This window comes from Bacillus sp. SYZHCR11 (genome assembly GCF_057196865.1).
This window is the reverse complement of sequence record NZ_JBXUND010000002.1, coordinates 458,838-516,508: the sequence shown is the minus strand read 5'-3', so window position 1 is coordinate 516,508 and position 57,671 is coordinate 458,838. Positions and strand designations below refer to the sequence as shown.

The 57,671-nt window shown below is 46.5% G+C and carries 50 protein-coding genes (2 of these 50 cut by a window edge); 28 read left to right on the top strand and 22 right to left on the bottom strand.

Annotation, left to right across the window (positions count from 1 at the left end; genetic code table 11):
- Both AC2CGA_RS09240 and alsR read right to left on the bottom strand, forming a co-directional pair.
- Positions 1 to 50, bottom strand: partial view of an arsenic transporter gene (locus AC2CGA_RS09240; RefSeq protein ID WP_139885369.1) — the beginning only. Its footprint begins 1,285 nt before the window's first position; only the first 50 of its 1,335 coding nucleotides appear in the window; it begins with the start codon at positions 48 to 50; its stop codon lies beyond the left edge, outside the window.
- 195 nt (positions 51 to 245) lie between these two features.
- Positions 246 to 1,154: an acetoin biosynthesis transcriptional regulator AlsR gene (gene alsR / locus AC2CGA_RS09235; protein ID WP_003151316.1), complete on the bottom strand. Its 909-nt coding sequence runs from the start codon at positions 1,152 to 1,154 to the stop codon at positions 246 to 248.
- Positions 1,155 to 1,310: 156 nt separating this feature from the next.
- Between alsR and alsS the strand changes: the two genes are divergently transcribed.
- The 3 genes from alsS (at position 1,311) to AC2CGA_RS09220 (ending at position 4,478) form a co-directional block, all read left to right on the top strand.
- Positions 1,311 to 3,023 carry an acetolactate synthase AlsS gene (alsS, locus tag AC2CGA_RS09230; protein WP_015387606.1) on the top strand — a complete coding sequence of 571 codons (1,713 nt, stop codon included), beginning with the start codon at positions 1,311 to 1,313 and terminating at the stop codon, positions 3,021 to 3,023.
- Between the two features lie 60 nt (positions 3,024 to 3,083).
- Positions 3,084 to 3,851: an acetolactate decarboxylase gene (gene budA / locus AC2CGA_RS09225; protein ID WP_003151318.1), complete on the top strand. Its 768-nt coding sequence runs from the start codon at positions 3,084 to 3,086 to the stop codon at positions 3,849 to 3,851.
- Positions 3,852 to 3,953: 102 nt separating this feature from the next.
- A complete protein-coding gene (locus AC2CGA_RS09220; protein ID WP_003151320.1) occupies positions 3,954 to 4,478 on the top strand; it encodes an NAD(P)H-dependent oxidoreductase in 525 nt (174 codons plus the stop codon).
- 124 nt (positions 4,479 to 4,602) lie between these two features.
- Here the strand turns inward: AC2CGA_RS09220 and AC2CGA_RS09215 are convergent, their stop codons facing one another.
- The 10 genes from AC2CGA_RS09215 to AC2CGA_RS09170 form a co-directional block, all read right to left on the bottom strand.
- The gene (locus AC2CGA_RS09215; protein ID WP_024085887.1) at positions 4,603 to 5,136 is read right to left on the bottom strand and encodes an SH3 domain-containing protein; all 534 of its coding nucleotides are present in this window, start codon (positions 5,134 to 5,136) and stop codon (positions 4,603 to 4,605) included.
- A gap of 60 nt (positions 5,137 to 5,196) precedes the next feature.
- Positions 5,197 to 6,114 carry a ribose ABC transporter substrate-binding protein RbsB gene (rbsB, locus tag AC2CGA_RS09210; protein ID WP_032857581.1) on the bottom strand — a complete coding sequence of 306 codons (918 nt, stop codon included), beginning with the start codon at positions 6,112 to 6,114 and terminating at the stop codon, positions 5,197 to 5,199.
- A 13-nt stretch (positions 6,115 to 6,127) separates the two neighbouring features.
- Positions 6,128 to 7,099 carry a ribose ABC transporter permease RbsC gene (gene rbsC, locus AC2CGA_RS09205; protein WP_139885370.1) on the bottom strand — a complete coding sequence of 324 codons (972 nt, stop codon included), beginning with the start codon at positions 7,097 to 7,099 and terminating at the stop codon, positions 6,128 to 6,130.
- Positions 7,089 to 8,582 carry a sugar ABC transporter ATP-binding protein gene (locus AC2CGA_RS09200; protein WP_014305956.1) on the bottom strand — a complete coding sequence of 498 codons (1,494 nt, stop codon included), beginning with the start codon at positions 8,580 to 8,582 and terminating at the stop codon, positions 7,089 to 7,091. Before AC2CGA_RS09200 ends, rbsC begins: the two co-directional genes overlap by 11 nt.
- A 16-nt stretch (positions 8,583 to 8,598) precedes the next feature.
- Positions 8,599 to 8,994 (bottom strand): D-ribose pyranase, encoded by a 396-nt coding sequence (gene rbsD, locus AC2CGA_RS09195; protein ID WP_043867484.1) that lies wholly within the window; start codon positions 8,992 to 8,994, stop codon positions 8,599 to 8,601.
- Positions 8,991 to 9,872: a ribokinase gene (gene rbsK, locus AC2CGA_RS09190; protein WP_088005440.1), complete on the bottom strand. Its 882-nt coding sequence runs from the start codon at positions 9,870 to 9,872 to the stop codon at positions 8,991 to 8,993. The genes rbsD and rbsK overlap by 4 nt, the downstream gene beginning before the upstream one ends.
- Positions 9,865 to 10,854: a LacI family DNA-binding transcriptional regulator gene (locus AC2CGA_RS09185; RefSeq protein ID WP_024085883.1), complete on the bottom strand. Its 990-nt coding sequence runs from the start codon at positions 10,852 to 10,854 to the stop codon at positions 9,865 to 9,867. The genes rbsK and AC2CGA_RS09185 overlap by 8 nt, the downstream gene beginning before the upstream one ends.
- A gap of 93 nt (positions 10,855 to 10,947) precedes the next feature.
- Positions 10,948 to 12,081 carry a Ger(x)C family spore germination protein gene (locus tag AC2CGA_RS09180; protein ID WP_014305952.1) on the bottom strand — a complete coding sequence of 378 codons (1,134 nt, stop codon included), beginning with the start codon at positions 12,079 to 12,081 and terminating at the stop codon, positions 10,948 to 10,950.
- Positions 12,071 to 13,162, bottom strand: a complete 1,092-nt coding sequence (locus AC2CGA_RS09175) for a GerAB/ArcD/ProY family transporter (protein WP_003151333.1) — start codon at positions 13,160 to 13,162, stop codon at positions 12,071 to 12,073. The genes AC2CGA_RS09180 and AC2CGA_RS09175 overlap by 11 nt, the downstream gene beginning before the upstream one ends.
- The gene (locus tag AC2CGA_RS09170) at positions 13,152 to 14,621 is read right to left on the bottom strand and encodes a spore germination protein (protein WP_139885372.1); all 1,470 of its coding nucleotides are present in this window, start codon (positions 14,619 to 14,621) and stop codon (positions 13,152 to 13,154) included. Before AC2CGA_RS09170 ends, AC2CGA_RS09175 begins: the two co-directional genes overlap by 11 nt.
- Before the next feature lie 730 nt (positions 14,622 to 15,351).
- On the opposite strand from AC2CGA_RS09170, the gene pgsB reads away from it, so the two are divergent.
- The 5 genes from pgsB (at position 15,352) to AC2CGA_RS09145 (ending at position 19,719) form a co-directional block, all read left to right on the top strand.
- The gene (gene pgsB / locus AC2CGA_RS09165; RefSeq protein ID WP_003151337.1) at positions 15,352 to 16,533 is read left to right on the top strand and encodes a poly-gamma-glutamate synthase PgsB; all 1,182 of its coding nucleotides are present in this window, start codon (positions 15,352 to 15,354) and stop codon (positions 16,531 to 16,533) included.
- Between the two features lie 14 nt (positions 16,534 to 16,547).
- Positions 16,548 to 16,997 (top strand): poly-gamma-glutamate biosynthesis protein PgsC, encoded by a 450-nt coding sequence (gene pgsC, locus AC2CGA_RS09160; protein ID WP_003151340.1) that lies wholly within the window; start codon positions 16,548 to 16,550, stop codon positions 16,995 to 16,997.
- 18 nt (positions 16,998 to 17,015) lie between these two features.
- On the top strand, positions 17,016 to 18,164 hold the full coding sequence (locus AC2CGA_RS09155; protein WP_003151341.1) for a CapA family protein: 1,149 nt from the start codon (positions 17,016 to 17,018) through the stop codon (positions 18,162 to 18,164).
- A gap of 7 nt (positions 18,165 to 18,171) precedes the next feature.
- Positions 18,172 to 18,333 carry an extrachromosomal elements maintenance protein EdmS gene (edmS, locus tag AC2CGA_RS09150; protein WP_003151344.1) on the top strand — a complete coding sequence of 54 codons (162 nt, stop codon included), beginning with the start codon at positions 18,172 to 18,174 and terminating at the stop codon, positions 18,331 to 18,333.
- 150 nt (positions 18,334 to 18,483) lie between these two features.
- Entirely contained in the window at positions 18,484 to 19,719 is a 1,236-nt protein-coding gene (locus AC2CGA_RS09145; protein ID WP_043867480.1) for a C40 family peptidase, read from the top strand.
- Positions 19,720 to 19,757: 38 nt separating this feature from the next.
- Here the strand turns inward: AC2CGA_RS09145 and AC2CGA_RS09140 are convergent, their stop codons facing one another.
- The 3 genes from AC2CGA_RS09140 to AC2CGA_RS09130 all read right to left on the bottom strand — a co-directional run bounded on the left by AC2CGA_RS09140 (position 19,758) and on the right by AC2CGA_RS09130 (position 22,588).
- Complete coding sequence (locus tag AC2CGA_RS09140) at positions 19,758 to 20,483, bottom strand: sunset domain-containing protein (RefSeq protein ID WP_139885373.1); 726 nt, start codon at positions 20,481 to 20,483, stop codon at positions 19,758 to 19,760.
- 106 nt (positions 20,484 to 20,589) lie between these two features.
- Complete coding sequence (locus tag AC2CGA_RS09135) at positions 20,590 to 21,447, bottom strand: Cof-type HAD-IIB family hydrolase (protein ID WP_003151347.1); 858 nt, start codon at positions 21,445 to 21,447, stop codon at positions 20,590 to 20,592.
- Between the two features lie 154 nt (positions 21,448 to 21,601).
- The gene (locus AC2CGA_RS09130; RefSeq protein WP_003151348.1) at positions 21,602 to 22,588 is read right to left on the bottom strand and encodes an LCP family protein; all 987 of its coding nucleotides are present in this window, start codon (positions 22,586 to 22,588) and stop codon (positions 21,602 to 21,604) included.
- Positions 22,589 to 22,892: 304 nt separating this feature from the next.
- Between AC2CGA_RS09130 and AC2CGA_RS09125 the strand changes: the two genes are divergently transcribed.
- Positions 22,893 to 24,269 carry a sugar porter family MFS transporter gene (locus tag AC2CGA_RS09125; RefSeq protein ID WP_095324118.1) on the top strand — a complete coding sequence of 459 codons (1,377 nt, stop codon included), beginning with the start codon at positions 22,893 to 22,895 and terminating at the stop codon, positions 24,267 to 24,269.
- Between the two features lie 96 nt (positions 24,270 to 24,365).
- Positions 24,366 to 25,778 (top strand): bifunctional glycosyltransferase family 2 protein/class I SAM-dependent methyltransferase, encoded by a 1,413-nt coding sequence (locus tag AC2CGA_RS09120; RefSeq protein WP_014305945.1) that lies wholly within the window; start codon positions 24,366 to 24,368, stop codon positions 25,776 to 25,778.
- A 3-nt stretch (positions 25,779 to 25,781) separates the two neighbouring features.
- Here AC2CGA_RS09120 and AC2CGA_RS09115 read toward each other — a convergent pair whose 3' ends face one another.
- From AC2CGA_RS09115 to gerBA, 3 genes are read right to left on the bottom strand one after another with little or no spacing between them, the layout of a single operon-like run.
- A complete protein-coding gene (locus AC2CGA_RS09115) occupies positions 25,782 to 26,912 on the bottom strand; it encodes a Ger(x)C family spore germination protein (RefSeq protein ID WP_117614702.1) in 1,131 nt (376 codons plus the stop codon).
- Complete coding sequence (locus AC2CGA_RS09110; RefSeq protein WP_014305943.1) at positions 26,909 to 28,015, bottom strand: GerAB/ArcD/ProY family transporter; 1,107 nt, start codon at positions 28,013 to 28,015, stop codon at positions 26,909 to 26,911. Before AC2CGA_RS09110 ends, AC2CGA_RS09115 begins: the two co-directional genes overlap by 4 nt.
- 5 nt (positions 28,016 to 28,020) lie before the next feature.
- Complete coding sequence (gerBA, locus tag AC2CGA_RS09105) at positions 28,021 to 29,472, bottom strand: spore germination protein GerBA (protein ID WP_003151354.1); 1,452 nt, start codon at positions 29,470 to 29,472, stop codon at positions 28,021 to 28,023.
- Between the two features lie 217 nt (positions 29,473 to 29,689).
- Between gerBA and manA the strand changes: the two genes are divergently transcribed.
- Together manA and AC2CGA_RS09095 are read left to right on the top strand one after the other, a co-directional pair.
- Entirely contained in the window at positions 29,690 to 30,640 is a 951-nt protein-coding gene (manA, locus tag AC2CGA_RS09100; protein WP_420022410.1) for a mannose-6-phosphate isomerase, class I, read from the top strand.
- 139 nt (positions 30,641 to 30,779) lie between these two features.
- On the top strand, positions 30,780 to 33,425 hold the full coding sequence (locus tag AC2CGA_RS09095; protein ID WP_484480175.1) for an N-acetylglucosaminidase: 2,646 nt from the start codon (positions 30,780 to 30,782) through the stop codon (positions 33,423 to 33,425).
- A gap of 60 nt (positions 33,426 to 33,485) precedes the next feature.
- On the opposite strand, the gene AC2CGA_RS09090 is transcribed toward AC2CGA_RS09095, so the two are convergent.
- Together AC2CGA_RS09090 and AC2CGA_RS09085 are read right to left on the bottom strand one after the other, a co-directional pair.
- Positions 33,486 to 34,652, bottom strand: a complete 1,167-nt coding sequence (locus tag AC2CGA_RS09090; RefSeq protein WP_024085877.1) for a CDP-glycerol--glycerophosphate glycerophosphotransferase — start codon at positions 34,650 to 34,652, stop codon at positions 33,486 to 33,488.
- 32 nt (positions 34,653 to 34,684) lie between these two features.
- On the bottom strand, positions 34,685 to 35,455 hold the full coding sequence (locus tag AC2CGA_RS09085; RefSeq protein ID WP_003151360.1) for a WecB/TagA/CpsF family glycosyltransferase: 771 nt from the start codon (positions 35,453 to 35,455) through the stop codon (positions 34,685 to 34,687).
- 355 nt (positions 35,456 to 35,810) lie between these two features.
- Here AC2CGA_RS09085 and tagD point away from each other — a divergent pair, with 355 nt between their 5' ends.
- The 5 genes from tagD to tagH all read left to right on the top strand — a co-directional run bounded on the left by tagD (position 35,811) and on the right by tagH (position 42,678).
- Positions 35,811 to 36,200 (top strand): glycerol-3-phosphate cytidylyltransferase, encoded by a 390-nt coding sequence (gene tagD / locus AC2CGA_RS09080; protein WP_003151361.1) that lies wholly within the window; start codon positions 35,811 to 35,813, stop codon positions 36,198 to 36,200.
- A 137-nt stretch (positions 36,201 to 36,337) separates the two neighbouring features.
- On the top strand, positions 36,338 to 37,876 hold the full coding sequence (locus tag AC2CGA_RS09075; RefSeq protein ID WP_484480174.1) for a glycosyltransferase family 2 protein: 1,539 nt from the start codon (positions 36,338 to 36,340) through the stop codon (positions 37,874 to 37,876).
- A 49-nt stretch (positions 37,877 to 37,925) separates the two neighbouring features.
- The gene (locus tag AC2CGA_RS09070; protein ID WP_043867476.1) at positions 37,926 to 40,100 is read left to right on the top strand and encodes a CDP-glycerol glycerophosphotransferase family protein; all 2,175 of its coding nucleotides are present in this window, start codon (positions 37,926 to 37,928) and stop codon (positions 40,098 to 40,100) included.
- 185 nt (positions 40,101 to 40,285) lie between these two features.
- Positions 40,286 to 41,113: an ABC transporter permease gene (locus AC2CGA_RS09065; protein ID WP_003151365.1), complete on the top strand. Its 828-nt coding sequence runs from the start codon at positions 40,286 to 40,288 to the stop codon at positions 41,111 to 41,113.
- Between the two features lie 20 nt (positions 41,114 to 41,133).
- On the top strand, positions 41,134 to 42,678 hold the full coding sequence (tagH, locus tag AC2CGA_RS09060; RefSeq protein WP_094247448.1) for a teichoic acids export ABC transporter ATP-binding subunit TagH: 1,545 nt from the start codon (positions 41,134 to 41,136) through the stop codon (positions 42,676 to 42,678).
- A gap of 39 nt (positions 42,679 to 42,717) precedes the next feature.
- Here the strand turns inward: tagH and galU are convergent, their stop codons facing one another.
- Positions 42,718 to 43,602 carry a UTP--glucose-1-phosphate uridylyltransferase GalU gene (gene galU / locus AC2CGA_RS09055; protein WP_003151367.1) on the bottom strand — a complete coding sequence of 295 codons (885 nt, stop codon included), beginning with the start codon at positions 43,600 to 43,602 and terminating at the stop codon, positions 42,718 to 42,720.
- A 228-nt stretch (positions 43,603 to 43,830) separates the two neighbouring features.
- On the opposite strand from galU, the gene wecB reads away from it, so the two are divergent.
- Entirely contained in the window at positions 43,831 to 44,970 is a 1,140-nt protein-coding gene (wecB, locus tag AC2CGA_RS09050; RefSeq protein WP_003151368.1) for a non-hydrolyzing UDP-N-acetylglucosamine 2-epimerase, read from the top strand.
- Positions 44,971 to 45,002: 32 nt separating this feature from the next.
- Here wecB and tagU read toward each other — a convergent pair whose 3' ends face one another.
- On the bottom strand, positions 45,003 to 45,920 hold the full coding sequence (gene tagU / locus AC2CGA_RS09045; RefSeq protein WP_003151369.1) for a polyisoprenyl-teichoic acid--peptidoglycan teichoic acid transferase TagU: 918 nt from the start codon (positions 45,918 to 45,920) through the stop codon (positions 45,003 to 45,005).
- A 181-nt stretch (positions 45,921 to 46,101) separates the two neighbouring features.
- Here tagU and AC2CGA_RS09040 point away from each other — a divergent pair, with 181 nt between their 5' ends.
- From AC2CGA_RS09040 to tuaG, 10 genes are all read left to right on the top strand, one after another.
- On the top strand, positions 46,102 to 46,419 hold the full coding sequence (locus tag AC2CGA_RS09040) for a hypothetical protein (RefSeq protein WP_003151370.1): 318 nt from the start codon (positions 46,102 to 46,104) through the stop codon (positions 46,417 to 46,419).
- Between the two features lie 32 nt (positions 46,420 to 46,451).
- Positions 46,452 to 48,572 (top strand): SpoIID/LytB domain-containing protein, encoded by a 2,121-nt coding sequence (locus AC2CGA_RS09035; protein WP_484480173.1) that lies wholly within the window; start codon positions 46,452 to 46,454, stop codon positions 48,570 to 48,572.
- A 21-nt stretch (positions 48,573 to 48,593) separates the two neighbouring features.
- Complete coding sequence (locus tag AC2CGA_RS09030) at positions 48,594 to 50,084, top strand: N-acetylmuramoyl-L-alanine amidase (RefSeq protein WP_015387619.1); 1,491 nt, start codon at positions 48,594 to 48,596, stop codon at positions 50,082 to 50,084.
- A gap of 218 nt (positions 50,085 to 50,302) precedes the next feature.
- Complete coding sequence (locus tag AC2CGA_RS09025) at positions 50,303 to 50,962, top strand: exopolysaccharide biosynthesis polyprenyl glycosylphosphotransferase (RefSeq protein WP_003151373.1); 660 nt, start codon at positions 50,303 to 50,305, stop codon at positions 50,960 to 50,962.
- A 36-nt stretch (positions 50,963 to 50,998) separates the two neighbouring features.
- Complete coding sequence (tuaB, locus tag AC2CGA_RS09020; protein ID WP_057080265.1) at positions 50,999 to 52,447, top strand: teichuronic acid biosynthesis protein TuaB; 1,449 nt, start codon at positions 50,999 to 51,001, stop codon at positions 52,445 to 52,447.
- Positions 52,444 to 53,640 carry a teichuronic acid biosynthesis protein TuaC gene (tuaC, locus tag AC2CGA_RS09015; protein WP_015387620.1) on the top strand — a complete coding sequence of 399 codons (1,197 nt, stop codon included), beginning with the start codon at positions 52,444 to 52,446 and terminating at the stop codon, positions 53,638 to 53,640. Before tuaB ends, tuaC begins: the two co-directional genes overlap by 4 nt.
- A 4-nt stretch (positions 53,641 to 53,644) precedes the next feature.
- The gene (gene tuaD, locus AC2CGA_RS09010) at positions 53,645 to 54,985 is read left to right on the top strand and encodes a UDP-glucose 6-dehydrogenase TuaD (protein ID WP_014305933.1); all 1,341 of its coding nucleotides are present in this window, start codon (positions 53,645 to 53,647) and stop codon (positions 54,983 to 54,985) included.
- A gap of 67 nt (positions 54,986 to 55,052) precedes the next feature.
- Positions 55,053 to 56,540 carry a teichuronic acid biosynthesis protein TuaE gene (gene tuaE / locus AC2CGA_RS09005; RefSeq protein WP_003151378.1) on the top strand — a complete coding sequence of 496 codons (1,488 nt, stop codon included), beginning with the start codon at positions 55,053 to 55,055 and terminating at the stop codon, positions 56,538 to 56,540.
- Positions 56,537 to 57,217 (top strand): teichuronic acid biosynthesis protein TuaF, encoded by a 681-nt coding sequence (gene tuaF / locus AC2CGA_RS09000; RefSeq protein ID WP_484480172.1) that lies wholly within the window; start codon positions 56,537 to 56,539, stop codon positions 57,215 to 57,217. The genes tuaE and tuaF overlap by 4 nt, the downstream gene beginning before the upstream one ends.
- A 23-nt stretch (positions 57,218 to 57,240) precedes the next feature.
- Positions 57,241 to 57,671 carry the 5' portion of a teichuronic acid biosynthesis protein TuaG gene (tuaG, locus tag AC2CGA_RS08995; RefSeq protein ID WP_003151380.1) on the top strand. The gene runs 328 nt beyond the window's last position, so the window shows 431 of its 759 coding nt (coding positions 1-431); its start codon is at positions 57,241 to 57,243; its stop codon lies off the right edge, out of view.

The window sequence follows — 57,671 nt, the reverse complement described above, 5'->3', positions numbered from 1 at the left end:
GGTCTCCAAAATATAAAAATAATGGTCACAAAGAAAGAAATCAGGGTCAAAATGACGGTAATATGTGTAATGTGTTCTGCCTCCTTTTCGATGGGTCATTGCCGCCCCGTTATTTTTATCCCTCCTGATCAGTTGTACTGTATGTATACGGGTACAGGTCGTAAGGTGTACTGAGCGTTTCTACCAATTTAGTAAAAATCCATAAAAGCACAAAAAAAAGAGGCTGCTTTCGGCGGCCCTCTTTTTTATGCATTTTCCTTATCCGCCTGCAATAAAGCCTGGCGCTTATTCATAATATCCAGAAAATGTTTCAGGATCGGATTTTGATTATCCTTGCGGTAGGCAATGACCCATTCGGCAGTGAGCTGCGCCTGATTAATGCCGCGGTAGGCGACTTCGAGATTAAACAGCTTTTTAGCAGAAGAAGGCACAAAGGTTACACCGATACCGGCACTAACCAATCCGATCACCATTTGATACTCCGTCGCTTCCTGAACGATTTTCGGTTTGAAGCCCGCCTGCTCGCAGTAGTTTACAAACTCCAGGTATAAAGTCGGCCATGTTTCTTTCGACAGTGTGATAATCGGTTCATTTTTTAAATCCTGAATGTCGATTGTCTGTTTAGCGGTAAGCGGGTGCTGCTTCGGCAAAGCCAGAATGCACGGGCTGCTCTGCACCTTTTCCATATGTAACGCGGAATGTTGTAAAGGCGGATGAAGGATGCCGATATCAATGTTCCCCTTCAGAAGTTCTTCCTGCTGTCTGAAAGAAGAAATTTCACGCAGATCAAGCTTGACGGAGGGGAATTTTTCGCGGAATTCCCGAATGATCGGCGGCAGAAATTCATATGTGGCCGAGCCGACAAAACCGACGACAAGGCGGCCGAGCTCTCCCCGCGCCGTTCTCTGCGCCATTTCAATCGCTTTGTCTATTTCTTCGATCGCGTTTCTGCTGTGTTTTAAAAAACTTTCTCCGGCAGCTGAAAGCTCTACAACCCGTTTCGTGCGCTTTAATAAGGTCACGCCGACTTCCTTCTCAAGCTGTTTGATCTGCTGGCTGAGAGGCGGCTGTGTCATATTTAACCGAAGCGCCGCTTTGCCGAAATGAAGTTCTTCGGCAACGGCAATAAAGTATTGAAGATGGCGAAGCTCCATCCTTATCCATTCCTTTCTCTTTGTTAATTATTCGTGAAACATATTAATCATACGGCGAATTGATATTGGAGGTCAATTTCCAAAGAGTGTATAGTGAATAATATCACAAATTACTTAAAATTTTATATTTAATATGCATAATAAGGAGTGAGGGTGTTGGCAAAAGCAACAAATGAACTAAAAACCTCTGAAAAAAATCGGGGGGCGGAGCTTGTTGTTGATTGCTTAGTGGAGCAAGGTGTCACACATGTTTTTGGCATTCCGGGTGCAAAAATTGATGCAGTATTTGATGCGTTAAAAGATAAAGGACCTGAACTGGTTTTATGCCGTCACGAACAGAACGCTGCATTTATGGCTGCGGCTGTCGGAAGACTGACTGGAAAACCAGGCGTTTGTCTCGTTACTTCAGGCCCGGGGGCATCCAACTTGGCGACCGGCTTGTTAACGGCTAATACAGAAGGTGATCCGGTAGTGGCGCTGGCGGGTAACGTAATTCGCGCAGACCGGTTAAAACGGACACACCAATCATTGGACAATGCGGCGCTATTTCAGCCGATTACAAAATACAGTGTAGAAGTACAGGAAACAGGGAATATACCAGAAGCGGTAACAAACGCCTTCAGGGCAGCGTCAGCAGGTCAGGCAGGCGCGGCTTTTGTGAGCTTTCCGCAGGATGTTGTGAATGAAATCACAAATGTGAAAAACGTACGCAGCGTGCCGGCGCCGAAACAAGGCCCTGCACCGGAAGAGGCGGTCAGCGCGGCTATCGCGAAAATCCAGACGGCGAAACTTCCCGTTCTGTTAGTCGGCATGAAAGGCGGAAGACCGGAAGCGGTAAAACAAATCCGCAAACTGCTTGCCAAAACAAAACTGCCTTTCGTAGAAACGTACCAAGGGGCCGGCACATTGTCCAGAGAGCTGGAAGACCAATATTTCGGCCGGATCGGACTGTTCCGCAACCAGCCGGGCGATCTTCTGCTTGAACAGGCGGATGTCGTATTAACGATCGGTTATGATCCGATTGAATACGATCCGAAGTTCTGGAACGTAAACGGTGACCGTGCTATTATCCATCTTGACGAAATCCAGGCCGATATCGATCATGCCTATCAGCCGGAATTAGAATTATTAGGCGATATCCCCGCTACGGTTAAACAAATTGAACACGACGCTGTGACATTTGATATGGGCAGCCGTGAAAAAGAAGTGCTGAGCGAGTTAAAACAGATGCTCACAGACAGCGAGAAGGCGCCAAGCGATCATAAATCCGACAGAGTGCATCCTCTGCAAATCGTCCAAGAACTCCGCAATGCAATTGATGACGACGTAACCGTCACTTGCGATATCGGTTCTCACGCGATCTGGATGTCCCGCTACTTCCGCGCTTATGAGCCGCTGAAGCTGTTGATCAGCAACGGCATGCAGACATTGGGCGTAGCGCTTCCTTGGGCGATTGCCGCCACATTGGTGAATCCGGGTGAAAAAGTCGTATCCGTTTCAGGAGACGGAGGATTCCTGTTCTCTGCAATGGAATTGGAAACGGCAGTCCGCTTAAAAGCGCCGATCGTTCACCTTGTATGGAATGACAGCACATATGATATGGTCGCATTCCAGCAAATGAAAAAATATAACCGTACATCATGCGTAGATTTCGGAAACATTGACATCGTAAAATATGCAGAAAGCTTCGGCGCCACCGGCTTGCGCGTTGAGTCACCGGAACAGCTGGCAGACGTGCTGCAAAAAGGCTTGAACACAGAAGGCCCTGTCATCATTGACATTCCTGTCGATTACAGTGACAATGTCCATTTATCAAGCGACATGCTTCCGAAGCAATTCAAAGAAAAAATGAAAGCAAAAGCTCTCTAGCACTCTGCGCACCATGACCTGTTTTCTAAAACAGCCCAATTTAAAAGGAGTGAAGGGAATATGAAAAATGCAAGCGACATCCATATGATGAGCCGCGGAGAAAAAGGCTCACCTGAGGATCAAATCTATCAAGTATCCACCATGACATCTCTGCTGGACGGAGTGTATGACGGAGATTTTGATATGGCTGACATTCCGAAGTTCGGTGATTTCGGGATCGGCACGTTCAATAAACTGGACGGCGAATTAATCGGATTTGACGGCGAATTTTACCGTCTGCGCGGCGACGGAACGGCTACGCCTGTTAAAGGCGGAGACCTGTCACCATTCTGCTCATTCACATTTTTCACGCCGGACATGACGCATACGATCGACGGCGAAATGACCCGTGAAGAATTCGAGCAGGAAATCGCCAGTCTTCTGCCAAGTAAAAACTTATTTTATGCGATCCGTTTAGACGGCGTATTTAAAAAGGTGCAGACAAGAACGGTAGAACGCCAGGAGAAACCGTACGTTCCGATGATTGAAGCGGTGAAAACACAGCCTGTGTTCAACTTTGACGACATTCAGGGTACAATCGCCGGCTTCTGGACGCCGGGTTACGCAAACGGCATCGCTGTTTCCGGATATCACCTGCACTTCATTGATGAAGGACGCAATTCCGGGGGACACGTGTTTGACTATGTCATTAAAGATTGTAAAGTGACCATTTCTCAAAAAATGAATATGAACCTCAAGCTTCCGAATACGGCGGACTTTTTCAACGCAAATTTAGATAATCCGAATTTTGCGAAGGATATTGAAACAACCGAAGGAAGTCCGGAATAAAATAAAAAAGAAAGCCTCATTTTTCTCGGGGGCTTTCTTTTTATTTGGCTGAACCGGCAAAGATTAGGTAAAATACAGTCAAAAGGGAAAGGTGTGGTAGCTGTGAAAGTATTGGTATTAGCGGTTCATCCTGACATGGATAACTCAGCGGTCAATAAGGCGTGGACAGAAGAATTAAAAAATCATGATGACATCACGGTCCGTGAGCTTTATAAAGAATATCCGGACGGGAAAATAGATGGGGAAAAGGAACGGCAGCTGTGTGAACAGTATGACCGGATCGTATTTCAATTCCCGCTGTACTGGTACAGTGCGCCTCCGCTTTTAAAAACATGGATGGATCATGTGCTGGCGTATGGCTGGGCTTACGGTTCCAAAGGAAAGGCGCTGCACGGCAAAGAATTGCTGCTGGCTGTTTCTGTAGGTGCCGGAGAGGATGCATATCAGGCAGGCGGGTCCAACCATTTTTCACTGAGCGAGCTCTTAAGGCCGTTTCAGGCAATGGCTAATTTTACGGGAATGACCTATTTGCCGGCTTTCGCGATGTACGGGGTTAGCAGCGCCGATGCTGCGGCTATCCGTGACAACGCCAAACGCCTGGCGGATTACATAAAGAAGCCATTTTAGAGTCGTATGCATTCATCTTCATCCGACAATATTTCCTGAGAAATATTTCGAACCTTAGACGTTTCTGACTGCTCAAGAAAGAAAAAACGGATTTCGCGCTGAATTTGCGAAATCCGTTTTGATATTATGTCAGTTTTTGCAGATCTTTTGTGCTGATATATCCCGTTGCGCCCCCGTAATCGACAAGCGCCCAGCCGAAATCAATGCCGCCGCCGGCTGTCTTTTTCCATCCGAGGAAAGAAACGCTCGTGTTTTTGGCAAGGGAAGCTTTGACCGCTTGTTTGTCTGTATATACTTTTGTTTTTGCCGTCGTTTTTACGGTTGTTGCTTCTTTAACAATATAATGAGTAGATACAAATCCTGTTTTTCCGTTTTTATAATGTACTTTTGCCCAGTCAGCGTTCTGGAATGAAACGATCTTTAAGCTGTCGCCTAAATGAAGGGTATCAGCTCTCGGACTGGCTGCTGATGCTTTTGTTCTCACGTTCAATGCTTCCGCGGAAACAAGATAAGAGTCAAGCGGGTAGCTGTACAGATCGTCAATTTTGACCGCTTCTTGTGCGTGTGTCTCGGGAAGAGGCGTTATTCCGGCAGCTGAAGCCGCTGATATTCCCGCTGCAAGGGTCAGAATGGATGCCGCTTTGGCTGTTTTCTTCATCTGTATCTCTCCTTTTACTTCATCCTTTCACGTTTTACCGGAAGTCTAAACATCAGCCGGTTATTTTTGCGTTTGAAGTTTCAATGGAGCGGAAATGGTTTTTTTGACTTTTTTTCCTTTGAGCACCTGCTCCGCCGCTTCGGCCGCCAGTTTTCCGATCAGCTCCGGCTGCTGTGCGACCGTGGCTGTCAGCTTCCCGCTTTTAATGGAAGAAATCGCATCTTTATTTCCGTCGAAACCGACGACCAAAATGTGTTTGCCCGAGCTGTTAATCGCTTCGAGCGCCCCGAGTGCCATTTCATCATTATGGGCGAACACGGCTTTGATATCCGGATGTCCCTGCAGCAGGTTTTCCATGACGGTCAATCCTTTTGTACGGTCAAAATCTGCCGCTTGTTTTGTAACGACATCCAGCTTTTTGTCGGCAATATGATGAAAGCCCGTTCCGCGTTCCCGTGTCGCGGATGCGCCCGGCACCCCTTGCAATTCAGCCACTTTGGCGCCTTTTCCGAGCTGATCGGCGAGGTAGTCAGCCGCCATTTCTCCTCCTTTGACATTGTCAGAGGCGACAAGCGTTTCGACTTTGCCGTGTTCGGCTGAACGATCCAGCGCAATGACGGGAATGCCGAGGGAATTTGCCGATTCGACGGCTGTTGAAATCGCTGATGAATCGGTCGGATTGATCAGCAGCGCATCGACTCCCTGCTGGATCAAATCTTCTACGTCATTTGACTGTTTAGATGAATCATTTTGGGCATCGACAATAATGACCTTCATGCCCCGTTTTTTGGCTTCCTTTACAACGCCTTCTTTTAATGAAACGAAGAACGGATTGTTTAATGTGGAGACGGAGAGCCCGATAGTGAATTCTTTTTTATGTTTTGTGTTTGACGGTTTTGCCCATTGCGGCGGTTCAAGTGAACAGGCGGACAGCAAAAACAGTGATAATGCCGCGATCGTGATGATGGCTTTCTTCATAATGGTCCTCCTACTATGCCGATTTTTTGCGGTCCAGCAGCACCGCGATTAAAATGACGATTCCTTTGACGACGAGCTGATAAAACGATGATACGCCGAGAAGGTTCAAGCCGTTGTTCAGCGTACCGATAATCAAAACCCCGATCAGCGTACCGATGATGCGCCCTCGACCGCCAGACAGGCTCGTTCCGCCGAGAACGACCGCTGCGATGGCGTCCAGCTCGTATGATTCTCCGGCCGTCGGCTGTGCGGAATTTAAGCGTGATGTCAGAATCGCTCCCGCCAGCGCCGATAATAAACCTGTCAGAGAATAGATCATGATCTTGATGCGGGGCACTTTGATTCCCGATATCAGCGCCGCTTTCTCATTGCCGCCGATGGCGTATGTCCGGCGGCCGAACGGTGTTTTGTGCAGAAGAACCCACAGGGCCGCAAATGCAATCAGCATCGTAATGGCAGGTACGGGGATGCCGAGAAAATAACCGCGCCCGAATAATTGAAATGCGTAATTTGAACCGAGCCCCGTAATCGGATTTCCGTCCGTATAGACGAGGGTCAGTCCGCGAAAGACGGTCATTGTCGCCAAAGTGGCGATGAACGGCGCCATTTTTCCTTTTGTGATTAATAATCCGTTTATCATGCCGAGTACGGCGCCGATCACGCAGCCGATGATGACGGCTAAGATCGGGTCGATGCCTGAGACCATCATACCTGCGACCAATGCGCTCGATAAGGCGAGGATGGCTCCGACAGAGAGATCAATGCCTCCCGTTAAAATGATAAACGTCATTCCGAATGCAATCAGAGCGTTAATCGCAACCTGCCGAAGAAGATTGAGAATATTGAGAGGTTCAAGAAAACTCGGGTTTAAAACGGAAACGATCAGCACAAGAATCAGTAAGCCGAGAAACGGACCGAGTTTTTGCGTGAAGGTATGAATGGAAAATCGCTTTTGTTCAGTTGATGTTATTGGTTCAGTTTTCATACTGCTGCCCTCCCGTGGCAAGTGTCATGATGTGTTCTTGTGTTGCATCTGCCGCATTGATTTCTCCGCTGATGCGCCCTTCGTGGACGACGATGATTCTGTCACTCATGCCGAGAATTTCCGGCAGCTCGGAAGAAACCATGATGATGGCGACTCCGCGATCGGTCAGTTCATTCATTAATGAATAGATTTCCCTTTTCGCGCCTACGTCGACGCCTCTTGTCGGTTCATCAAGGATGAGGACTTTCGGGCCGATTCCGATCCATTTGGCGATGACGACTTTTTGCTGATTTCCTCCTGATAAATGCCGGGCGGCGGTTTCCGGAGATGCAGTCTTAATGGTCAGACGCTTGATGAGCAGCTCAACGAACTCCGCCTCGCGTTTTCGGTCAATGATGCCTTTCGGAGAGAAACTGGTCAGGTTCGGCAATGAGATATTTTCACGAATGGACGTATCCAGCAGCAGCCCTTCATCTTTGCGGTTCTCCGTAATCAGGCCGAGTCCCTTGCGGATGGCATCGTACGGACCCCGAATGCCGGTTTTTCGGCCGGAAATCCAGACCTCTCCGGAATCGAGCCGGTCAATTCCGAACAGCGCCCTCATGATTTCTGTCCGTCCGGCACCCATTAAGCCGGAAACGCCGAGGATTTCTCCGGCGCTCACATGGAAACTGATCTGTGAAAAGCTTCCTTTTTTTGAGGCGTTTTTCACTTCGAGGACCTTATCGCCGAGTGACGGCGTGCGGGTCGGATACCGATCGGTCAGCTCCCGCCCGACCATTTTTTTGACCACTTCATCAAAATGAGTATCTTTCATATGCGCCGTATCGACAGTGAGGCCGTCCCGCATAATGGTGATCCGGTCGCAAATTGAAAATATCTCTTCCATTCGGTGCGAAATATAGACAATGGATACGCCGTCCCGCTTTAACGCCGTCATCACGTCAAACAGTTTGCTGATTTCCCGTTCGGTCAGCGCCGCGGTCGGTTCGTCCATAATAATGACTTCAGCGTTTGTCATCAGCGCTTTGGCAATCTCAATCATTTGCTGCTGGCCGACGGAACATTGTCCGGCTTCCCGGTCAAGAGGAAGAGAGACTCCCAGTTTTTCAAGCTGTGATTTTGCTAGCGCTTTCATTTTCTTCGTTTCCAAAACGCCGAACGCCGTCGTCAGCTCTTTGCCGATAAAAAGATTTTCAAGCACCGTCATGTCCGGCCATATATTCAGTTCCTGATGGATAAAGGCGATTCCGTGCTTTTCGGCTTCCTTTGGATTGGAGAAATTCATATTTGTTCCGTTTATCGTAATGTTTCCCTTGTCGAGCCGGTAGAGCCCGGTGAGCAGATTCATTAACGTCGATTTGCCCGCTCCGTTTTCTCCCATTAAAGCGTGGATTTCTCCCGGCAGAAGCTCAAATGAGACGCCGGATAGCACTTGGTTTTTGCCGAATGCTTTATGAATGTCTGTCATGCCGATGTGCATGCTGGATCCCTTCTTTCTAGAAAATCACACCCGCCTGCAGGATGCAGTTGGCGTATGGTGTCATTTCACCCGTCCGGATGACGGCTTTTGCTTTCTGTGTGAGCCGTTTGAATTCCGTGTGGGGCATGTACTCGATCGTCTGCGCTGAGAAATGGCTTTCTATGAAACTTGCATTCTCAGGATTTTCGTCTTTGATCTCGGAGGCGGCCATCACCTTTTCGACGGCCATCTCTCCGGCTACCAGGCTGGTCACGTCCCGAAAGGCGGGAATGCCCGCCGTTAAGGACAAATCAATTTTAGGGACGCCGTCAGGGACGGGGAGACCCGCATCGGCGATCGCGATGAGGTCTGTATGCCCGAGATCGGCTAATACTTTGGCAATGTGGCTGTTTAACATTCCGTGTTTTTTCATGACAGCAGCTCCTCAACTTCTTTTCTGACCGGCATCCCGCCTTGGGCGCCGAAGTGCTGCACGGACAGGGAGGCGGCGCGGTTGGCGAACTGGAGCGCTTGCTCGATGTCCCGTCCTTCCGCGAGTGCGACGGCAAGTGCCGCATTAAAGGTATCGCCGGCACCCGTCGTGTCGACCGCTTCTGCAGGGAAGCCGGGAACAAGCCGTTCCGCGGTGCCGTCTGAGTAGCGTACGCCTTGTTTTCCTTCGGTAATGAACAGTTTGCCGGGATAGCCGGCGAGCGCTTCTTCTTTCGTCCGGTCAGGAAATAAAATGGATGCTTCATGTTCGTTCGGCGTAAGATATGCGGCATTCTCAATCGTCGATTGTTTCAGCGGGCGGGCCGGCGCGGGATTCAGGATAACCGGAATTTGGTGCGCGCGGCAGTAGCTGCACACTTCTTCAACAGTTTCTTCAGGAATCTCCTGCTGGATCAGCACGATATCAATGCCGGGAAGTTTTTCCAGCGCACTTTTGGCATAATCGGGTGAGATGTCATCGTTTGCGCCTTTTACGACGACGATGCTGTTGTCTCCTTCTGCGAGCACAATATGAGCCGTTCCGCTTTTTTTATGTGTAACCGTTTCCATATAGTCCGTATTGACACCGTTTGCCTTCAGGTTTTCAATAATCGCTTTTCCGTAGCTGTCACTGCCAGCTTTTCCTACCATATATACGTTTGCGCCCAGACGGGAAGCGGCTACGGCCTGGTTTGCGCCTTTTCCCCCGGGCACGGTTTGAAAGTCTGTGCCCAGTACGGTTTCTCCGGCTTTCGGACGCCGTTCGGATGTGACGACCAGATCCATAGAACAGCTTCCGATAACACAAATTTCACTCATGGTGATCATCCTTTCTCGTCGTTTGTCTTCTTATATAAGTCACAGGCAGTTGAATGGCCGTCTCTTTCGGCGGCTCTTTCTTTATCAATTGCAGCAGCAGGTTTGCCGCTTGTTTTCCCATCTCATATGCAGGCTGGCGGATGGTTGAAAGCGGCGGAAACAAAAGCCTGCTCTGCGGAATATCGTCGTATCCGATGATCTGAATCTCCTCCGGAACTTTTTTACCGAGCCGCAGCGCCTCATGGAGGACGGCAGCCGCCGCAATATCGTTGCTGGCAATGACTCCGTCGGTTTCGGGGTATGCTGCAAACAATTTTTCTGCTAAAACGGCGGCATCCTTGATAGAAAATGAAGCGGCGGAGATGACATTGAACTGCGCGCCCGCTTTATACAGCACATCAAGTGCGCCGTTAAAACGTTCCTGAGCGGTCGGAAGGTGGCCTGGGCCTTTGACAAGCGTGATGCTTGTGCTTTTGCCGCGAAGCATTTCCTCAGCCGCCCGTTTTCCGCCTGCCCGCCCGTCACTGAATACGGATGGGGCGCCTTCTTTTGTCCGGTCCAGAAATACGACCGGGTAAAGGCTGCCGCTGTATTCGGGAAGGTCGGGGTAATGGGTGGCCGCCAAAATACCGGCAACTTGATTTTGTTTAAATGTTTGCAGGTAGTCGAGTTCTTTTTCCAATTCTTCATCGCTGTTGCCGATGATCAGCCGGTATCCTTCCCGCTGCAGCTCGTCTTCAGCGCCGCGGGCAAGCTGCGGGAAAAAGGGGTTCGTAATATCCGGAAGCAAAAGCCCGACCAGTCTGGATTCTCTTTTATAAAGAGAGCGGGCAACTTCATTCGGATAATAATTCAGCTTCTCCATGGCAAGCATGACCTTCGTTCGTGTATCTTCATGGACGTAGCCGTTGTCATTGAGGACACGCGAGACCGTGGCAACAGAGACGCCGGCAGCGCCTGCGACATCTTTAATCGTTGCCAACAAACACTCCCCCTTCATTTATGTAACCGTTTACACAAAAAGAGTACCACGAATCATTTCGGTTGGCAACAAAAAAAGAGACCGGGGTCTCTTTTAGTTCACGATGCCGATTTGCGAGATATTCACTTTGATATCAGGGATTATCTCGATGGAAGGATAGACCTCACGCCAATTGAGCCGCTTGCCCCGCTCATAATAATGGGTTTGATATTTCCGGCCGATGCCGAGGATATCCGAGTTGTGCTCCTGAATATGGCTGATCACCGATCTGGCCTGGCTGTTCAAATTTGCTGATGCTTGTTTGTTCATTTGGTCGATTGCCGTATAAGAATTCAGTTTGTCCTTCGGATATTCCAAGACGCGTGCGTTCAGCTTTAAACGGATTTTCACTTTTATATGCTGCGGATCTGTATCTATAAATACAATCTTTCGCGTGGCATCCGTGATGCCGAGAGAAAGATAATTTTCAATATCCATTTTGTATTTGTCCCACAGCTTCAGATTAATATTAGCCGATTTATTAAATTGCCCGCTTAAAAGGGTCAGGAGGGTCGAATCCTGACCGAGCACCTCAGTCACTTTCCGCTGGCCGCTGAACAGGGCAGAACCCTCTACCTTTATCGTCTGTCCGTTAATCGATAAATAAGGAAGGGCGAAATCCTTATCAGCCGTCAGCATGCTTGAACGGATGGATTGCAAATTTTCCATGCTGATATTTGATTCCGCATTAGCGCTTGTTAATAAATTCGTTAAATACTTGCTGACGATCAATTTCTGCCGGACGATCAGCTTCAGCACTTCAATCGCCTCGCCGTCTTTTACAACCGCCGGATGAGCGAGAAGCGGACTTTTCGGATCTCTGTAAAAGACATCGAGATAAGGAAAAAGCGGTTTTTCCGCCATTTTCTCACCGATTAATAAGACTCTTTGCTTGGACGTGTCAATGCGCTGGTCGACAAGCTTATCCAATTGAAACCGCGCTTCACGGATGGTGTGCCCGGAAGCGCTGAGCACCGTCGTAATGAATGAGCCGCCCGTTTCCTGTTCCGCCTGGGAGGACTGAACCTTCCGATAGGTAATGCCGATTTTATTTTTACCGTCATGATCAACATCAAGGCTTGCGGTCAGCACGAGAGAAATATCTTTCAACAAATTTTGATCCCAGCAGCCGGCAAGTGTCAGGCTTGCGCACATGAGACTGATAAGAACCGCTTTTTTAATGCGCATGGCGGACACCCTTTTTGCGTACAAGGACAATCAATACCATAAACAACGGAAACAAATACACAAACACAATATCGGAAATGCGGAAAAACTGATCCAGCTGCTGTATCGTTTTATCTGTGCTTGTGGCCCAAATAGACAGAAGGAAGACGAGCAGGGCCAGCGGATAAACAAACCGGCTGTGATCTTTTTGATTGAACAGCTTGGCGATGCCGGTGCTTGCCAAGTAAAACACGTTGGCCAGCGTTGAAAAGACGGTCACGAACCAAAACGTCAAAAAGAGCAGATCCGTCCGTTCGATAATTCTGAATGAAACGGTTTTTAACAGGTACAGCACAGGCTCCGGGATCATTTTTATTTCTTCGGGGCTGATGGTGACAAAGCAAGTAAGAGTGATATACAGGTAATAAAGGATAATCAAGCCGTTTGAAATCGTCAGTATTTTGTAGCGCTGGCTGACGGTGCAGTTGATAAGGGGCCCGATCACAAGCGCCGCCTGAAAGCCGGTAATGCTGACAAGGGTTTGCTGCACCCCGGTAAGCATGTCTTTTGCGGTTCCGTGAAAAATCGGCATAATGTATGTGATATCGGCTTTTCCCAGCGTGTATAAAAGCGGCAGAGAGATCAGCAGCAAAAACGGCGTTAAAATAAAGCTGAACCTCGCGATCGCATTCAGCGGGGCTTGGGCGATATAGACAGAACCGAGGATCAGCATTAAGCTGATCACCCAATTCGGAGTCTGAGGGAGCACCCAGATATCCAATAACCGTGTAAATACAGAAAGAATGAGCGTGCAGAGAAACGCGAAATATAAAATATACAGCACCTGCACCCCTTTGCCGGCAAGTGTTCCGAACACCTCCTCCAGCATTTCATACAGGTTCAGCTTCGGAAACCGGTGAAATAATATCATATACAGGCTGAAGGTAAGCTGGACGAGCAATCCGGTAAGCAGAATGGAAATCCATCCGCTGCTTCCCGATTTCATCATCAGTAAATGGGGCAGCGCCAAAATGCCGATGCTGATCTGCGTCTGATTAATGAAAAACACGCCTTGAAGCCGGCTGATTTTTTTAGGCTTCATCTTTTCTCCACCCCCGAACATGTTTTATCTGCTTTGAATCTTGCGGTCTCAAATAAAAAGGCCTTCTTTTAATAAACCAGGCCGGCAGCCGGATAAATGCATCCTTTAAGTCACTGAAATGAAACGGCGTCAGAGATGATAAATACGGAACGCCGAGGGATTCAAGCTTGCACAGGTTCATCAGAATAAGTCCGAAGCCGAATGCGATGCCGATAAAACCGAACGAGGATGCCAGAAACATGAGCGGAAATCTGAGCGTTCGAATGGACGTGCTCATTTCATATGAAGGAAGCACAAAAGAAGAAACGGCCGTAACGGCCACGACGATAATCATCATATTAGAAATGAGTCCCGCCTGAACGACTGCGTCACCGATCACGAGACCGCCGACAATGCCGATCGTCTGACTGATCGGTTTCGGCAGCCTGATACCGGCTTCGCGGATCAGCTCAATCGTAATCTCCATAATCATGGCCTCTATCAGCGGAGGGAAGGGAATATCAACAATCGAATTTTTCATGGTGATAATCAAATCGTTGGGAATGACTTCAAAATGAAACGCAATCAGCGCGATATAAAAAGCGGGCAGTGTAATCGCGATCATAAAGGCGAAAAATCTCAGCACTCTCAAAAAACTGGCGGAAATCCACCTCGTGCTGTAGTCATCCGGCGATTGAAAAAAGGAAAAGAACGTGATCGGCGCAATCAAGGCCGACGGGCTGCCATCCATCATGATCAGCACACAGCCTTCCATCACGCATGCTTTTGCTTTATCCGGCCGTTCCGTATGAACGATCTGCGGAAAAATGGAAAACGAATTATCTTCTATCGACTCCTCGATAATTCCGGGCGCAAGCACGCTGTCTATACGCAGGTATGACAGGCGCCGCTTCACTTCCTCCACAATCTCCGGATTGGCGATATTCTCAACAAAGATAACCGCAACCTTTGATTTGGCTCTTTCCCCGATATCCATATAATGAACGGAGAGATGGCGGTCCTGTATGTGAAACCGCAGCTGATGAATGTTCGTTTCCAAACTTTCCACAAACCCGTCATGGGCGCCGCGGACGATACTTTCAGATTCGGGTTCCATAATGGAACGCAGCGGATTCTGCCCGACGGAAAACAGCTTCGCTTTCCTTGATGCATCGCTGAGAAAAACAACCTGGCCTGCCAAAATCCCGTCAATGAGTTTTCTGGTTTCATCCGTTTCCGCACTGCTGACGGCATTCATCGTTTCCTCAAGCGGACCGTTCTGCAGGGTGTCGCTTAACAGAAACTCATTCAGCTTCTGTTCTTCTATCATTTGTTCAATATAAAAGAAAGCGGTATGACGGTCCTGCAGTTTGATCCTTCGTATTTTAAAATCACCGCAAACACACATCAGCTCCTGCATTTCCCGTACAGCCGATTCAAAATCGCCGGGAATCCGTTTGTTTTGTTTATCCGCAGACATCAGACCGCCTCCTTTCCCGGTTATTTGTAGTTTTCAGCGGGTATTCCTTTTTTATGCATTTTATAAAATAGAGGAGTTTCTCGACGTTTTACCAAGAACTTCACAATTATGGATGAATATTTCTTGAACGAATATAAAGATTTATTAAAATTATTTCAAAAGAGTGATAAATGTCCTGTAAATGCTTTAAAAGGAGATAGGCTTTCCGCATATAAAATGTGTATTTCTTGTAAACACTCCGGACCCGTCTTTTTCTGTCACGTACCAGTCATTCCGCTAGTTATTTTGGAATGGGACTGAAAGCAGGATACGGGGGAAAAATGAATGACTTTAAGACCTTATCCTTAACAAAACAGGCAGTCTGCACACAGCGGACATAGAGTCCCGAAACGTATGCGCAGTGCGGAAAACGCTGATATAACAGGCTGTAAAAGATGGATTATCATTACATCTTTTTCTTCCGGAACGCGTATAGTCCCATTGGTCCAAATGAATTTCTGTGTGGAAATGTAAACGCATACATTTTTCTTTTGAAAAATTGAAGTAAGGTTTAAGTCCTGCCTATTCCCAAAAAAAGCAATTCGATAATAGGAAGAATAGCGTCACTAATAGAGAAGTTTGGCTCAGTGAAAGCGGGAAGATTATGTTACATAATGCCGATTGAGAATTCATAGTGAAGCTATATACTGATGAATGAATTTATCAATACAGAAGGAGATGTCAAAAATCAATGTGGTTACTCATTATAGCCTGTGCTGCCGTACTAATCATCGGAATCATTGAAAAAAGGCGGCATCAGAAGAATATCGATGCTCTGCCAGTACGCGTCAATATTAATGGTATCCGCGGAAAGTCAACCGTAACGAGGCTGACGACCGGAATACTGATGGAGGCGGGCTACAAAACAGTCGGAAAAACGACGGGAACAGATGCAAGGATGATCTATTGGGATACACCTGAGGAGAAACCGATCAAACGGAAACCGCAGGGCCCGAATATCGGCGAGCAAAAAGAAGTAATGAAGGAAACCGTAGAACGGGGCGCCAATGCCATTGTCAGTGAATGTATGGCGGTAAACCCGGATTATCAGATTATCTTTCAGGAAGAACTCCTTCAAGCCAACATCGGCGTCATCGTGAATGTGCTTGAAGACCATATGGATGTCATGGGGCCGACGCTTGATGAGATTGCTGAAGCTTTTACCGCGACGATACCGTATAACGGTCACCTTGTCATTACAGATAGTGAATACACAGACTTCTTTAAAGAAAAAGCCGCAGAGCGGAATACCGAGGTCATTATTGCGGATAACTCTAAAATTACAGATGAATACCTTCGAAAATTTGAATATATGGTCTTTCCTGATAACGCTTCCCTGGCGCTCGGCGTTGCCCAGGCTCTTGGGATAGATGAAGAAACGGCGTTTAAAGGAATGCTGAATGCGCCGCCTGATCCTGGCGCCATGAGAATCCTGCCGCTGCTCAGCACGAAGGAGCCCGGTCATTTCGTAAACGGCTTTGCCGCAAATGATGCATCTTCTACTTTGAATATATGGAAACGTGTAAAGGAAATCGGCTACCCGACAGATGAACCGATCGTCATCATGAACTGCCGCGCCGACCGTGTGGACAGAACGATTCAGTTCGCAAACGACGTGCTTCCGTACATTAAAACGAAGGAACTCATACTCATCGGCGAGACGACAGAACCGATCGTCAGAGCTTATGAAGAAGGCAAGATTCCTGCCGATACACTGCACGATCTGGAATATAAATCAACAGACGAAATCATGGACGTGCTGAAAACAAGAATGCAAAACCGTGTCATATATGGCGTCGGCAATATCCACGGTTCAGCGGAACCATTAATTGAAAAAATCCAAGAGTATAAGGTGAAACAGCTCGTTAGCTAGGAGGAAAAGGATAAATGTTCGGATCAGATTTATACATTTCACTTATTTTAGGCGTGTTAATCAGTTTAATTTTCGCGGAAAAAACAGGTATCGTACCTGCCGGTTTAGTTGTGCCGGGTTATTTAGGGCTCGTTTTTAACCAGCCGGTCTTTATTTTACTCGTACTGCTGGTGAGTCTTCTTACATACGTGATCGTCAAATACGGTTTATCCAGATTTATGATATTGTACGGACGCAGAAAATTCGCAGCTATGCTGATAACGGGAATCTGCTTAAAAATCGCCCTTGATTTTCTTTACCCGATCGTACCGTTTGAGATATCAGAATTCCGCGGAATCGGTATCATCGTACCGGGTCTGATCGCCAATACCATTCAGAAACAGGGATTAACGATTACATTCGCCAGCACGCTGTTCTTAAGCGGCGCAACTTTTGCCATTATGTTTGCTTACTACTTAATCTAATGTAAGGTGTGTCAAACGATGAAAAAACAATTAAGCTTTCAAGAAAAACTGCTGAAGCTGACCAAACAGCAGAAAAAGAAGACCAATCTTCACGTTTTTATCGCGCTGCCGATCGTCTTTTGCCTGATGTTCGTCTGCATCCTGACAGGGAAGGCGGAAACGCCGAGTGTGAAAAGAAATGCCGATGACCTTGTATCAGCCTCATTTGTCGGAGATATTATGATGGGCCGGAATGTCGAGAAAGTGACAAAGCATAAAGGCACGGAGAGTGTCTTCCGTTATGCAAAGCCATTCTTCGAATCATCCGACTATGTGTCAGGGAACTTTGAAAACCCGGTTACATATAAAAAGAACTACAAAGAAGCAGAAAAAAATATCCACCTTCAGTCAAACAAAGATGCCGTAAAAGTATTGAAGGACATGAATTTCACAGTTCTCACGGCAGCCAACAACCATGCGATGGATTACGGCCCTCAAGGAATGCGGGATACGGTTGAAGAGTTTTCAAAGCAAAATCTTGAACTTGTCGGAGCAGGCCTCACGCTGAAGGAAGCCGAGCAGAACATTTCTTATCAAGATGTAAACGGAATCAAAATCGCAACACTGGGTTTCACTGATGTTTCCGGAAAAGGTTTTGCAGCTAAACGAAATGCGCCGGGTGTGCTTCCGGCCGATCCAGAGCTGTTTATTCCGATGATTTCTAAAGCCAAAAAGAAAGCCGATCTTGTCATTGTTCAAACACACTGGGGACAGGAATACGATAATGATCCGAATGACAGACAGCGCCAATTGGCAAGAGCAATGTCCGATGCCGGAGCGGATATTATCGTGGGACACCATCCGCACGTGCTGGAACCGATCGAAATGTACCACGGCACCGTTATTTTCTACAGCCTGGGCAACTTCGTATTCGACCAGGGGTGGACAAGAACGAGAGACACGGCGCTTGTTCAATATCATCTCCAGAAAAACGGCACGGGACGCTTTGAAGTCACGCCGATGAACATTCATGAAGCAACGCCTGCACCGGTTAAAAAAGGCAGCATCAATCATAAAACGATCGTACGTGAACTGACGAAAGAATCGAATTTCAAGTGGAGCGTCAAGGATGGAAAATTAACGTTTGATGTGGATCACAGCGATATCTTAAAAAAGAAAGCGGAGTGAAAAACAAATGAAAATCATTAAAGCGGGATGGCCGTTTGCCGCGATCATTATGGTATTTATGTTTATGTCTGCGTTTAAATACAATGATCAGCTCACAGATCAGGAAAAACAAAAAATTGACACGGAAATGCAAAAAATTCAGCAAGAGGACACAGCGGGCGCAAAATAAGCGCATGATTCCGCTTGCCGGCATATTGTTTGTTCCGAATCCAGTAAAGAATGCCCATATCGGGCATTCTTTTTTTGTGTGCTCTCCTAAACATTTGTTAAAAGTTACCGATGTAAAAACTACTAAAAATGAGGAGAGTGAATAGAAAACATGCTCACAAGCTGGAGGAAGTACATCCTTGCCGGCCTTATGATTTGTCTTGTGGCACCTGCAGTAACGAGAACGGAAATTGCCGAAGCGGATTCTCAAGTTTCTGTCCTGATCGTTTCAGACGCGCAAAAACTTGTCGGAAATAAATATGTTTACGGAGGCGAAGAGCCTGAGGACGGTTTTGACCCGTCCGGATTGATGCATTATCTTTTCAGCAGGCAGAACATCCATCTGCCGAGAACGGTCAGTGATCAATGGAAAGTCGGAGCCGCCGTCAAAGAAAATGACCTTTTACCGGGAGATCTTGTGTTTTTCAAAAAGTCGGATTCAACACAAAACGCGCCCGTCCATGACGGTCTTTATATCGGAAACGGAGAGATGATACACAGTTCTCCGTCAGAAGGCGTAACCGTCACACGCTTTCAAAAAAGCAGTTATTGGATGAATTTATATCTTGGCGCAAAGCGGATGACAAAAGATCCGGAACTGGCTGATGATCCGATCGTTCAGGAGGCAGCCCGTTACCTCGACATTCCGTATGTATTCGGCGGAAGCACGCCTGAGGCGGGATTCGACTGTTCGGGGCTGGTCCAATATGTTTTTGAAAACAAGCTTCACATTTACCTGCCGAGATCTGCGGAACAGCAGTGGCTGGTCGGTGAGAAAATCAAACTGAGCGACATAAAGCCCGGGGACGTGATTTATTTCAGCGATACGTATAAAAAAGGAATTTCCCATGCGGGCATTTATGCGGGAGAGGGAAGGTTCATCCAAGCAAGCCGCTCCGAAAAAGTCACCATTTCTTACTTGGCGGAAGATTATTGGAAAAAACATTTCACAGGGGTGCGCCGATTCAGCAATTTAGCCATTTCTAAAGACAATCCCGTTGTGTCCACAGCGGCCGATCATATCGGAATTTCTTATCTGAAAGGCGGCGCTTCACCGGAAACCGGCTTTGATACGGCGGGATTTGTTCAATACATCTATCAAAAAGCGAAAGGAATCAGCCTGCCGCGTTATGCCGACAAGCAGATGCAGGCGGGCGTTCCGGTCGATAAACAAGATCTGAAGCCCGGCGATCTGGTCTTCTTTAAAGCGGAAAGCCTGAATCCGGCCATTTATATCGGGAACGGACAAGTGATTCATGTCACCGTGTCCGCAGGTGTTACCATAACAAATATGAACACAAGCGCTTATTGGAAGGACAAATATGCGGGCGGCATCCGGCTTCCGTAAAAAAAGACGTCAGAGAGTGTCTCTGACGTCTTTTTCTTTTACCGTTTCGGCGCTCTGTATCCGGCCGCTACCGCATCCTCTACAGAACAGAACATTTCCGCGGGATCTGTCGTCCGGTCGTAGTATGTACTTCCCGGCGTGTGATAAATGCCGTTCCGGCTGCCTTTAATGTCGCATCCCTGTGAGGTGCCGGCTGCTTTCGTTTCGGCATGTCCTCCGGAGGAAGAGGCGTTGTTTTGCGCCGTTTCCGCATTTTCGGATGTTTTTGTTTCTGCTTTCTGCCGCTTTAAAGTTTTATTTTCTGACTGAAGCGTTTCAGCGGTCTTTTCGAGCTTCTTTTGTGAATTTTTTAATTTCTCATTGTCTTGTTTGAGTGATTTGTTTGTTTTTTTCAGCTCGCTTATCTCTTGGCTGAGTTTGCTGAGTTTGTCTTCATTGCCGGCTTCAGCTTCGGATTTCTCCTTTTCGGCTGCGGCACTGATGCTTTCATATTTTTTCTCAAGCGCCTGGTGTTCCTTCGTCAATTTTTGATAAGCCGTATCAAGGGTGCTGTATTTCTCCTCTGCCTTCACGGCCGAGGCGTCCGGCTCTGCGAGGGATGCACTGGTCAGAAGCAGGATAAATCCGCCGATGAGAAGAGGCCAAAACAGCTTTTTTAAAAAATGTTTTTCTTTTTTTGCCGCTTTGCATATGAGATGAAAAATTCCGTATCCGACTGCGCAGAGAAAAGCTAAAAATCCTATAATAGCGATTGCATTCGACATCATGAAACTCCTTTTTTCTTTATCTTACAATTTATTTTCAATTTTGGAAATTCCTTTTTTAGAAAACATGAAAAAGCCAGGCCGTGAAAGACCTGACTTTTACCTTTTATTGCCCATTGTCGAGAAGCCGGTTGATGAAATATGCGACGCCGTTTTCATCGTTGCTTTTTGTAATATAGGTGCTTTTTTCTTTCAGTTCATCAATCGCATTGCCCATAGCGATGCGGTTTCCCGCTGCTTCAAACATGGAGAAATCATTCGGGCTGTCGCCGATGGCGTAAATATCCTGTTTTTCAATTCCGTACAGTGAGGCAAGCTCCGTCAGAGCACGTCCCTTTCCGGAACCGGCAGGGAGGATTTCGATAATGTGTTTTCCGGAAGATGTCTGGGATAATTTCCGATGATGTGTAATTTCTTCTTTGGCGTTTCTCAGTTTTTCCATATCAAAAGAGAAACAAAGAAGCTTGTAAACATGTTCGTCTCCGTTAAAAATCGCCTGTATATCCTGTACGGGTTTAATGCCGAATTGTTTGAACTGCGTCTTTGCGCCCTCCCATAATGTCTGAATATCTTCCTTAGGATTGGCGCTTTTCAGAATGTCCAGTTCTGCCTGCAGTTTGGACTCGCCGTCAAACGGGGACAGCAGATGATCATCTGTATAGACCTCAAAGTAAATGTCTTTGTCCGTTAAATAAGCGGCGATATCCTTCCCGGCCTGCTGATCCATTAAGAGCCGGCTGACGAGGCGGTATCCTTTGTCATGGACTGTCCCGCCGTTTGCCGCAATGATCGGAATATCCAAATCCTTCAAGAGCGCTTTTACATCAAACGTGGCTCTGCCCGTGCAGATGGCCACGAGTATACCCGCTTCATCCGCTCTTTGTAAAGCCGCTCTGTTTTCCGGAGAAATCACACTGTCCGAATTCAGTAATGTGCCGTCTAAGTCAATGGCTATCAATTTCATATGTATGGATGCCCTCCTTAAAAATAAAGCTGCTTCATGTAGTATGTTCAGCTTTGTGCGAAATCAGCAGAAAGCCGTCAGTTAAAAGGCTATACCTTCATGTCCTTTTTTTCAACAGAAAAACGGCGGGATTTGCTAATCCCGCCGTGACATCTTACGCGTCTAAATCATTTTTTAATTTCGTTTTTACTTCTTGAAGGTTTTCCTCATTCAGCTTGAAGTAATAAATATTTTTGCCGTACTGAGGAGTGTAAATGTAGCTGTCTGAACCTGTCAGCTGCAAAGAATTCACCGATTTCAGCGATGTGATAAACGGGAACAGACCGATGGCGTCATTAAGAGATAAGTTCATTTTCAAGTTTTTCCCTAAGCTGTCGACGATATCGTCATAAGATGGGATCGAGCTTAACGATTTAGATTTTTTAATAATGGCGCTCAGCACTTCCATCTGTCTTTGTCCGCGCATCAGATCGGTGTCCGCTTTGCGTGTTCTTACATAAGCCAGTGCCTGCTCACCGTCAAGCGTCTGGACGCCCGGCTTCAGCACGACTTTTCCTTTTGTATCGACTTTAATACGATCGGCAATTTTCTGGCTTTTCACATTTACCGTAACGCCGTTCAACTCATTGACGACATCGCGGAACGCGTCGAAGTTGCTCTCAACCACATAATCTACCGGAATATCAAACATGTTTTCTACTGTTTTATAAGTTAAATTATAACCGCCGTAAGCATGTGCGTGCGCGAATTTGTCATAGCCGTGTCCCGGGATGTTGACATAGGAATCCCGCGGAATGCTGAGCATCGTCGCTGTTTTCTTTTTCCGGTTGAAGGTGACGAGCACGTTGGCGTCACTTCTTGCGTCATCTACTGATTCACCCTTATTGTCACGGGCGTCTATTCCTAAAAGCAATACGGTGAAAGAATCCTTCTTCGGGTCAAATTCTTTGATCCGTTTTACGGACTGGTCGCCGCGGTCAAGGCTGACGTGCGCTTCTTTGGTCGCATTATTCAATTTCACAAATGCGTAGGTGCCGACGGAACCGGCGATCACCAATAAGAAAGCGGCGAATACCAGTACAAATTTCACCCATTTTCTGAGGCGTCTTTTCTTTTTTCTGCGTTGAGATCGTTCTTCCATATCATTACCTCTCGTTTCTATTCTTTGTGAAGCGTACCATAATTGTTGACTCGGAGCAAATCTGCAAATGAGAAAATTCTAAATCTTTCTCTCTATTTCGACAACATCTACTGTTATTTTTGCATCAGGTTCACATTATATTGGACGGCAGGAAGCGGGAAATGTTTCGTCGCTTTGTGAAAAATAATCAGTAAAATAATGGATATTAACGGTGCGGAAGGTTTGAAACGATCGGAAACAGGCAAAAGAAGCAGTAGAACAATTCCGCGCGGATACAGCGTTGGATGAAGGGAGTCTATATAACATGAAAAGCATACACTCGAATAAATGGCTCTATTTTTTCGGCGCTCTCGGGGGCGCGTTATACGGATATGATACCGGAGTCATTTCCGGAGCTATTTTATTTATGAAAAAAGAACTGGGACTGAACGCCTTTACAGAAGGCCTCGTCGTCAGTTCGTTATTGGCGGGGGCGATTCTCGGATCGGGATTCGCCGGCAAACTGACCGACCGGTTCGGCAGGCGGAAGGCCATCATGGGAGCGGCGCTGCTGTTTTGTATAGGCGGATTAGGAGTCGCTTTTGCCCCGAATACAGAGGTGATGGTTCTTTTCCGGATTATTCTCGGACTGGCTGTCGGAACATCGACAACGATCGTCCCGCTCTATTTATCGGAGCTGGCTCCGAAGCATAAACGGGGGGCGCTTTCTTCGCTGAATCAGCTGATGATTACGGTCGGAATCCTCGTTTCTTATATCGTGAACTATATATTTGCCGATGCAGGCGCTTGGCGCTGGATGCTTGGACTTGCGGTTGTGCCGTCAGTCATTCTGCTGATCGGAATCTTATTTATGCCGGAAAGCCCGCGCTGGCTGTTTACGATCGGCAAAGAAGAGAAAGCAAGAGAAATCCTTTCATCATTGCGGGGAACGAAGAATATTGATGATGAGATTGATCAGATGAAAGAAGCGGAAAAGGAAAACGAAGGCGGCTTGAAAGAATTGTTTGAGCCGTGGGTGAGACCCGCGCTGATTGCCGGCCTCGGACTTGCCTTTTTGCAGCAATTCATCGGGACAAATACAATTATTTATTACGCACCGAAAACATTTACCAGTGTCGGGTTCGGCAATTCCGCGTCTATATTGGGAACGGTCGGAATCGGCGCCGTCAATGTCATCATGACGCTTGCGGCTATTAAAGTCATTGATAAGATCGGCCGGAAGCCGCTGCTGCTGGCCGGAAATGCGGGCATGGTCGTCAGTCTGCTCGTATTGGCAGCGGTCAATCTTTTCTTTGAACATTCAGCAGCCGCATCATGGACAACGGTGATTTGTTTAGGCCTGTTTATCATTGTGTTTGCGGTCAGCTGGGGGCCTGCCGTGTGGGTCATGCTTCCTGAATTATTCCCGCTGCATGTCCGGGGTATCGGGACGGGTGTCTCCACTTTGATGCTGCATGCCGGAACATTGATTGTCTCATTAACCTATCCGATGCTAATGGAAGCAGTCGGCATCAGCTATTTATTTCTCATTTATGCCGCTATCGGAATAATGGCATTCCTGTTCGTCCGGTTTAAAGTGACCGAGACGAAGGGGAAAAGCCTTGAAGAAATTGAGCAGGATCTGAAAAGCCGTAACGGAGGCTCGGGATCAGAATCAAATCGGCGGACAGTTCATCCGTAATATTCAGTTTTAGGGGGGCGGTTATTCACCGGCCCCTCAAAACGGATGCGTGCGGGCGCCCGCACGGTCACATAAATGACGGGGATATGTCATACGTTGTATAAAGTCACGATAAAGGCGGGGATGCCGGTGAAAACGAGTATTATTATCCTTACATATAATGAACTTGAGCTGACGAAAAAATGTCTGGCCAGCATTGAACGATACACCGACAAAGATAAGATTGAACTGATTATAGTTGACAACGGTTCCTCAGACGGAACGAGAGAATACATATCAAATCTGCCTGACGTCAAAGTCATCCTTAATGAAAAAAACCTCGGGTTCGCCAAGGGGTGCAACCAGGGAATCGAAGCGGCAGGGGGAGAAAATCTGCTGTTTCTGAACAACGATACGATGGTCACGAAAAATTGGCTCACCTCCATGCTGAGGGTGCTGTATCAATCTGAAAAAACCGGTATGGTCGGGCCCGTCAGCAACTATGTCAGCGGCGCGCAAATGATCCATGACGCGTATCAATCGCTTGATGAGCTGGAGTCATTCGCGGAGGCGTATTGTGCACGGGAAAAGCATCAAACAAAGCGGGTGCTGCGCCTTGTCGGCTTCTGTCTTCTGGTGAAAAAAAGCGTCATTGAAGACATCGGCCCGTTTGATGAGCAATTCGGATACGGTTCTTTTGAAGATGATGACCTATGTCTGCGCGCCCTGCAAAAAGGATACAGCCTGCACATCGCTCTCGATGCCTTTGTGCATCACCACGGGCATGCGACGTTTACGGCTAATCAGGATATCAATATCAATCAGTTATATTCGGAGAACCGCCAGCGTTTTACGGAAAAATGGGGCACTGATTTTACGTACTTTACTCATCCGAGACCGGAAATTGCGGAGCTCGTTCCCCGGGAGGCGAAACGGATACTTGATGTCGGCTGCGGTGCGGGAGCTACGGGGCTGGAACTTCAAAACAGACAGCCTTGCGAACTGTACGGAATAGAACTGCACCCGCTGGCGGCGCAAGCGGCAAAAGGACATTATGAAGCGGTGCTGCAGGAAGATGTCGAAAAAGTGAAGCTGCCTTATCCGGAAGGCTTTTTTGATTGCATCATTTTCGCGGACATCCTTGAGCACTTAAAAGACCCGTGGCGCGTCATTGAAACGTACTCATCCTATTTGTCGCCTGCCGGATCAATCGTTTGCAGCATTCCGAATATTTCCCACGCCGAAGCGCTGTTCCCGCTTCTGCTCGGGGACTGGACATACAGAGACGCCGGGATTCTCGACCGCACCCACTTGCGGTTTTTTACGCCGCAGACGGTGCGCACGCTCTTTCCGGAAGAGACATTTGACGTGAAAAAGCAGTCCTATACGTATGTTCACGTGGATGAGCGGGTGCAGCTGTTTTTACAGGAAATCACACGAATGGCGCAATCGATGCAATTTCCGGTGACACAGCTGCCCGAACAAAGCCGGATTTATCAGATTCTCCTTCGTGTCGAAAAAACACGCTGAAGGCTACCGTCCCATCGTTCCGAAGTTGGTAATCTGAATGGAAACATCATAGTCAAAGGCCGCTTCGGTAAAGGTCTCATCCCAGTGATGCTTCACTTTCTTCCAATAGTCGGGATATTGAATGCGGACTCTGTCAGAAAAGAAGACAGGGTCCGTTTCATATTGATTCTGCAGCTTATCGATGACTTCTTTCATATCGCTTTTCAGTTTTTTTTCGAAAACCTTTTCCAGCCCGTTTAAATAGTGCTGATCGAATGAATCTTCTCCGGCATATTGATCCTCTGACAAAAGTCCTTTTGTTTTCACCGCTACGTGAAATGACAGCTTCCCGTTTTTCAGCAGGGGGGTGATGGAGGATGTTGATTTTTTGATCTCGAAGGTAATCGGGTGCCCTCCTTTATCCAAAGCGGGCAGCACGCCGCCCTGTATCGTCCCCGTCAGCCAATTCAGGCTTTGTACTTCGTATGATGACAGAAAGCCTGCCAATCTGTTTTGTTTTCCGTTTTTGATAATGGCCGCTCCGTCATACACCGTTTTTCCTTTTTGATTGCTGACGGCCTGAATGAGAAAACTGAGTTTATTATGGCAGTAAATCGAAGCTCTCCCGATTCGGAGCGGTTTTAAAATCTTCCCGTTGTAGCCGACGTTGTTCGTAAGGTCGATCAGCTTTTCCGCGGGCATGGGCTGCTGCTGATTCGGCGTCGGCTCTGTCAGAATATCGGACGCTTTGCCTCTCGCCGCGAAGAGATAGCTGCTCCGCCTTAATTCATCATCGCGGATAAAATGATTCATCATCTGCAGTATATTTTGGTCGGCCAGCAATTTGTCGCTGAATATCAGCACTTTTAAATGATCGCTGTAAACGGGCGGATCTTTTAAAGCGACTTCACTGACGGCTTCAAGAATGGTATCCCCCCGCGTCGTCACATTGACAAACACGGGCCGGCCGGAAGCCTGGCTGTTTTCACTTTGGGGCAGCAGGTTTTGATAGGTTAATTTATATCGGCGGTCACTCGTCTCGTCTATCGCCAGCCCCCGGGCGAAAGATAGCTTTTCGACTTCCTTCGCGTCCCAGCACCCTGAAAGCGTCATCAGTATGAAAAGCGCCGCCGCCCATTTTACGAAATGTGTCATGACGTCTGTTTCCTCCCGGCTATTTTTTTCATCCAGCTGACAAACCAGATGAGAAAAGGAATCATAATGACGGCAAAAAACGCATATCCGAGAATATTCGCGAATGCAAACACACTGTTGATATCATCGGGGTACATTGAAAGGCCGAATGTCACTGCCAATAAGCCCCCCAGCAGCCAGGCATTGTTTTTATTTTTCAGTCTGAAAATGGTGTTTAACCCGAGATGCGCTCCTTTAAAAGAACCGAGCATACAGGTGAACTGCTGGCATGTCCACGTAATTAAAAGAAAGATATCAAACCTTTCGATGAAAATACCGCGGATTTCCAAGGCGTGAATCAGGGAAATGGTCGGATATGTCACCGTTTTGGCTTCAGCGATCGACATACAGCCGATTACGACAAGCAGCGTAAAGCTGTAAAATAAGCCTGCGCATGCGATGCCGAAGACGGCCGCCTTTTTCGCCTGCTTCGGATTTTTCATAAACGGCACCAGATAAAGAATCACCTCAAGTCCTGAAAAATACAGAAGGGTACGCGGAAACAGCTCAAAAAAGCTTTTGTAGCCTCCTTCCATGACCGGGCGGATGAAATCCAGTTTAAACAGTCTCAGGCTGAATATGAGCAGCGTAATCAGAATGACGATCGCAATCGGAAAGAGATAAGCATAGAGTTTTGAAATGGGATACACCCCGCCGGTCACATGGTAGATGCCGACCGCCAGAAAGATGAATATGACGACACCCATCGGCGTATTTTTCAGTAAAAAGTAATTGATGACCTCACCGAGAAAACGGGCTTGAAAACAGACGGTGACGACAAAATAACAGCTGATGAATAAATTCAGAAGAGAACCGATGGCGCGTCCCATAATGCTTTGATTCAGCTCATAAATGGTTTCCCCGCTGTTTTTCTGCAAAAATGGCATAAAGAGCAGGACGATGCCGATAAACACGAGACTCTGCACAAGAATAATGATCCATCCGCTCGGACTGTCCGCTGCTGCGGCGGAGCGCGGCAGTGTTAACACGCCCGCTCCGATCATTGTTCCGCTTACCATGAGAAGTGTCTGCATAAACGACAGCTTGTCTTCCGGTTTTTTCATGGTGATCACCTTTGCTTGATTTTATCTTTCGTCTCTTTTCTGGTCGGCCGTTTTTTCAAAAGAGGCGTCGGCAGTCTGACGATCGTATCTTTTAAGTCCTGTCCCGGCTGCGCCATGATCGGAATAAGATAGTCCTGGCCGAAGCTTTTCAGGCGCATCAGATGGCCGACGACAAGCAGATAACACATGATCAGTCCGTATAAACCTAATATCGCCGACAAAATCATCGAAAAAATACGGATGAGTCTCAGCGGAAAATTGAACGCATAGGAGGGCGCCGTAAAAGAAGCCAATGCCGTAACGGATACGATAATGACCATCATCGCGCTGACGATGTTCGCCTGAACGGCGGCCTGCCCGATCACCACGCCCCCGATCAGGCCGATCGTCTGTCCGATCGGCTTCGGCAGCCTGAGTCCGGCTTCTCTGATCATCTCAATCGTAAAAATCATAATAAACGCTTCAACAAAAGGGGGAAACGGAACATTCAATCTGCTTCCGGCAATCGTCACCGCCATTCTCGTCGGCAAAAGCCCCGTATGAAACGTAACGAGCGATATGTAAAGGCCGGGTAAATAAATCGTGATTAAAATGCATGTATACCGAAGCAGCCTGAGAAAGTTAACCGGAACCCACCGCTGATTATAATCGTCAGGTGAGTGTATAAATTCATCAATGGTAGCCGGCACCAAAAGGGTAAAAGGCGTTCCGTCTACAAGAATGGAGACCCTTCCTTCCAAAAGAGCGCCCATAACCCGGTCGGGCCGTTCGGTCGTCAAGACGGTCGGGAAAATGGAATACGTGTTATCTTCAATAAGCTGCTCGATCGTTCCTGATTCCGGAATGTCATCAATGGTGATCGAATCCAGTCTTTTCATCACTTCTTTTACAACATCATCAGGCGCAATATCCCGAATGTAGGCAACGGCGATCCGCTTTTTTGTCCGTTCGCCGAGTGTGATCTCTTTGATCTGGAGGTTGGGATCACCGGACTGCTCGCGCAAAAGCGCCGTGTTCGTTCGGAGCTTTTCGACAAAACCTATCCTAGGCCCCCGTTCAAGCACTTCTGAAGCCGGTTCTTCAATATCACGCATTTTAAATGTTTCCGTTTCAAACGAAAGGGCTTCCTCCCATCCCTCCGCCAGCAAAACCGATTTGCCGGAAAAAATGTCTGCCTCCGCGTCCTTAAGTGAAGAAAGCCGGGTGTGACGATAGCCGAAAGAGATGGATGACGGCGGTATTTCAGCCGGTTCCTCTTGATGCAGGGCGGCCGCCTGCACGGGCGAAATAATATATTCCGCAAGCAATTGATTGTCGGTCAGTCCGTCTATATATATAAGGCAGGCGTCACATTTGCCGTTTCCGTACGTAAACGAATAAAACATCATGTCATCGCTTTGGCCGATCCGTTTTTTCAGCGCTTCAAGGTTTTTGCCGAGCTCCGCATGTATCGTCATAATGTTCCCCCCTTTCCATCAGTTATTTTAATTTGCGACAAACAAGGCATTTTATTCTGGAATAGGAAATGACTGAGCATTCCGCCCCATCCGAATGGTATAATGAGCAGGTCAGCCATTTTATACATATTGTTTTTAACCGCGGCTCCCTCCGTGTTTTAAAAAAGACACAGGGGGAATGGGATATGAGCCGCTTTTTAAGGGGAGGGGAACGAACATGACGCAAGAGCCGATTTTTCTACAGCCTGTATGTAAAGAAAAAATATGGGGCGGCACGTTATTACGCGAACGATTCGGATATGACATACCTTCAGAAACAACCGGCGAATGCTGGGCGATATCAGCCCATCCGCACGGAATGAGCACGGTCAAAAGCGGTCCGTATCAAGGGAAAACCTTGATGGACCTGTGGGATCAGCATAGAGAGTTATTCGGCGGAACGGAAGGGGACCGGTTTCCGCTGCTGACGAAAATACTGGACGCCAAACATCCTCTGTCCGTTAAAGTCCATCCTGACGATTATGACGCCGAGGAGCATGGACAGGGCGAAACGGGGAAATCTGAGTGCTGGTACATTATTGACTGTAAAGAAAATGCGGAAATCATATACGGTCATACGGCCCGTTCGAAAGCGGAACTTGTCACCATGATTAACAGCGGTGACTGGGAAGGTCTGCTGCGCCGCGTGAAGATCAAACCCGGCGATTTTTATTATGTGCCGAGCGGAACCATCCATGCCATTTGCGCCGGGGCGCTCGTGCTGGAAATACAGCAGAATTCAGACGCTGCCTACCGGATATATGATTACGGGCGTACAGATCAAAACGGCGGGGCGCGTGAGCTGCATATCCGCGATGCCGTCAACGCCGCCACCGTTCCTCATGTGGACGGATTTTTGGATGAATCAACTGAAACGAGAAAAGGCATCACCATTAAAACCTTTGTGCAGGGAGAATATTTTTCTGTATACAAATGGGATATCAGCGGGACGGCGGAAATGAACCAGGACGCTCCGTTTATGCTGTGCAGCGTCACAGAAGGAAGCGGCTCCATCATCTTTGAAGGCAAGTCCGCCAAGCTTGAAAAAGGCGCGCATTTCATACTGCCGGATCAGATGCCTGACTTTACGATAAACGGAGATTGCACGATCATCGTTTCTCATATATAAAACCAAACTTAATCCCAGCTCTGGGATTAAGTTTTTTTATTTGGATAATTGGATGATTTCTCTCTGTAAAAATGAAGAAAGCCGGCCGATAAATAAACTAGTTTGATAGAAACCAATTGAATCAGAAAGAGGAGAAGGAATGAAAAAGAGATTCGTTGCACCTATGTTATTGTCCGCCGTTTTCCTTGTCTTTAGCACCGTTACACAGCACGCCGAGGCCGCATACAGCGACTACTCCGTTTACGAGCTGGAAACGAAGCAGCAATTTGCTTCTGAGAACGAGGCGCTTCAAGCGGCAGCGAAATTGAAAAAGGATACGGGGTGGCAGGCTGACGCAAAGAAAGCCGGAAATGCGCCGCTCACTTATCAAATCTCAGCTTCAGGCTTACACGATGAAACGGATGCGAAAACCGTGCTGAAGGATTTTACGAAGCAGACGGGCGTGGCCGGCACTTACAGCGCAAGCGGAAGCAAACAGCCTTACGTGACCGTCACATCAGGCGTTCTATCAGACGAGCGGCAGACGAAAAATCTTCTTGCCGGACTGACGAAAAAAACGGGCGTGACCGGCGCCGTCAAGCCGGCGGGGACAAAACAGCCGTATAAGCAGGTCGTGACTTCTGAGATGGCGGACGATGCGGATGCAAAAGCGCTCTCGCAAGCGTTGACGAAGCAGACGGGCGTGAAAGCGTCATACCGTCAGATCAAACGGGAAACAGCCCGGTTTCAGATCCAATCGGGAACAATCTCCGGCGATCAAAAAGCCGCTCAAATTCAAACTGATTTTCAAAAGGAAACAGGATTGCAGTCGTCGCTGAAAGTCACGGCAAAGGCCAGTCCGAATATCACCGTGACAGCCTCTGGCATTTCAAATGCAACTGATGCGGCAGGTTTAGCGAAACAGCTGCAGCAGAAAACAGGCGTCAAAGGGAACGTTCAAAAGTATGCCCAAAGCAAAACAGCAACCGTGTATAACGTGCAGTCAGGATATTTTAACGGAGTAAGCGCCGTACAAAATGCTATCACCCAAATCAAGAAGAATACGGGTGTCAGCGGAAGCTATCAAAAAGCCGGCAAGAAGAATAATTACACGGTCGCGATGAGCGGACTGACGGCTAAACAGCTGCAAAGCGTGCAAGCTTTCTTTAAAAAGAAAAAATGGCATTGCGACGCATCGCCTGTCAAAAAGACAGTATCAGTGTCCGTTTACCGGATCACGGCAGGGCAGCTTACCGCTGCCAAGGCAGAACAAACGGAGGCGTTTTTCCGCCAGCAGCATGTAAAGACGGCAAGAACAGCGGCGGGAAAAACAGCAGAAAATGAATATCAGCTGCTTTCTCAGCAGACGGCAGACCAGTCGAAGATAAAAAAAGGATTGAATCTGCTGGCGGGATATAAACTGACTGCCATTTCAAAAACGATATCCAAGCAGACGGACACAACGTACCAAGTCACAACCGAATCATTGCTTGATACGGCAAAGATCAATCAGTCGCTGGATTTTTTCAAAGGGAAAAAAGTATCCGCCTCCGCACAGAAAATAGGTGAAGCGGCGTATACACAATTCAGAATTGAAACGGCACCGCTGCTTAAGAAGGAAGACATTGACCGCGTGACTGCTTTTTTCAAGCAAAACAAAGCGGCCGGCACTGTGAAGGAGACGGGGAAAACCGGCTCTGCACAATACGTCATCAAAACCGAAAAATTCAGCAGTAAAACCGTTTTAAATAAAAGCATGAGCTTTTTCAGCGCCAAACAATTACAGGCCGGCTATACGAGTGAAAGCCATCCGGTTTATGAACTCCGCATTCGCAATCAATTCACGGGAGCGCAGTCAGCGGACGCCGCCTCCCAAAAGCTGAAAAAGCTGTACGGATGGACGATGGCTATTCTGAAAATAAAAAACGGACCGCAAATCATGAACACCAATTACAACATCTCGCTGGCAGATATGGTCAAAAAACAAATGACGGTCAGCCCGCAGACTGATGCCGCGGCTTATGCATCGCTTACGTACATCAATACGGCTTCCGGAACGGTCACAGCCGACGTCCTGAACGTCCGGTCAACCCCGGAAGTCAGCTCCGGCAATATTATCGGGCAGTTGAAAAAAGGCGATAAAGTCAGCATCACAGGCCAGACAAACGGCTGGGCCAAACTCAGCATGGGCTGGAGAAACGCCAGCAGTGACGAAGTCGGGCAGTACGTCAATCCGGCTCACTTCGCACAAGACAGCAAGTATTACTTTCAATTTCTGAAGCTCTCTCAGACAGCCGGACTGAACGCATCGGAACTGAATCAAAAAGTGCTGGTCAATAAAGGAATACTGACAGGGAAAGGCCAGGCCTTTATTACAGCCGCCGGCAAATACAGCATCAATGAAGTGTATTTGATTTCGCATGCTTTGCTTGAAACGGGCAATGGCACGTCAGAGCTTGCGAACGGCATTATGTATAATGGTAAAAAGGTTTACAACATGTACGGCATCGGGGCTTATGACAGCAACCCGAATTACTACGGCGCACAATACGCGTATAAGCAAGGCTGGTTTACTCCGGAAGCCGCGATTATCGGCGGAGCCCAATTTATCGGTGCGTCTTATATTCACAATCCTTCATACGAGCAGGATACGCTGTATAAAATGAGATGGTCTCCAGCCGCGGCTCATCAGTATGCGACAGACATCGGCTGGGCGTATAAGCAGGTAAACCGCATGTACAGCTTATACTCACTGCTGGATGATTATACGCTTTACTATGATGTTCCCGTGTATATGAAAGTATAAAAAAAGGGCTGAAGTGTATGCTTCAGCCCTTTCTTCATGCAAAAAACACCCGCCTCAGATTCAGGCAGGTGCTTCAGCACAATTTTTCATTTTTGTTTCCGCAAATTTCAATAACGCTTCACTCGAATTCCCATCTGAATACATATTCCATTTGTCCGAGAACCGCTTCATTTCTTCTGCATCAAATGGCTTTTTCGTCATTTCCTCCAAAAGAGCTTCGCTGTCATGACAAGCCTTTCCGGGAATGACGGAAGTATAATTATCGATTAAACCGCGTTGTCGATCATATTCCTCCAGATCATACGTGAAAAAGAAAATCGGTTTATTTAAGAGCGCGAATTCAAAAGGCACGGAAGAGTAATCCGTAATTAAAATATCAGCCGCTTTCAAGAGATCATGAAGACGCATGTCAGACACGTTCTTGATCAATTCGCTTTCAAACGAAGCCGAAATATGATGCAAAACGGCAGGATGAAGCTTTACAAGCAGCATATACTCTCCGTTTAACGCGTTTGTGAGCTGTTCTTCGGTGAATGGCAGCCGAAAGGACTGCATATCATAATCCCTGAATGTCGGTGCGTACAGGATGATTTTTTTCGGCCATTTGTGCTTCGGTTCGGGCTTGTGTTCTTCATAATAGACGTCAGTCAGGGGGACACCCGTTTTTAACAGCTGGCCGTCCCGTATGCCGAACGACTTTTTAAAAACGTCAGCCATCGCGTCTGAACCGACGGTGACAAAGTCAAACGAGCGGTACACTTTTTTAAAACGGCTGATATCTGATGCCGGACGGTTTTGATTCGTCACATCCTCAAGGCCGAACTTTTTCAAAGAGCCGTTCGCATGCCACACTTGAATACATGTCGTTTGCGGCCGGCGGTTTAAGACGCTTGTCATAAGGAAATAGTTATCCGTTATCACCGCTTTGCTCTTAAAAAGGATCAAAACCGCCTTCAAAAGATGCAGCGGATGTTTTTCGTTCAGATAAAAAGAGCCGAGTCCTTCCAGCTCTTTTTTCAGACTGACGGCGTGTCTCGTATACAAAACCGTCACTTCATAAGAAAGCGATTCAGCGTGCGCTTTGTAAGAACGGATGAGAGCCTGTGCATTCTCTTCGAAAGATACCAGCAGGGTCAGATGGTTCTTGGGCTTTACAGGCTTGAACAAAACGCCCAGAACAGACAGATATATAGAATAAAAAGCGGCGAATAAAGATCGCAAGTTCATAGATTACCAATCTCTTTTGCTGTTTTATTTGTTTAAAGCTGTTTCGTTTGATCTTCTGCCTGCTCGGAATACAGGCTTTTATTTGATTTATTATTTCTCAAAACGGTAAAAGCATACTTCGGAATGTTCAGCATCCTTTTCCATCTCCACGGATTCGTCACCAGTCTGTACAGCCATTCCAGATTCGTTTTGATCATCCATTCAGGGGCGCGTTTCACCGTTCCGCTGAACACATCAAAGCTTCCGCCCAAACCGATCGATACAGCCTGAGGGAAAAGATGTTTGTATTCATAAATAAATTGTTCCTGATGGGGATATCCTAAGGCGACAAACACGAGATCGGGTTTCGCCCGGGAAATCTGTTTGGCGACGAAGCGTTTATCCGCTTCATAACCGTTGCTGGCTCCGACAACCTCAATATTCGGATACTCTTTGCCGATCCGGTTCAAAACGGCGTCAAGCACGTCTTGCTTAGCTCCGTATAAAAATATTTTTTTAGACTGCCGGTTTGCGAGACCGAGCAGCGACAGAAACACATCGAATCCCGCAATTCTTGATTTCAGCGGGTGCTGCGTCAAACGTGACATTAACACGACGCCGATACCATCCGGCAGGACGAAATCCGCGGAAGAAATGACTTGATGATAACCTTTGTCTTTCGCCGCAGCGTATCCGATCTCAGGGTTGACCGTCGCAATGACGGCTCCTTGCTTTTGTGCGATATAATAAGTGTCTAAATATGAAATAAACTCCTGTAAATTTCCATTAACATAAGAAAGGTTGTGCACCATTTCAGTCTGCATCTGCCGTCCTCCTTTTTGTACGGGATTTTCTTTCATTTTTTCGTGACTTAAGCTAAGCTTTATTTTAACATAATACCTTCAGATAAACTTAACAATAGTTTTACAAAAATATAAATAAGATAACAATTTCTTTAATCAACCGCGCAAAAACCCTGCTAAACTCCTATTGTAATAACATTTGTTAATAAGTGGAATTTAACTTCGTTTTACATTAGCTTAACCTTTTCAGGGCTATGTGATATAATGAGGTTCCATGAGTACGAAATTGGCACTTTAGTGATTAAGGATACAGCTGCGCAGCATTTCAGGGCAGTTGCTTGTTATACGTATGATGATAGAAAGGAGCTTTTGTTTCATGAAGAAGGTCATTACTTACGGAACGTTTGATTTACTGCATTGGGGTCATATTAAACTGCTTGAGCGCGCAAAGCAGCTTGGAGATTACCTAGTTGTTGCCATCTCAACAGACGAGTTCAACCTGCAAAAACAAAAAAAGGCCTACCACAGCTATGAACACAGAAAGCTGATTCTGGAAACGATCCGTTATGTCGACGAAGTCATTCCGGAAAACAGCTGGGATCAAAAAGTACGTGACGTAGCGGATCACAACATCGACGTGTTCGTAATGGGAGACGATTGGGAAGGCAAATTCGATTTCCTTAAAGATCAATGCGAAGTCATCTATCTCCCTAGAACCGAAGGCATTTCCACCACACAGATTAAAAAAGAAATTGCCGGGGTGTAATTGAAACATTCGGATATACAGATGATAAAGAAGTACTCCCTCCGGATAGGGAGTACTTCTTGTAATATAAGGTTATTTTCGCTATATTTGTTATGCGCTTTTGAAAAAAAGCTAGACAATAAGAGGAGAATTTAAAGATGAATCTTAGTAACTTTTTTAAGTTGAATAAAAAAGAGTCCAAGCCGTCCATAGAAGAACGCGAATATACCATTTTAAACAAAGAAGCATTGGCGGAAGAGAAGAAGGTAGCGGTAGTCGTTCCTGTTTATAATGCAGAAGAATATGTAAGGAAAACAGTTGATTCTGTGATCCTTCAAAACATCGGCTTTCAGCATATTTCTTTAATTCTGGTAGATGATTGCTCTACTGATGATTCCAGAAACATCCTGACTGAGTACGCCGAATTGTATGAAAATATTACAGTCGTCTTTTTGAAAGACAACACGGGAACTCCGGCTTATCCGAGAAACTTGGGAATTGAGCTGGCAAATGCGAAGTACATTACATTTTTGGATGCGGATGATTGGTTTGCGCCGAACGGGGTTAAAATCTTATTTGACATGCTTGAAAGAGATCATGTAAATTATGCGGTCGGAAAAACGATCGAAATGCAGGTGAACGGTCAAAAAACGATCGGGAAACATGAGTCTTCGCTGAACAGAGCGAAGGTATCGCCTTTTTCAATCCCGCATATTTTCTATCATCTGGGCCCGCGGGCAAGAATGATGAACTTACAATTTCTAAAAGATAACGATATCAGATATCCGGAAATGAAATTTGCTGAAGATAAGCAATTTTTTATGGATGTTCTTTTGGCGTGCGGAGATATTTCAACGTCAACCGAACCGGTCTATTATCTGAACAGAATGGACAATAATGAGTCGCTGACAAAGCAGACCAATATAATGGAAAAAACCGACACGAACATAGCCGTAATGAAGTATATTCTGAACAAAAAATTAGATACTGAAAAAGAGAAGATGGCGATGAACCGCCTGATTGAATTCGATTCCATTACGCGGCTTTTCGATCGGATGCACTTCCTGAAAAGCGAAAACAAAGAAGCCTACTACAATAAATTCAATGAAATTCTGAATGTGTTAAAGAAGACGAAATACGATATTTCCGAGACATTTTTTCATCCGATTCATAAAACAGCCTACCGTCTGCTGACTCAAAAACGGTATGATGAGGTCGAAAAGCTGTTCCGCTGGTCCAAAAAAGAGCCCGATAAAAACATCGTGACGAAAGACGGACTGGCTTATTTAGAAAGCCCGCTGACGGATGAAGAAAATAAACTGGTCGAACTTCGCATGCACGGAGAAACGGAAAGCGCGGTGTTCGCCGATCATAAATTCACCGTTACGTTCCGCTTGTTCGGACAGGACAGAAATAATGCCCAATATATTCAGTTTCAGCACAGAGATAACATGAAAGTACACCACCAGTTTCCGGTTCAGTCACTGGGAGACGGGCGGTACGTCCTTGAAATCCCGTTAAGTGACATTGAAAAAGTCGGACTTGGCGGTTATATTATGTATGTCATTTATAACGATTATGAACGTGTCATGTTAAACAGAGAAGACGGTGAAAAGGTGACGGCAGAAGCGAACGGACTGCAATATCAATTCTACCGGACGGTGAAGGAGAACCTTTCACTGAAAGTAACAAAATGATGATTGTGATTGGATATGTTTAATTGAAACAGAGGAGTAGACTTATTTTATGGGTATAGAAAATCCTGTCAGATACAAGTTAAAACATCTTAACATAAAGGAAGAGACATTCAGCATTACGATATCCTGTGAAAATGTCACTGCAGGGGAAGAGCCTTCTCTTCAGATTATAAATCGTAAAACAAAAGCGGAACTTTCCGTCCCTCTGAAACGGTTGGCCGGAGAGGGCGGAGAGTACCATGCTGTCATGAGCACGGATCTGCTTTCTGACCATACGGACGGCAAAGGATGTCTGGATTTCTATGTCTCCTTTATCAATGATGACAGTGATATCAGTAAAAAACGGTTAAAATCCAGCCTTGAACCTATTGAACTGTCTTCTTATAAAGATGAGGCTCATCATATGTACTTTTTCCCTTACACGACGAAGAAAGGGAATTTCTCCTTAAAGCTGCTGCAGAAAAAGTTCGTCACGCGGATTGATGAAATGGAGCTCGAATCTGACGGCAGCTTACATCTGAAAGGTTTTGCATTCCGGCTGAATGCGGCAGAAACCTTAAAGATAAAAGAAAAAAACCTGATTCTGAAAATGAAAAAAGGAAAAGAAGAGGAGCCTCTCATTCTGAAGTATCCGCTTCACGACGTGCCGAGACACGACCTTGATGAATATGTTCAGGACACAACGATGCTTGACACGATAGGCTTTGATACAAAAATTGATTTGAATGCCGTTTATAAAGAATTGAATCAGCAGCTCATCTTTCAATTCCATATTCAATTCATTTTTGAAGATGCCGGGACAGGTGAAGAGATTATCACCAACAGCAAACCGTTAAAGGTTCTGAAATCTGAACATGTAAACCCTAACCAATTCACGGTTCTTAAAACGGAAAAAGGGCCTGCCAGATTTCACGTTTTCACGAAAAAGAAAACGAAAAATCTCCACCTGAGAATGAACGATTACAGCTTCAGCACCCGCGTGGAGTATTTTGTGAAAGGAAAGCTGAAACGGGGCGCTTCCTTTGTACGCAAGAGAAAGAATAAGCTGAAAAAGTTCATTGAGAAAAGAATACAGAACACTTACAAAGCAGGATTCAGATTTGCAGGAAAACTGCCTGTCAAACAGAAACTTGTCATGTTTGAAAGCTTTGCCGGAAAACAGTACAGCTGCAACCCGCGGGCGATTTATGAATACATGAGCAAAGAGATGCCGGAATACCGTCTCTGCTGGAGTGTAAACCCCGCTTACTCACAGACATTTAAAGATAAAGGGATTCCTTATATCGAACGCTTCACGTTCAAATGGCTGTTTGCCATGGCAAGAGCCGAGTACTGGGTTGTCAACAGCCGTATGCCGCTGTGGATTCCGAAACCTGAGCATACGACATATGTCCAGACATGGCACGGCACGCCTTTAAAGCGCCTTGCCGTAGATATGGATGAAGTGCATATGCCCGGAACAAACACTGAAAAATACAAGCGCAACTTTACGACAGAGGCTTCAAAGTGGGATTACCTGATTTCACCGAACGCATATTCAACCGAAATATTCGCCCGGGCGTTTCAGTTTAATAAAACCATGATTGAATCGGGATATCCGCGGAATGACTTCCTTCAGACGGATAACAGCCCTTCTGTCATTAAAGCGCTGAAAGAAAAAATGAATCTTCCGCAAGATAAAAAAGTGATTATCTACGCACCGACATGGCGGGATGACCAATTTTATAAGAAGGGAAAATACAAGTTTGACCTTGATTTAGACCTTCACCAATTGAGAGAAGCGATCGGCGACCGTTATGTCATTATTTTACGGATGCATTATCTCGTGGCGGAAAACTTTGATCTCGGACCGTATGAAGGATTTGCGTATGATTTCTCCAGCTACGAAGATATCCGTGAGCTGTATATGGTCTCTGATTTACTCATAACGGACTATTCCTCTGTCTTTTTTGACTATGCGAATCTGAAAAGACCGATGCTGTTTTATGTGCCTGATATCGAAACGTACCGGGATAAACTCAGAGGGTTTTACTTTGACTTTGAAAAAGAAGCGCCCGGCCCGCTTGTCAAAGAAACAGGTGACGTTATCAAATGGGTCAATGAAACGGAATCAGATGATTATAAGCTTCCGGATTCGTTCGGGCCTTTTTACGAGAAGTTCTGTTATTTAGAAACCGGAGAATCGTCTGAAAAAGCCGTAAAAGTGATTTTCGGGGACAAGTAAATAAGTGCAAAAAAGCATAATTTAACCACGTTAATTATGCTTTTTTGCTTAAGTGACGGCATGTTGCGCTCATGGGACTCAGGCTTGTTATGAAGTGAAAAATACATCGTAATCTGTTACAATTATGAGCGGTGCTTTTGTAAGTCAAAGCTATTACCTAAAACTTACGACTAAGGAAGATTAGAATGAATGCATTGGTAAAAATTCTGAAAGAGCAATTCAACTCATTTCCGCTGATTATGCGGCTTGCAGTGTACGAAACGAAATCAAAGTATCAAGTGAACTATTTGGGTATATTGTGGCAGTTTCTCAACCCTATGATTCAAATGCTGGCTTACTGGTTCGTATTTGGTCTCGGGATTCGCGGCGGACATGATATGGTGCTTGGAAATGGAGACAGCGTACCGTTCATCGTTTGGATGCTGGCCGGCTTAATTCCTTGGTTCTTTATCAGTCCGACGATACTGGATGCATCTAACAGCGTTTTTAAACGGATAAATTTAGTGTCGAAAATGAACTTTCCGATCAGTTCACTGCCTTCTGTAGTGATAGCATCGAATTTATTCAGTTACTTTGTGATGATGGCGATTTATATTATTGTGCTGCTGAGCAATGGACTGTTTCCGACGCTTCACTGGCTGCAATATATTTATTACTTGTTTTGCATGATCAGTTTTATGTTTGCTTTCGGCCTGTTTAATTCAACCATCAGCGTATTAATCAGGGACTATCAGTTTTTGCTTCAAGCCGTCACAAGGCTTCTCTTTTTTCTTCTGCCGATTTTCTGGGACATTGCGGAGAAATTTGGAAACAGACCTGAAGTTTTGACCATCTTGAAGTTAAACCCTCTTTTCTATATTATCGAGGGCTTCAGAGACAGCTTTATGGAAGGGCAGTGGTTTTTCCACGATGTGAAATACACGCTGTATTTCTGGTTCGTCACACTGCTGCTGTTAACAGTCGGTTCACTTCTTCATATGAAATTCAGAGATAAGTTTGTTGACTTTCTTTAATATAGTAAGGAGATTATACGATGAAACTAAAAGTTTCGTTCAGAAATGTTTCAAAACAGTATTTTCTATATAAAAAACAGTCTGACAAAATTAAAGGATTGTTTTTCCCAAACAGAAATCAAAAAGGTTTTTTCGCTGTCCGAAATGTTTCTTTTGACGTCTATGAAGGGGAAACGATCGGATTCGTAGGTATCAACGGCTCGGGAAAATCAACGATGTCCAATCTGCTTGCAAAGATCATTCCGCCGACAAGCGGTGAGATTGATATGAACGGGCAGCCGTCTTTAATCGCGATTTCTGCCGGATTAAACAATCAATTAAGCGGCAAGGACAACATCCGTTTAAAATGCTTGATGATGGGTCTCAACAATCGGCAGATAGACGAGCTTTATGAAAAAATCGTTGAATTCGCGGATATCGGCGACTTTATAGATCAGCCTGTTAAAAGCTATTCAAGCGGTATGAAATCCCGTCTCGGTTTTGCCATATCGGCGCATATGGACCCTGACATCCTTATTATTGATGAGGCGCTCTCAGTAGGGGACCAGACTTTCTATCAGAAATGTGTGGACCGCATTACGGAATTTAAAGAACGCGGCAAAACGATCTTTTTCGTCAGTCATTCCATCGGACAGATTGAGAAAATGTGTGACCGGGTGGCTTGGATGCATTACGGCGAAATGCGTATGTTCGACGAAACGAAAGCCGTTGTAAAAGAATATAAAGCTTTTGTGGATTGGTTCAACAAGCTTTCAAAGAAAGAAAAAAAGAAATATCAAAACGAGCAGATTGAAGGCAGAACGCGGGCAGCCGAAGAACAGAAAATCACTCAGGCCCAGCAAAAGAAAGCGAAGCCTAAATTCATTGCCAATACGATACAGATTACGCTGCTTGCATTGCTGGCTGTCGGCGCAGGCGCTTCGATGTTTTCAGACAAGCCTCTGCGTGCGATCACATCTTTCGGTGACGTCAAACAGAGCGATGCCGGCCTTTATGAGTCTGTGAATAAACCTGCTTTGGTAAAAGCTGAAAAGGCGGACCTTTACACTGAAAAAGATATAAAAGGAAAAGCCTCCGCAAGTGTAAGTTTCGGCACGAAGGTGCAGATAGAAGCCGAGAATAACCAGGCGGCTAAAGTGAAATTAAACGATAAAGAGTACTTTATGAAAAAGACTGATCTGTATAAGGTGAACGCTTTAAAAAAGACGGATGTTCAGCTGAATGATTTCAGCGGCAGTTTATCAAGCCAAACAGCAGAAGAGTTTCTCTCATATCTCAATAAAAGCCGGGACGATGTGCAGCGTAAATTGAAAAATCCAGCTGCGGGACAAACGGCTGACGGACGGAACGTATTAAAAGCATCCGATGCAAAAACGGATGTAGTGATTGACAATGATACAGTCTCCGAAGTGGTTTTTCATTTATCGCGTCCTGCAGACATCTCAGCTTTAAGTGAAAAAGGCGGCAGCAAAATCAATCAGAATTTGCTCATGCTTAAAAACCAGGAATATACTTTTTCTGTGAACAATGCTGATAAGACACTGACGGTAACGTCTAAAACGTAAAGATCACATAAAAAAAGCTGCCGGATTCGGCAGCTTTTTCTATTCGTCAGCTTCTTCTTTTTCAAGAAGATCCTTCATGAACGGAATTAATTTATGGCGGATATCCTGATCCTGTAAGGCAAATTCAAGCGTCGTCTCGATAAATCCGAGTTTTTCACCGACATCGTAACGTTTTCCTTCGAAATCATAAGCGAAGACACGCTGAATGTCATTGAGCTTTTGGATGGCGTCCGTTAATTGAATTTCTCCTCCTGCACCGACTTCCTGCTGTTCAAGGTACATGAAAATTTCAGGAGTGAAAACGTATCTTCCTAAAATAGCCAAGTTGGAAGGAGCTGTGCCCGGTTCAGGCTTCTCTACAAAATTTTTGACCTGGTAACGGCGGCCTTCATTTGTTAACGGATCGATAATTCCGTAGCGGTGTGTGTCGCTTTCAGGAACTTGCTGAACACCGATGATGGAAGACAATGTTTTTTCGTATTCATCCATCAGCTGACGAAGTCCCGGTTTTTCAGCCTGGACAATATCATCGCCGAGAAGAACGGCGAAAGGTTCATCGCCGATGAAGTTGCGTGCGCACCAAACGGCATGACCGAGTCCTTTTGGCTCTTTTTGGCGAATATAGTGGATATCCGCAATATTTGACGATTTTTTCACTTTTTGAAGCAGTTCGATTTTCCCTTTTTCTTCTAAATTGCGTTCCAGTTCAGGGGCATTGTCGAAATGGTCTTCTATTGCTCTTTTTCCTTTTCCGGTTACGATAATAATATCTTCGATGCCGGATTCGACAGCTTCTTCGATAATATACTGAATTGTCGGCTTATCAACGATTGGAAGCATTTCTTTAGGCATTGCTTTTGTGGCCGGCAAAAAACGAGTGCCTAAACCTGCTGCCGGAATAATGGCTTTGCGTACTTTCTTCACTGAATAACACCATCCTTGTTTCTGCAAAATCTTTTTTTCAGAACTATAACCTAGTCTTTTTCCACTTTACCACAATTGATTAAAATTCACACCTTTTAATCCGCTTTCAAAGAGTCTTGTAACGGTTTTTGCTTTGTTTGCCATTAAGCTTTACAATATCTAAGAAACGGCATAAATATGTTAACATGAAGGGATATCCGACATATAAAACGAGGTGCAGACAAACCGTTGAAAAAACTAAAAGTAATGACCGTATTCGGTACAAGACCTGAAGCAATTAAAATGGCTCCGCTCGTATTAGAGCTTGAAAAATATCAGGAAATTGATTCGCTGGTGACTGTAACCGCACAGCACAGACAGATGCTGGATCAAGTGCTTGAAGCATTCAGCATCACGCCTGATTTTGATTTGAATATTATGAAAGAGCGTCAAACGCTTTCAGAAATTACATCTCATGCTTTGCTGAAACTGGACAAGCTGTTTCAAGAAGTAAAACCAGATATCGTTTTGGTCCACGGAGATACGACGACAACGTTCGCCGGAAGCCTTGCCGCCTTTTATCATCAAATCGCCGTCGGCCATGTGGAAGCCGGTCTGCGTACGCAAAATAAATACTCTCCTTTCCCTGAAGAAATCAACCGGCAGATGACGGGCGTGATCGCTGATGTGAATTTTGCGCCGACAAGCCAGGCAGAACAGAATCTGCTTGCTGAAAATAAAAAGCCGGATTCTATATTTATCACGGGAAATACGGCGATAGACGCGCTTCAAACGACAGTGCGGGAAGACTATTCTCATCCGATTTTTGACAAGCTGGAAGGAAGCAGGATGATTCTTTTGACAGCGCACAGACGTGAAAATTTAGGCAGGCCGATGGAACAGATGTTTAAGGCCGTCAGAAGAATCGTTGAAGAGTTTGAGGACGTACAAGTCGTTTATCCCGTTCATTTGAATCCCGCAGTTCGTGAGGCCGCAGAAGCCCATTTTGCTGATTCGGACAGGGTGCATTTAATAGAACCTCTGGAGGTCGTGGATTTCCATAACTTCGCTGCGAAAGCAAATTTCATTTTGACCGACTCAGGCGGGGTTCAGGAGGAAGCGCCTTCTCTCGGAAAGCCGGTCTTGGTGCTTCGGGACACAACCGAGCGCCCCGAAGGAGTGAAAGCCGGGACATTGAAGCTGGCGGGTACAGATGAAGAAACGGTGTATCAGCTGACAAAACAGCTCTTAACCGATCAGGCCGAGTATGAACGGATGTCAAAGGCGTCAAACCCTTATGGTGACGGATCGGCCTCAAAACGGATTGCGGAAGAACTGCTTTATCGGTACGGCTATAGAAAAACCCGTCCGCAGCCTTTTACAGAATAAAAAAAACTCTGCATCATATGCAGAGTTTTTTATTATTTCAGGCTTTCTTTTAATTCTTTTTTGACTGAAGCGAGGCTTGCTTCATCTAATTTGTAATAATAGATATTGTTGATTCTCGTTCCCGTTCCCTTCAGTTCATGCTGAGTGACTTTGCTGCGGGCATTTTTATAGTCAGTCATAACCGTCCACATATCATCGAATGACATGTTTGTTTTCATATTGTTTTCAATGACCTTAAACATATCTCCGAATTTCGTGACAGACGAGATGTTTGCCCCCTTAGAAATAATCCCTTCAATCACTTGGCGCTGCCGCTGCTGTCTGCCGAAATCCCCCCGGGGGTCTTCTTTTCTCATGCGGGTGTAGGCAAGTGCTTCTTCGCCGTTCAGGCTGATGTTCCCCGTTCCGAAAGAATGCCCGTCGTAGTTGAAGGCGAACGTGCTGTTCACCGTAATCCCGCCGAGTGTATCCACGGTATCTTTGAAGCTCTCCATGTTTACTTTCACAAAATAATCTACCGGCACGTCGAGCAGGTCCTCGACGGTATCCGCGGCCATTTGGGTTCCGCCGAAGGCATAGGAGTGGTTGATTTTATCCATCGTACCTTTGCCGGAGATTTTCGTATACGTATCGCGCGGGATGCTGACCATTTCCGTTGTATTCGTTTTAGGATTGACGGTCATATAAATCATCGTGTCCGCGCGCCCTTTGTCATTTTTCCGCTCATCGACTCCCATGATTAAAACAGAAATCGGATCCTTCTTTCCGAGATCTATATCCGTGTCACGTTTGTCCGATTTTTTTAAGTCTTCCTGAATGCTTGCCACCGTTGAAGCCGCTTTGTGCCACAAGTAGTAGACGTAGCCTCCTGATGATAAAACTAACAGCCCGATGATTGTTACGATTGTCAGAAGAACCTTTTTCTTCTTTCTTTTTCGTTCAGCTCTCATTTGTCATCACCTTTTCTATTAACTTTCATGATGCAATTTACTAATCTTTATAAACCCAGTCATATTTTTACTTATAACCATGTAATAGACGAAATTCTTAAAAAAAAGGTTACAAAAAGACCTTAAAATTACCTTAAAAAAAAGTTAGTATAAGACGATACATAAAGATGAGGTGAAAAAAATGAAAAAAACTATTGCAGCTTCGTTCTTAATACTGCTTTTTTCTGTTGTATTGGCAGCGTGCGGAACGGCGGAACAATCAAAGAAGGGAAGCGGTTCTTCGGAGAACCAGGCTCAAAAAGAAACGGCATATTATGTCGGTATGGCGGATACGCACACAATTGAAGTAAAAGTGGATGATCAGCCCGTCAGCTTTGAATTTTCTGATGACTTCTCTGATGTTCTGAATAAATTCAGCGAAAATGACAAAGTCAGCATTACTTATTTCACAAATGATAAAGGCCAAAAAGAGATCAAGGAAATCGAGAAAGCAAAATAATACACCATGATCAGCAAAAGGCGGGATAAAAATTGAAGAAAACAATATGGGCTGTCTGTTTTTCTGTGATATTCAGCCTGGCTTTATTACCGGAAAGCACTTTTGCGGCCAGTTCTGATATCTCAGTAAAACTGACGAATTATATTGGTAATAAATCGACTCTGAATATCGAACCTTCAGGAACTTATAAACTGACGGGAAGCGATGTGTCCTCCGTTGTCAGATTGGGAGGCGCGTCCAAATATGATACAGCTAACGCCGCGACATCTAAGTATTGGAAAAACCCGTCCAACGTAGTCGTCGTGAATACGGACGCTTATTTTGCGGACACGCTTTCCGTCATTCCTTTAGCGAATAAACTGAAAGCGCCTGTTCTGCTGACTGAAGCGAAAAAACTGAGCAGCAGCACAGAAGCGCAAATCAAGAAATTCAATCCGGATAATATTTTAATCATCGGCGGGACGAACAGTATTTCGTCAGCCGCGGAAAAGACATTGAAGAAATACGGCCGTACGAAACGGATCAGCGGAAAAAACAGATATGATCTGTCCAAAAATATTGCGGCCGAAATGGGCAGCTATGACCAGGCGGTCGTAGTAACGGGGGAAGTATATACGGATGCGCTGGCAATCGCGCCATATGCCGCGCAAAACGGCTATCCGATTCTTCTGACGAAAAAAGACTCCCTTCCGAGCTACAATCTGCCTAAAAAAGTGATCATCATGGGAGGCACTTCAAGCGTCAGCAAAGATGTGGAGAATCAAATTAAAAAGAAGGCCTCGGTCACCAAACGAATTACCGGATCAAACAGATATCAAATATCAGCAAACGCAGTCACTTCGCTTGGCATGGATGCAAGCAAAACGGTGGCTGCCAACGGGACTAAATTAGCGGACATCGTAGTCGGATCAAATATTGCCGCCGCAAATCACATGCCGCTTGTATACATCAAAAAAAGCGAAACACCCGCCGACGAGGCCGGCCTTTTTAAAACGAAAGGCACCTATTCTTATACATTAATAGGCAGCGCGAATTCAATTGCCGATTCAGTTAAGGCTGCTTACGCAAAAGAGTTTTATCTCGTAAACGGAAAGACGTACCGTATTGAAACGTCCGGCGGCAAATTAGGCGTTGCAGGCATTAACAGCGGAAAAACGTCTTTCAAGGCGGTTCCTGAAAAATATTCAACAGCAAACACAATCAGCATTGACGGGAAGCCATATCTGGGGAATATGAGTTTCACTGCTGAATCCGGCAAATATGTAAGACCTGTTAATGAAAACATTCCTTTTGAGGATTATCTGAAAGGTGTCCTGCCGAATGAAATGCCGGGAAGCTGGCCGACAGAAGCGCTGAAAGCCCAGGCTGTTGCCGCCCGCACCTACTCTATCGGCAAGATGGGACAAACAGTCGCGGATACAACGGCCTTTCAGGTTTACGGGGGATACAGCTGGTATCCAAACGCCACCGCAGCCGTTAACGGAACAAAAGGGAAAGTGCTCACTTATTCCGGCAGATTGATAGATGCCACTTACTCATCAAGCAATGGCGGTTACATGGAAGCCGGCGATGAAGTGTGGGGATCGAAAGTGCCGTATTTAGTAGCCAAAAAGGACACAAAAGATCCGGAAATCAGCTGGTCTTTAACATTGCAGAAGCAGCAGCTGCCAGCGGGTCTGGATATGAAAAATCCCGCATCCTGGTGGTCTAAAACAAACGAAGCAAATGCTACGCAGCTCAACGGAATAAAAAATTGGCTGATGAAAAATAAAGAAACCAATGCAAGTTCCATAAAAATTGCAAGTATCTCTGATCTCTCGCTCACCGGAAAAACAAAAGGCCAGCGCGCGGAAGACGCCGCGGTGAAGGTCACGTACCATGTGAATGACAAGTCGAAGGGCTATGTCATGAACAAGACTGCATCTGTTGAGGTGAAAGCGTCTGAACTCAGGACGATGATCGGAGCTTCATCTTTTAAAAGCACATACGCCAGTGCGTCTGGTAATTCTTCGCAAATCACGATATCAGGAAAGGGATACGGTCACGGCGTAGGAATGAGTCAATACGGAGCAAAAGAAAGAGCGGAGGCCGGAGAGCCGTATACTTCTATTCTTGCGTTCTATTATCCTAATACAGCACTTACAAACTACTAAACTTCTGTGGAGGAGATCGGATTGAAATTCATCATAAAATGTCTCCCCGTCTTTATTCTCGGGGTCATTCTATTTGTCCCTTCCGCTTTGGCTGACAACACGGTTAAAAGGATCGGCGGAAGCACCCGGTATGATACGGCTGTACTGGCGGCAAAACAATCATGGGGTGAAGCGAAAACGGTAATTATCACCGGCGGAACTTCATATGCCGATGCAATTGCCGCTGCGCCGCTTGCATATCAAAAAAATGCGCCGCTGCTGTTTACAAATAAAGATCAGCTGTCTGCCGGCACAAAAAAGGGATTAATTGATTTAAAAACGAAAAATGTGATTATCGTAGGCGGCACACCTGCCGTTTCGAAAAATACCGCAAATCAAATTGCTAAATTAGGCATCAGTGTCAAACGGTTATCAGGGAGCACGAGATATGCCACAGCCGCAAAAGTGGCGGGTGAAATGACAAGATCTTCTACAGCCCTTGTGGTCAACGGGTTTGTTGATGCGGATGGAATGGCTGCGATTTCTTATGCGTCCGCTAAAAAATATCCGATTTTATTCACTAATGATTCAACGTTAAATGGTTCTGCGTCCAATGCGATCAAAAGCTTAGGGATTAAAAACACGATTGTCATCGGCGGGACAAGCAGCATCAGCAGCTCACTTTATAATAAGCTGCCGAACCCTTCGAGAATCAGCGGCAAAAACCGCTATAACCTGTCTGTGAATCTTGCAAAAAAGACAGGCTTAAGCACAGGCTATACGTTTGTTACCAATGGCTTTAAAGAGGCGGATACCATCGTCGGAGGCGTGCTGAGCGCCAAACAGGGAAGAGTTCACCTGCTGACGAATGGAGACAGTCTGTCAAAAGACGTCCGGACGTATATCGGAAGTAAAAACATCACCAGCTTCACCGTCATAGGAAGTGCTTCATCTTTAAGCAACAATGCCGCGTCGCAGCTTAAAAATCCCGTTGTCGGCAAAACGGTCTTTATTGATCCGGGACACGGCTATCAGGATTCAGGTGCAACCGGAAACGGCTTGCTTGAGAAAAATGTAAACCTTGATATCGCTACGCGTCTTAACAATCAATTATACGGCGCGGGCGCGCTTACTGTAATGTCAAGAAAGGGCGACACCTTTGATTCGCTTGAGGAGAGAGTGAACAAAGGGGCGAAGGCGAACGCCGATATTTTCATCAGCGTCCATGCAAATGCGAATGATAACAGCAGTGCAAACGGTACGGAGACGTATTATGATAAAACCTACCAATCGGCAAACAGTCTGAGGCTTGCCCAAAATATTCAGCCGAGAATGGTTTCTGCTCTCGGCACGCGTGACCGCAGTGTGAAAACTGCCGGATTTTACGTCATTAAGTATTCTAAAATGCCGAGTGTCTTGTTAGAAACCGGTTTTGTCACAAGCCCGATTGATGCCAATATTCTAAAACAATCAACGAAAAAGGACAGACTCGCGGCGGGGATCACCCAAGGCGTTTCCTCCTATTTCAGATAATTTTTTTCATGGAAACAGACCGGTTCATACCGGTCTGTTTTTTTATTTTTTCATTATGCTTTGTCTCAAATATGGATATGAATAGATTTACAATAAAAAAACAATAATCGAAACATTCTAATAAACATTAACGTTTCCTTTACTTCCAATTAACATCCATCTGCTAAACTCACGGCATAGGTCATCAAACATCCCAACAAATCGTGAGGTGTGTGTCAGTGGGAGCAGAGAAAAGCATGAATGTAAATAATAACTATGCAGTGCGGCAGGGGACTTCCGCTGCCGTTACGGAAAGAACGGCCCGTTATTTGGCTTTTAAGCGATTCATGGACATTGTGTTTGCGCTTGCGGGGCTTTTGGCGGCGCTCCCGGTGATGGGCCTGTTCTCCATACTGATTCGTTTGGAGTCGCCCGGCCCGGCTTTTTACAAGCAGGAGCGGGTAGGCAAAGACGGGAAGCCGTTTTATTTGTATAAGCTCCGCTCTATGAAAATAGATGCTGAAAAATCGGGGGCGGTCTGGGCGCTGAAAAAGGATCCCCGCGTGACAAAGGTCGGCGCTTTTATCAGAAGGACCCGTATTGATGAGCTGCCGCAGCTGGTAAATGTGCTTCGGGGAGAAATGAGCCTGATCGGCCCGCGTCCCGAGCGTCCCGTGTTTACGGAACAGTTTCAGGCTGAGATTCCGGGGTTTACGGAGCGGCTGGCCGTTAAGCCGGGATTAAGCGGCTGGGCGCAGGTCAACGGGGGATATGACATGACACCGAGGGAAAAACTGATGTTTGACTTATATTATATCCGCAACCTGACCTTTTCATTGGAACTGAAGATTATGCTCAAAACGTGCAAAGTGATCTGGACCGGTGACGGGGCGCGATAAAAATTCTGGTCAGCAGACAAAAAAGTAGGGAAAACGATGCCTAGTATTACAAATCAAATTTTGAGCGGCGCCAAATGGACAAGTATTTCGACAGCGTGTATTACGGTCATTCAAATCGTCCAATTCGCCCTGCTCGGGCGGGTCATGTCACTGGCTGAATTCGGCCTTGTCGGCATGATCACAACGGTAGTGGTGTTTGCCCAAATTGCGCTTGATATGGGTTTTGGCGCCGCGCTCATTCAAAAAGATCATGTGACTGATAAACAGATGTCTTCCTTGTACTGGCTGAATATCATAACGGGGCTTGCGCTGTTTGCGCTGCTGTTCTTCAGCAGTCCGCTCATTGCCGATTTTTATCGGCGGGAGGAGCTTGTCTATTTAATCCGCGTGCTGGCCGTCATGTTTTTAATCGCGCCGATCGGTCAGCAATATCAATATATGCTGCAAAAAGCGCTGGCATTTAACACGCTAAGCAAGATTGAAATCTTTTCAAATGTGCTGTCCTTCGTTTACTTGGCGGCTGCGCTTTTTTATACGGACCCGATTCTCGCCTATGTGATTTCCCAGGTGCTGCTGCAATCGTCAAAAGGTATTCTGTACTGGGTGTCCTGCAGAAAAACATGGAGACCGGCGTTCGTTTTTGATCTGAAGGGAATGAAAGGCTTCTTTTCTTTCGGAGCCTTTCAGCTGTCTTCCCGGCTTGTGAACCGGCTCGGGGCGAATATTGATATGATTCTGATCGGCAGTTTTATCGGCGCCGAGGCGCTCGGCATTTACAATCTGGCCTACCAGATTGTCACGCTTCCGGTATTAAAAATCAATCCGATCATTACGAGAGTCGCGTTTCCCGTCTTTGCGAAAAACAAGCATGAAAACAGCGTGATCAGAGAAGGTTTTCTCAATATGACCAAAATACTCGCGCTGATATCCTTTCCGCTTTTGCTCGGTTTGGTTTCAGTATCGGATGCATTCGTGGCTTCGGTTTTCGGAGAAAAATGGCTGGCGGCTGTCCCGGTTTTAAACGTTCTCGCCATCGTCGGGATTTTAAGGGTTCTGATGAATCCGAACGGATCTGTGCTGCTGGCAAAAGGGCGGGCCGATCTGGCATTTTATTGGGACGCCGGGGTGATGCTGCTGTATGGTGCATCTTTGTACGCCGCCGTGCTGTCCGGAAATCTCTTGACGGTAGCCTGGACGTACGCTTTCATCAGCATCCTGAATTTCCTGATCGGGCGCTGGCTGCTGGCATATGTCATTAAGCTGCGGCTGTCGGCTTACTTCAAAGCCGTGGCCAAACCGTTTCTGCTTACGGCGGCAATGGGTGTCATCGCCTTTACAGCCAGCTTCGGGACGGAGCGGATCAGCCTTGATGTCAAGCTGCGGCTGGCGATCTCCGTATCCTGCGGAGCATTGTGTTATTTGTTCCTGTTAGGAAAAGCTTATCCGCATATGAAAAGTAAATTAAGAAAAGGACGTTTGCTATGAAGGTATTGTGGATGACAAGTGTATATCCGAGCAGTGAGAAGCCGGGAGAAGGCGTTTTTCATGAGACGCAGGCCCAAGAACTGAGAAAGCTTGGCGCGGAGATGACTGTCATTTGTCCCCGGCCGAAACTCGCCGCGCCATTCCGGGTGCTGAAAAAGACGTATCGGCAAAAGGATATAAGGCCGGCGCATGAATGGCGGAAAGGCGTGTCCGTCCACCGGCCGTTTTATCAGGCGGTTCCCGGGCAGCTGAAATGGGCGCAGCCGCATAAAAGAATGGCGTCATCGGTTCTTTCCGAAATTAAAAATCATGGCCTGAAGCCCGATCTGATTCACGCGCATTTCGCCATGCCGTCAGGCGGAGCGGCCGCCATTGTGTCAAAGGCTTTAGGCATCCCGTATGTGCTGACCTTGCATGGCAGTGATGTCAATGTCTATCCGCATTACAGCAAAAGCGCTCATCGCGCATTTACATTTGCGGTGCGGGAAGCAGCCGATATTTACGCTGTGAGCGGCAGTCTGCGGGAACAAATGAAAAAGCTCATCGAAGCGGAGTGCAGCGTGCTTCCGATCGGCATCACGCTTGACGCCTTCCGAAAAAGGAACGAGACGAAAGAAGCCGTCAGAAAACGGCTCGGCCTTCCTCCGGATAAAAAACTGATCGTGTTCATCGGCAGGCTTGTCAAAGAGAAAGGTGTTTTCGACTTATCAAAAGCCGTTCAGTCATTGGATGAAAGATATGAAGCTGTCTTTGTCGGTGACGGTCCAGCCGCATCTTCATTGCGTGAAGCCGCTCATATCGTCACGGGGCAAGTGCCGAACGACAAGGTACAGGACTATCTGCTGGCCTCGGATGTAATGGCGCTGCCGTCCTACAGCGAAGGCATGCCGACTGTGGTCATTGAGGCGCTCGCTCTGAAGGTGCCGGTGATCTGTACCGATGTCGGAGGATTGGCTTCTTTATTTGGGAAATATAGAGGTTTGCTGATCAAGCCGGGTTCACCTGGCACGCTGGCAGAATCCATTCTGCAATATGACGAAGGAGAGGCTTGGACGCCGCAAACAGCCGAGGAACTTTATCAAACCGTCCGCACGTATTTTGACGCAAGCCAAAACGCGAAAGCGCTGAAAGAGAAATACCGGTCCGTCATGAACCGGTCCGGGCAAGAGGAGAACCTTTCGAAAGAGGGATGAAGCTGTGAAAAAAATCGCTGTATTAGGAACAGGGTATGTAGGTCTTGTATCTGGAACTTGTTTTGCGGAAATCGGCCATCATGTGACTTGCTGTGACATCAATGAAGCGAAAATCAGAAGCTTGCAAAACGGAGTCATCCCGATATATGAACCGGGGCTTGAGGAATTAGCCGAAAAAAATGTCAGTGACGGGCGGTTATCCTTTACGGCCGATATTGAGCCGGCTGTGAAAGCCGCTGATATCATCTATATCGCCGTCGGTACGCCGATGTCAAAGACGGGTGAAGCCGATCTGACCTACATTAAGGCAGCGGCGCAAACAATCGGAGAACAGTTGAACGGATACAAAATCATTGTCACCAAAAGCACTGTTCCGGTCGGGACGGGAAAGCTCGTTTACCAAATCGTCAGCGAAGCGTCAAAGGGAACATATCCGTTTGATGTCGCGTCAAATCCTGAATTCCTCCGCGAAGGTTCGGCGGTGCGGGATACGATGCAGATGGAGCGGGCGGTTATCGGCGCCACAAGCGAACATGCCGCTTCGGTCATTGAAGAGCTTCATAAGCCGTTCCGTACGAAGATCGTAAAGACCAATCTTGAAAGCGCGGAAATGATTAAGTATGCCGCAAATGCTTTTTTAGCCGCCAAAATATCTTTTATTAACGATATCGCCAATATTTGCGAACGTGTCGGGGCGGACATTTCTCACGTGTCAGAAGGCGTCGGTCTTGACAGCCGGATCGGGAATAAATTTCTGCAGGCGGGCATCGGATTCGGCGGATCCTGCTTTCCGAAGGATACAACGGCTTTATTGCATATCGCAAACGCCGCCGGCTATCCGTTTGAAATGATGGAAGCCGTCATTGAAACCAATCAGAAGCAAAGGGTCCGTATTACGGAAAAATTGAACCGCGCCATCGGTCCCTTAAAAGGGAAAACCGTGGCCGTACTGGGGCTGGCCTTTAAACCGCATACAAATGACGTCCGCTCCGCCCCGGCTCTTGATATCATCACAAGTCTTAAAGAGCAGGGCGCTCACGTGAAAGCGTATGATCCGATCGCGATTCCCGAAGCGGCAGCGATATTAGGAGAAGGCGGCATTGAATATCACGCAGAGATGTACAGTGCCATCAAAAACGCGGACGCATGCCTGATTACAACAGATTGGCCGGAAGTCAAGGAGATGGATCTTCAGAGAGTGAAGCGGCTGCTCAAACAGCCGGTCATCATTGACGGCAGAAATATGTTTCCGTTGGAGTATATGAGGGTTTCAGGATTCACTTATCATTCCGTCGGACGTCCGGCGGTTCATGCCGATCGGCAAATAAAAGAACTGGCAAGATAGAAAAAGATTTGTCTTCAGGCTCTCGGCAGCCCGGCTCGGCTGCCGGTTTTGGAAAGGGGTTTGCCATGTGAGTATCAAACGTTCAGCGGCACATGTTCTTGTGCTGCTTGCCGCTGTCATTACAGGAGGATTCATCATGCTGGAGGCGGTCAGGGCGGATGCCGGCCTCGGAAAAATCACCGTGCTGCTGCTTGCCGCCATGATCGGTATTGCCGGACTTGCTTTGCTATCCGCCTTTACAACAAACGGTCAGATGTTTATGGGGCTCATTTATATACTGATCGCGTGTACATTTTTAAACCAGGCCTTCTTTGCGGTTCATCTCGGATTTTTCAGCTTATTTATATACCGGCTGTTATTAATCGGAGCGGGCGCCCTACACATCGCCGGCATCCTGACAAACCGTCATCATATTGACAGATGGAATCGGGTGAATGTAAAAGGGGTTCTGATGTTTTTCGCCTTATGGTTTACATACGGTCTCCTATCGTTATTGTGGGCAAAATCCGTGACGTACGGGATTAAATATTTAGCTTTAATGGGAATGGGCATGTTTTTGATTTATCTTATTGTCATGTTCATTCAGCGCTTTGATCAGCTGATGGTTTTTTACGGCATATGGCTTGTGATGACCATATTTGTGATGGCGATCGGCTTTTACAACCATTTTACACACAACCATCTGCCGAGCTCCACGCTTTATAACGGCCCGCAGTACAAACAGCATTATCCGACGTCCGTTTTCTTTAATCAAAATGATTTCGCGACGTTTTTGTGTATCAGTTTCTTTCTGTATGCGGCGGCGGTGAAAAATATGAAAAACGGCTATGTGAAGGCCGTCAGCCTGCTCTTAGCGATCTGCGCTTTGTATTTAATCATTTTGACCGGTTCGCGCGCGAGTCTGCTGGGCATATGCGCGGGGGCGGCTGTATACGTCTTCATCCTGCTGCCTTATCTGTTGAAAAAATTCGCGCTGTACGCTGCGGGAGCGGGTGCTGCGCTGTTTGCGGTTTTATTTGCGGGCCGTATCACCAATGCCGTCTTGAATCTGTTTTCAGCTCCGCAGGCGATGCCGGGACAGCAGCCGCTTCCTTCCAACCTCGCGAGGGCGAATCTTTTAAAGAACGCCTTTCACTATGTGATTGATTCCTGGGGGTTCGGAGTGGGTGCCGGAAACGTCTCTTACTATTTAAAAGCGGAGCCCGTTTATGATACGGGCGGCGTAGTTGAGGTGCACAACTGGCTCGTCGAGATTATGGCGAACTTCGGCGTACTTACGATGCTCGGTTACCTGACAGTCTATTTGTTCCTTTTTTGGACACTTTATAAATGTCATGAAAGAAAATCGGAAAATCAGTCAAGACTGATCACAGAAGGACTTATCACGGCGATGGCCGGTTTTTTGGTAAGCAGCATCAGCCCAAGCTCCGTATCAAATTTATTTTTCCACTGGGTATTTCTCTCGCTCGTGATCGCGGCGGTCAATATATTGAGGCGTTTACAAAAGGAGCCTGCCGTCACGGCGTACTATGAAAAACAGGGAGATGCGAGATGAAGGATATGTTGACAAGAATAACCCGGCGTATCAAAAAGAATATCATTTGGATCTTTGCGCTGCCCGTTGTGTTAGGGGCGGCGGGATATGTATTGCCGTCAAAAATCAGCGGAAACAGCAGTTTTACATCAGAAGCCGCGATCGCCGCGGGAAATTATGATCATCCGCTTTATAACAATACAAAAGAAATCCCGCTCCTTTTGACGAGCGATGCCTTTTTAAAGCAGGCTCTGCCTGATAAAACAGACGAAGAAAGAGCGGCCGTGAAAAGTAAACTGACTGTCGAAACACAATCAGATTCATTGATCACGGTCAGCTACAGCGGCCAAAACAAACAGGAAACCGAATCGGTGTTTCAAGCCGTCATAACAACTTTTCTGAAGAATGATCAGGACCTGTTTGAAAAACGGGCAAAAGTAGTGCGGCAGAGTATTGCTGCGCTTGAAGGAGAAACCGTCAGCGCGGACGCCAAAGTGGATAAGGAACGATTTTTATACGAATTGAAAAATACGCAGCTGAACCTGAAAGCGGCCGGCGTCATCAATTCAGAGCCGATGAATGAAACGGCTGGTCAAGGCATGCCGCCGAAAAAGAAAGCGGTTCTGGGCGTTTTAATCGGCATTGCAGTTGCCTTTATGTTCATTGTCATTCCTGAGTTTTTTAGAGAGTCCTTGTAAAAATCTGCGATGGAGATGTGACCATGACAAACTGGAAACCTTTCGTATCTGTCATTACACCGTCTTATAACGCAAGTGAATATATCGAAGATACGATTCAGTCCGTTTTACATCAAAGCCACCCGCATTGGGAAATGATTATCGCGGATGATTGTTCAACGGACGGAACGAGAGATATTTTACGGCAATATGAACAAAAAGATGAGCGGATCCGCGTCGTTTATTTAGATAAAAACGGGGGAGCCGCGGCTGCCAGAAATACAGCCCTTAAACATGCCAAGGGCCGTTATGTCGCATTTCTGGACAGTGATGACAGATGGAAGAAGGAAAAGCTTCAAAAACAGCTTGCGTTTATGGCGGAGCGGTCCTGCGCTTTTTCATTTACGGGCTACAGCGTCATGGAGCAGGACGGAACGCCGACGGACAAAACGATTCAAGCCCCTGAAAGCCTGTC

Bases quoted from the DNA above. Each gene is read 5' to 3' on its own strand.
- tuaF (WP_484480172.1), top strand. From the start codon at position 56,537: ATGAAGGATATGTTGACAAGAATAACCCGGCGTATCAAAAAGAATATC.
- pgsB (WP_003151337.1), top strand. From the start codon at position 15,352: ATGTGGTTACTCATTATAGCCTGTGCTGCCGTACTAATCATCGGAATC.
- AC2CGA_RS09135 (WP_003151347.1), bottom strand. From the start codon at position 21,447: ATGAAATTGATAGCCATTGACTTAGACGGCACATTACTGAATTCGGAC.
- tuaB (WP_057080265.1), top strand. From the start codon at position 50,999: ATGCCTAGTATTACAAATCAAATTTTGAGCGGCGCCAAATGGACAAGT.
- tagU (WP_003151369.1), bottom strand. From the start codon at position 45,920: ATGAGAGCTGAACGAAAAAGAAAGAAGAAAAAGGTTCTTCTGACAATC.
- AC2CGA_RS09140 (WP_139885373.1), bottom strand. From the start codon at position 20,483: ATGTCGAATGCAATCGCTATTATAGGATTTTTAGCTTTTCTCTGCGCA.
- tagD (WP_003151361.1), top strand. From the start codon at position 35,811: ATGAAGAAGGTCATTACTTACGGAACGTTTGATTTACTGCATTGGGGT.
- AC2CGA_RS09090 (WP_024085877.1), bottom strand. From the start codon at position 34,652: ATGAACTTGCGATCTTTATTCGCCGCTTTTTATTCTATATATCTGTCT.
- tuaC (WP_015387620.1), top strand. From the start codon at position 52,444: ATGAAGGTATTGTGGATGACAAGTGTATATCCGAGCAGTGAGAAGCCG.
- alsR (WP_003151316.1), bottom strand. From the start codon at position 1,154: ATGGAGCTTCGCCATCTTCAATACTTTATTGCCGTTGCCGAAGAACTT.
- edmS (WP_003151344.1), top strand. From the start codon at position 18,172: ATGAAAATCATTAAAGCGGGATGGCCGTTTGCCGCGATCATTATGGTA.
- AC2CGA_RS09130 (WP_003151348.1), bottom strand. From the start codon at position 22,588: ATGGAAGAACGATCTCAACGCAGAAAAAAGAAAAGACGCCTCAGAAAA.
- AC2CGA_RS09040 (WP_003151370.1), top strand. From the start codon at position 46,102: ATGAAAAAAACTATTGCAGCTTCGTTCTTAATACTGCTTTTTTCTGTT.
- budA (WP_003151318.1), top strand. From the start codon at position 3,084: ATGAAAAATGCAAGCGACATCCATATGATGAGCCGCGGAGAAAAAGGC.
- AC2CGA_RS09145 (WP_043867480.1), top strand. From the start codon at position 18,484: ATGCTCACAAGCTGGAGGAAGTACATCCTTGCCGGCCTTATGATTTGT.
- manA (WP_420022410.1), top strand. From the start codon at position 29,690: ATGACGCAAGAGCCGATTTTTCTACAGCCTGTATGTAAAGAAAAAATA.
- AC2CGA_RS09200 (WP_014305956.1), bottom strand. From the start codon at position 8,582: ATGCACATCGGCATGACAGACATTCATAAAGCATTCGGCAAAAACCAA.
- AC2CGA_RS09175 (WP_003151333.1), bottom strand. From the start codon at position 13,162: ATGAAGCCTAAAAAAATCAGCCGGCTTCAAGGCGTGTTTTTCATTAAT.
- AC2CGA_RS09180 (WP_014305952.1), bottom strand. From the start codon at position 12,081: ATGCGCATTAAAAAAGCGGTTCTTATCAGTCTCATGTGCGCAAGCCTG.
- rbsD (WP_043867484.1), bottom strand. From the start codon at position 8,994: ATGAAAAAACACGGAATGTTAAACAGCCACATTGCCAAAGTATTAGCC.
- AC2CGA_RS09095 (WP_484480175.1), top strand. From the start codon at position 30,780: ATGAAAAAGAGATTCGTTGCACCTATGTTATTGTCCGCCGTTTTCCTT.
- rbsB (WP_032857581.1), bottom strand. From the start codon at position 6,114: ATGAAGAAAGCCATCATCACGATCGCGGCATTATCACTGTTTTTGCTG.
- AC2CGA_RS09110 (WP_014305943.1), bottom strand. From the start codon at position 28,015: ATGAAAAAACCGGAAGACAAGCTGTCGTTTATGCAGACACTTCTCATG.
- AC2CGA_RS09115 (WP_117614702.1), bottom strand. From the start codon at position 26,912: ATGACACATTTCGTAAAATGGGCGGCGGCGCTTTTCATACTGATGACG.
- gerBA (WP_003151354.1), bottom strand. From the start codon at position 29,472: ATGACGATACATGCGGAGCTCGGCAAAAACCTTGAAGCGCTGAAAAAA.
- AC2CGA_RS09170 (WP_139885372.1), bottom strand. From the start codon at position 14,621: ATGTCTGCGGATAAACAAAACAAACGGATTCCCGGCGATTTTGAATCG.
- tagH (WP_094247448.1), top strand. From the start codon at position 41,134: ATGAAACTAAAAGTTTCGTTCAGAAATGTTTCAAAACAGTATTTTCTA.
- AC2CGA_RS09075 (WP_484480174.1), top strand. From the start codon at position 36,338: ATGAATCTTAGTAACTTTTTTAAGTTGAATAAAAAAGAGTCCAAGCCG.
- rbsC (WP_139885370.1), bottom strand. From the start codon at position 7,099: ATGAAAACTGAACCAATAACATCAACTGAACAAAAGCGATTTTCCATT.
- AC2CGA_RS09155 (WP_003151341.1), top strand. From the start codon at position 17,016: ATGAAAAAACAATTAAGCTTTCAAGAAAAACTGCTGAAGCTGACCAAA.
- pgsC (WP_003151340.1), top strand. From the start codon at position 16,548: ATGTTCGGATCAGATTTATACATTTCACTTATTTTAGGCGTGTTAATC.
- AC2CGA_RS09070 (WP_043867476.1), top strand. From the start codon at position 37,926: ATGGGTATAGAAAATCCTGTCAGATACAAGTTAAAACATCTTAACATA.
- AC2CGA_RS09065 (WP_003151365.1), top strand. From the start codon at position 40,286: ATGAATGCATTGGTAAAAATTCTGAAAGAGCAATTCAACTCATTTCCG.
- AC2CGA_RS09215 (WP_024085887.1), bottom strand. From the start codon at position 5,136: ATGAAGAAAACAGCCAAAGCGGCATCCATTCTGACCCTTGCAGCGGGA.
- AC2CGA_RS09085 (WP_003151360.1), bottom strand. From the start codon at position 35,455: ATGCAGACTGAAATGGTGCACAACCTTTCTTATGTTAATGGAAATTTA.
- rbsK (WP_088005440.1), bottom strand. From the start codon at position 9,872: ATGAGTGAAATTTGTGTTATCGGAAGCTGTTCTATGGATCTGGTCGTC.
- AC2CGA_RS09125 (WP_095324118.1), top strand. From the start codon at position 22,893: ATGAAAAGCATACACTCGAATAAATGGCTCTATTTTTTCGGCGCTCTC.